This window comes from Actinoplanes sp. NPDC026619, assembly GCF_040638295.1.
In the GTDB taxonomy this organism is placed as follows: domain Bacteria; phylum Actinomycetota; class Actinomycetes; order Mycobacteriales; family Micromonosporaceae; genus Actinoplanes.
Genome location: NZ_JBEZYA010000004.1, coordinates 1 through 54,875, shown reverse-complemented (window position 1 = coordinate 54,875; position 54,875 = coordinate 1). Strand labels below are relative to the sequence as shown.

Genomic DNA, 54,875 nt, shown 5'->3' with positions numbered 1-54,875 from the left:
GATCGGACAGCACGGGCGCCTCGTTCGGGTGAATCGCGACGGCGGCCAGAACCGACTCGTGCCGGGCCGCCAGCTCGGCCCCCCAGCGCGACGACGGGACATCCACGCCGACCTGAACGAGCCGATCGATACCGGACTTCGCGGCGGCGCCGATCAGCGCCTCGACCGGCTCGCCGCCCTCGCCGCCGGGCACCCCCGCCTCCTGAATCGTCAGGTCCAGGTGGGTATGGCTGTCGAAGACCGGAACGGACAGCGGCTCGGGTGCGGCCGGGAACTCCCCGCGCCGGCGCCGTTCCTTGTCTTTCCGGGGCTGAGACGGTGTCGAAGGCATGTGAGACATTGTGCACTTACGCCGTCAGGCAACCCTTTGTTCACCTGATATCCATTGTTGTCGCTTAGCTTCCGCGGCGTGACCTTGACCGGCGAGGACAGCGCCGTCGGCGCTGACCCTCTCGAGCCGCCCCTTTCGGCGCCTCTGCGCCGCGATCTCGGCTGGGCCCAGGTGCAGCGGATGAGCCAGTCCGCGGCCTACCGGGACGACGTGATGCTGCACCGGATCCGGGCCACCGCGGCGATCCGCCGCGGCACCCGGATGACGAAGGTGCTCTCCCCGGCGCAGGTCGCCGGCCATCTGGGCGGCTGGTCGCCGTACGGCTTCTGTTTTCGCTCCTGCGACATCGCCCACCTGCACGACCCGCGCGAGCTGTCGATGCTGGTGACCGACGGCGCAAACGAGTCGACCGAGGTGGCGTACGCCCTGCGCTGGCGAGCCGTCGACCCGGCCGACTACGAGGTGCCGGCCGACCCCTGGCAGCCCGGCCTGGCCCGGCTCCCGGCCCACTCCCGGGTAGGCGCCATGGTCCTCGGCACCGGCTTCAGCCCAAGCACCGACGACCTGGTCCCCGAGTACGTGACGGCGGGCTTCGCCGACCTGCCCATCCCAGCAAACGCCCAGCTGATCGCCTACGTGTCCGGCGGCGAGGAGATCATCCTCTACACCTACCAGCCGGAGCAGCACGGCTGGCTACGCCTGGCCGGCCCCCGCTGGCGCGCCCTGTTGGACAACCTCCCAGGCGTAAACCCCGACCAGGAATACGTCCCCTGCACAACCCAGGGCTCCGCAAAACTGATAGGCCAAATCAAAGGCAAGGAGTACGAGGCGGTAGCGGACCCGCCAGACGAGTTCCGAGTACGCGCCCTAACAAGAGCCGCCCGCTACCCGGTAACAACCCTGAGCCGTCGGGCCGAACAGGCCCTATGGCGCAACACCCCATGCTGGGTCCTACAGCGAGACGAAAGCTGGGCCCGCCTACGCCTGGTCCGCCCAGACGGCGACGCCCTGGCAGCAACAGGCGCCCGCTGCTACGAACGAGGCATCTACGAAACGTGGTCCCCCGTAAACGAGCTGCAAGACCATCACATAGCCGACATCCCATACGCGCTATAGGCAAGGTCTTGGCCCGCCCTGGCGCCCATGTTCAACGGGTGCACCAACGCAGGGAACTGCCCCAAGGTCCTGGGCCGCCCTGGTGTCTACGTTTTCCGGGACGCCCCACGTAGGAAACTGCCCCCAGACGTTGGACCGCCCTGGTGTCTACGTTTTCCGGGACGCCCCACGTAGGAAACTGCCCCCAGATGTTGGACCGCCCTGGTGTCTACGTTTTCCAGAGGCCCCGACTCACGGAACTACCCGCGATTGCCCCGTTGATGAGGAGGCAGTCGATTTCCCGACGCCGCGGGGTGTGCGGCATTGGGAAATCGGCTGCCTCCTCATCAACTCCCCAGGGGCAATCGCCCGCTGAGCGCAGCGAAGCCATTCAGCTCAGCACCCACCCCAGCCCCGCACCAAGTGAGCACACCGCCAAGCCCAACCACTACCCCTCGAGGCGAGCCAACTCTTCCTCAATCACCGAGGGCTCAAGCTTCCGGAAAACCGGCTTAGGCGCAGCAAGCGCCGTCCCCGCAACCAATGGCACCGATTCCCAACGAGCCCCGACCGTGTAATCCCCGGTCAGCACGGGATAGTCCGGCCCGCCATCCAGGTCCTCAACCTGCTCGATCCGAGGCATCGGAGCGTGCACCCCCACCCCGCCCAAAAGCTCAAAAACCTTCTGCGCCGAGTGCGGCAAGAACGGCGTAAGAAGCGTATTAGCGTCACTGACCACCTGCAGCGCCACATGCAGCACAGTCCCTTGCCGAGGCTTCTCCTCCTCAGACTTGAGCTTCCAGGGAGCCTGGTCAGACAGGTACTTGTTGGCCTCAGCCACCACCCGCATAGCCTCGCCGATAGCAGCCTTCTGCCGATGCTTGCCGATCAGCTCACCCACCGTGGTGAAGCCCTCCCGAGCAAACGCAAGCAGAGCCTCGTCCTCAGCGGTCAGCTCACCCGGCGTAGGGATGACCCCGAAGTTCTTGGCCGCCATCGAGATAGACCGGTTGACCAGATTGCCCCACCCGGCGACCAACTCGTCATTGTTACGCCGAACGAACTCGGCCCACGTGAAGTCGGTGTCGGTGGATTCCGGTCCGGCCGCCGCGATGAAGTAGCGCAGAGCGTCCGCGTCGTACCGCTCCAGGAAGTCGCGCACGAAGATGACCACCTTGCGGGACGAGGAGAACTTCTTGCCCTCCATCGTCAGGTATTCGCTGGAGACCACCTCGGTCGGCAGGTTGAGCTTGCCCAGGTCACCCGCGTCGCCACCCTTGTCGCCCTCGCCCGAGTAACCCAGCAGCAGCGCCGGCCAGATCACCGAGTGGAAGACGATGTTGTCCTTGCCCATGAAGTAATACGACTGGGCGTCCTTGCCGAGGCCGTCGGCCGACCACCACTGCCGCCACGCCTCCGGGTCGCCGGTGCGACGGGCCCACTCGATCGAGGCGGAGAGGTAACCGATCACCGCGTCGAACCAGACGTAGATGCGCTTGTCGTTGCGGTCGCGCCAGCCGTCGAGCGGGATCGGCACGCCCCACTCGAGGTCGCGGGTGATCGCCCGGGGGTGCAGGTCGTCGAGCAGGTTGCGAGAGAACTTCAGGACGTTGGGCCGCCAGTTTTCCCGCTGGTCGAGCCAGCGGCCGATGGCCTGGGCGAAGGAGGGCAGGTCGAGGAAGAAGTGCTCGGTCTCGACGAACTCCGGCACCTCGCCGTTGATCTTCGACCGCGGGTTGATCAGCTGCTCCGGGTCGAGCTGGTTGCCGCAGTTGTCGCACTGGTCGCCGCGGGCGCTGCCGTAGCCGCAGATCGGGCAGGTGCCCTCGATGTAGCGGTCGGGCAGGGTGCGGCCGGTCGAGGGCGACCGGGCGCCGAGCGTGGTGCGGGCGATGATGTAGCCGTTGCGGTGCAGCACCGTGAACAGCTCCTGCACCACGGCGTAGTGGTTACGCGTCGTGGTGCGGGTGAACAGGTCGTAGGTCAGGCCGAGGCCGGCCAGGTCTTCGACGATCACCCGGTTGTAACGGTCGGCGAGCTCGCGGGCGGTGACGCCCTCGGCGTCGGCCTGCACCTGGATCGGGGTGCCGTGCTCGTCGGTGCCGGAGACCATGAGCACGTCGTGACCGGCCATCCGCATGTACCGGCTGAAAACGTCGGAGGGCACTCCGAAGCCGGAGACATGACCGATGTGGCGCGGGCCGTTGGCGTAAGGCCAGGCAACCGCGGCTAGAACGTGACTCATGGTTCTTAAGAGTAGTGAGCGGCCGGTGGCCGCCGCGAACGGATTGGTTCCGCCCTCCGCGAGATACGCATAAATCACGACACGCCCCTTTGGTGCATGCTCGTTTGGTCGGCCGCGTAGTCCAATGGGCGGATGATCGGAGATACGCCGCAGCCTGGGGAGAAGCCCCCCAACGAAGGCAACCCGTGGTCGTTCTCCGACCCCGGCACATCCTGGTGGGGCACGGAGACCGAACGAACCGCCACCGACCCGCCCACCAGCCGGCCCCGGAGCTCCCGCCGCCGGGCGGCCCAGCCGGTCGCCGAGGCCGCGCCGCAGGGTGGCACCGGCACGCTGCTGCCACCGGCCCCGGTCGAGCGCGTCGGCGAGGCCGCCGAGGCCCACGCCGCCGGCGTTCGCGACGCGGCCGTGCAGCTCATCGAGCCGCCGATCGTGGAACGCCACCACGACGACGCCGACGCGTACCGCTACGACCCGCTGCGACCGCCGTCCGGGCACGTCGCCAAGCACACCGCCGCGACCGTGGCCGCCGACGACAAGTCGGCCGTCCTGTCGCCCGAGCCGGTGACGGCCCCGGAACCGGCGATCACCGAGATCCCGGCGGCGGAGGCAATCCCGGTAGCCGAGGCCGAAGAGATCCCGGCAGCACAGGCTGTGGAGATCCCGGCAGCACAGGCTGTGGAGATCCCGGCAGCACAGGCTGTGGAGACGCCCGGGAAGGCGCCGCAGACCGCGCCCGAGGTGGTCGCCGAGATGAAGGCCGAGCTCGGCGTCCTGCCCGACACCGAGCCGGACGTCATGGTGCTGCCCGAACCGAGCATGCGGAACCGTCCCACCGTTCCGCTCGAGCCCACCGCGCCGGTCGAACGCCCACTGCCCGGCCTCGCCCGGCAGAGCCGTCGCGGCGGCACGCACCGCCCGACCGAGCCGCTGCCGCCGCCGACCGGATCCCCCGAGGTCGACGCCCGCCTGGAGCGGCTGGAGAACTCGCCGTTCTGGCAGCACAACCACGAGCAGTTGCTCGAGGAGCCGGCGGACGACCGGCCGGCCCACGCCGCCGGTCGCCGTGGCCGCCGGTCGGACCAGCGCAAGCCCCCGGTCGCCGCGCTGTCCTCACTGATCGCGCTCGGCCTGCTCGCCGCGTTCTTCTCCTGGGTCAGCGCCGAGCCGTTCTGGCTGGCCATGGGGCACGGCGACCGCGGGTACGCGACGACCACGCACTGCACCAGCTCCGGTGTGACCCAGCACTGCACCGGCCGGTTCTCGGCGGCCGACGGGAGTTTCACGATCAGCAAGGTGACGCTGCTCGGGGTCGGACCGGGTCAGCGGGTGCCGGGCACGGTCAACCCGGCCCGGATGGTCAGCCCGGACAGCCCGCGCTCGTACCTCGGCGACACCAGCCCGCTGCTGCAGTTGCGCTGGCTGCTCGGGTTCGCGCTGGTGCTGCTGTGCGGTTACGTGATCGCGGGGGTGACCGGCGCCCGGCGGCTGGAGACCGGGCGCGCCCGGCGTGGCGCCGTGCTGGCGAGTCTGGGCGGGCCTCTGCTGTTGCTGCTCGGCTTCCTGATCGGGGCGTTCTGAGTCGGCCGAGCGGCCCGAGGGCCGGGGTCGAGTCGCACTGTGCGCCACGGCCGCGGCCGACGGCGTACATCTGAAGAAGCGTCAGCGGTGCACCAAGCTGTAGACATCGCGTTTTTTCAGGCCGTACTCGTCGGCCACCGCCTGGATCGCGTCCCGGCGGGACGTGCCGGTCTTCTCCCGCTCGGCCACCGCCTCGCGCAGTTCGTCGTCGGCGGGCCGCTCCGGCGGCCCGGCCGGCGCGCCCGCCACGACCAGCGTGATCTCGCCGCGGGGGGCGTTTTCCGTGGCCCAGGCGGCCAGTTCGGTGAGCGTGCCCCGGCGGATCTCCTCGTAAGTCTTGGTCAGCTCCCGGCAGACGGCGGCCGGGCGGTCCGCGCCGAACGCCGCCGCCAGGTCGGCGAGGGTGTCCGCGATGCGGTGCGGCGCCTCGAAGAACACCAGGGTGCGGGGCTCGGCGATCAGGTCGCGCAGGCGCGAGCGGCGATGCGATCCGGTACGCGGGAGGAAGCCCTCGAAGACGAAGCGGTCGCTGGGCAGCCCGGACACCGCAAGGGCGGTGGTCACCGCGCTCGGGCCGGGCGCCGCGGTGACCGGGAAGCCGGCGTCGAGCGCGGCCTTGACCAGCCGGTAGCCGGGGTCGGAGACGCTCGGCATGCCGCCGTCGGTGACCACCGCGACGGTCGCACCGCCGGCCAGGGCCTCGACAAGCTCGGGGGTACGCCGTTCGTCGTTGCCCTCGAAATAGGACACCACCCGTCCGGTGACCGTCACGCCCAGATCGCGGGCCAGCCGGGCCAGTCGCCGGGTGTCCTCGGCCGCGACCACGTCCGCTTTCGCCAGCACTTCGCGCAGCCGGGTGGAGGCATCGCCGATGTTGCCCAGCGGGGCGCCGACCAGAACGACGCGACCCTTCTCGTCAGCAGTCACCGCGACAGTGCATCACATGCACCGCTTTTGAGGCCGACGTCCTAGGATCGCGGAGTGACGACGGCGACAGCTGAGACTGAACTCACTCCGGAGCCGCCTGCGGCAGCGGAGCCCACCGACGCCCGCGGCGTTCCCGAGATCGTCCGACGTCGGTTATCGACCCTGGAAAACTGGCTGAACCCGCATTCGTGGATCGTGACCGCCGTCGTGACGGTGATCGCCGGCATTCTGCGATTCCAGGGTCTGAGCAGCCCGAAGGGTTACATTTTCGACGAGGTCTATTACCCGACCGACGCCTGGGACATGCTCCAGCACGGCGTCGAGTGGGACGAGAAGAGCAACGGCCCGGCGTATGTGGTGCATCCGCCGCTCGGCAAATGGATGATCGCGCTCGGCGAGAAGATCTTCGGCAACCACGAGCTGGGCTGGCGCTTCACCGCCGCGGTCTGCGGCACGCTGATGATCCTGGTCCTGATCCGGGTCGCCTACCGGCTGTTCCACTCGGTGCTGCTGGCCGGCACGGCCGGTCTGCTGATGGCACTCGACGGTTTCCAGCTGGTGCTGTCGCGCACCTCACTGCTCGACATCTTCCTCGGCTTCTTCGTGCTGCTCACCTTCGCCGCGATGGTGCTCGACCGCGATCATTACCGGCGCCGGCTGCTGCGCGCGCTGGAGGGCGGGTACGACCCGGAAACCACCCCGCGGATCCCCCGGGTGGTGCCGTGGTGGCTGCTCACGTCGGGCGCGCTGTTCGGGCTGGCCTGCGGCGTCAAGTGGAGCGCGCTGTTCTTCGCGCCGTTCCTCGCCGTTCTGGTGTGGGTGTGGCGGGTGCAGGCGCGCCGGTCGGCCGGCATCCGCCAGCCGTTCGTCGGCGGCGTCTTCAGCGACCTGGGCTGGCTGGTCCTCAGCTTTGCGCTCAGCATCATCTTCTACCTGGCCACCTGGACCGGCTGGTTTGTCACGAACACCGGCTACTTCCGGCACTACCGCCAGGCGAACGGGCTGAGCGAGCCGCCGATCCTGGGCGCGCTGCTCAACCTGATGCACTACCACGAAGAGGCGTACAAGTTTCACAGCGGCCTGACCGAGCGGCACGTCTACCAGTCGTGGCCGTGGCAGTGGCTGCTGCTGGGCCGGCCGGTCGCGTTCTACTGGAACAACGGCGGCAACTGCGGCACGCCCAGCTGCGCCCGGGAGATCCTGCTGCTGGGCACCCCGGTGCTGTGGTGGTCGTTCCTGCCGGCGCTGTTCGCGCTGGTCTGGTTCGGCATCTCGCGGCGTGACTGGCGGGCCTGGGCGATCCTCGTGCCGACGGCGGCTGGGATGCTGCCGTGGTTCTACTACGCGGTCAAGGACGGCCGCACGATGTTCTCGTTCTACCTGCTGCCCGCGCTGCCGTTCCTGATCCTGGCGGTCGTCTACGTGCTCGGGGCGATCATGACGCCACCGTCCGGCATCGTGACGGGCAAGGCCAGATCCGACCGGCAGATGATCGGCACGGTGGTCGCCGGCGCCTACGTGATCCTGGTGGCGCTCTGCTTTGCCTACTTCCATCCGATCTTCGTGGCGCAGCTGATGACCTACGACAGCTGGTCGTCTCGGATGTGGCTGGGCGGCCGCTGGATTTGAAGGAGCTAGCGGAGGGCTCCCCAAAAGGCTGGCACAGAATAGGGCGCGCCCCGATCGCCTGCCACGGGGGAAGCGGGCGATAGGGGCGCGCAAGATGAAGCTTAACGACCTCCGATGTCGGACACAACGGCTCGCCTCCGAAGTTTCAAATTTCGATCAAGGCTGATTGCCACATCGGACATAAGGTGCAATGTTGTATTAGTCGGGCTTTACGCCACGTGAATTCCATTCGCGGAATTGCCGGGGAAAGTGTCGTTGATACGACACGTAAATGTTCGCCTAATTGACGTAACCTCCTCGTGCTGACCATTCTCTTCCTGCTCAGCGCGGTCACCCATTCGGTGGCACACAGCGGCACCCATCTGGTCAAACGCTTGCACTCATCATTTCGGTTGATTTAGTGGCGGCGATCATCCGTCACCCAGCCGAGTGAGTGCTCACAAGATCTCTGTGGATGTTCTTAAGCTCGCCGCGTGACTTCGCAGGAACCAGAAAACCCGCAAATCGCTGTGGCCGACATTCCCGACACCGAGGTGATCTCCGTGGCGGCGCCGGCGCCGGTGTTCGTGGACAGCACTGGGCGCCGCAGCCGACTGCTGCGGCGCTTGGCGTACGCGTTCGGTGCGCTGGTCATGCTCTACGGCGGCCTGATCAGCGTCAGCCTGGCCGGCGGACCGGTGCGATCCAGCGCCGTGCTGCCGCTGCCCGGCCTCGAGCCCGAGTCGGACAACGACGACAAGCCGACGCCCAAGCCGAGCCCCACCCCGGCGCCGACCCCGTCCAAGAAACCGACCCCGGTGTTCCTGGCCGATTCGGTGCGCCGCACCTCGGCACCGCGCACGGTCTCGCCCCGCCTCGAGTCGACCAAGGTCACGACGAAGCCGGCGCCGGCCAAGAAGCCGACCACGCCGACGCCGAAGGTGACCACCACGAAGCCGACCGAGTCGACCACGACACCGGCGTCGACCGGGCCGACCAGCACACCGCCGAGCTCGGCGCCGCCGGTGGTCGTGGCACCGGTCCCGCCGGTGGCCGTGCCGTCGACGGGCACCGGCGGCCAGGGCGGTGGATCGGTGGAGTCAGAGGCCCCGACGTCCGCGCCGTCCTCGGCGGTGGCCCCGCCCGCCGCGACCAAGGCGCCCGAGACCGAGACGCCGCAGACCGTCGAGACCACGAAGCCGGAACCGTCCAAGATCGCGCCGGCGACGGCTGAACCGACCAAGACCGCCAGCAGCCCGGTGCCCGAGGCCGAGGCCGAGGCATGAGCCCGGTCCGCCCCCGCGGCCCGGTTCGCCGCCGTCTGCTGCCGAAGCCTCGCGTGCTGATCGGCTCGCTGCTGCTCGTCCTCTTCGTCGGAGTCCTGGTCGTGCAGGCCTACATCAACTCCGAGTTCAAGGCCGACCACGTCGAGACCGAGGTGGGCGACCAGGACGGCGTGCCGCTGGCGATCCGCGGGGGCGGACCGATCATCAACACCACCGGCGGCCAGGAGAGCAGCAGCCGGATGCCGGAGCACACCATCGCGCTCACCTTCGATGACGGTCCCGATCCGACGTGGACCCCGAAGATCCTCGACGTGCTGAAGGAGAACGACGCGCACGGCACGTTCTTCGTCGTCGGCTCCGAGGTGGCCCGGCACCCGGCGCTCACCAAGAAGATCACCGACGGCGGCAACGAGCTCGGCCTGCACACGTTCACCCACCCGAACCTGCAATTGCTCGCGCCCTGGCGGCGCACCCTCGAGCTGTCCCAGACCCAGGTGGCGATCGCCCGGGCCACCGGCGTGCACACCAACCTGGCCCGCTTCCCGTACTCGTCGAAGGCCAACGCGATCGACGACACGAACTGGAAGCTGGTCAAGGACGCCGGCCAGGAGGGCTACCTGGTCGTCGTCAACGACCTGGACAGCGAGGACTGGCAGCTGCCCGGCGTGGCGCAGATCGAACGCAACGCGACCCCGGCCGGCGACACCTCGGCGGTCGTCCTCTTCCACGACGCCGGCGGCGACCGCGCGCAGACCGTGGCCGCGCTGCGCCGGTTCATCCCGAAGATGAAGGAGCGCGGCTACCGCTTCACCACCGTGACCGAGGGCCTGAACCAGAGCATCGCGGTGAGCAAGAAGGCTGTGCCGGCGCTGCCGGAGAACCCCGAGGCGCCGACCGCCGACGTCTGGCGCGGCTCCGCGGTGATCTGGACGGTCCGGGCCGCCGACGGGATGCTCTGGCTGATCGCGGGACTGTTCCTGGTGGTCGGGTTCCTCACCATCGGCCGTACCCTGCTGCTTCTGCTGCTCGCCACCCGGCACGCCCGGCAACGCCGCAAGCCGGACTGGAGCTGGGGTCCGCCGGTGACCGACCCGGTGTCGGTGATCGTGCCGGCCTACAACGAGAAAGAGGGCATCGAGGCGGCCGTGCGCTCGCTGGCCGGCGGCGACTATCCGACGATCGAGGTGGTGGTGGTCGACGACGGGTCGACCGACGGCACCGCTGCGATCGTGGAACGGATGGGGATGCCCGGCGTGCGCGTGGTCCGGGTGCCCAACGGCGGCAAGTCGAACGCCCTGAACACCGGCATCGCGCTGGCCAAGCACGACCTGATCGTCACCGTGGACGGCGACACGATCTTCGAGAAGGACTCAATCCGGAACCTGGTGCAGGCGTTCGCCGACCCCACCGTCGGCGCGGTCGCCGGCAACGTCAAGGTCGGCAACCGGGAGAAGATGGTCGCCGCCTGGCAGCACATCGAGTACGTGATCGGATTCAACCTCGATCGCCGCCTGTACGAGGTGCTCAACTGCATGCCGACCGTGCCGGGCGCGATCGGCGCGTTCCGCCGGGAGGCGCTCGCCCAGGTCGGCGGGATCAGCGACGAGACGCTGGCCGAGGACACCGACGTCACGATGGCGCTCTGCCGGGCCGGGTGGCGGGTGGTCTACGAGGAGCGGGCCAAGGCCTGGACCGAAGCGCCGACCACGCTCGAGCAGTTGTACCGGCAGCGCTACCGGTGGAGCTACGGCACCATGCAGGCGATGTGGAAGCACCGCCGGGCGCTGCGGGACTCCGGCCCGTCCGGTCGCTTCGGCCGGGTGGGGCTGCCGTTCCTGGCGCTGTTCGGGGTGGCGCTGCCGATGCTCGCCCCGGTCGTCGACATCATGCTGCTCTACGGCCTGGTCTTCTGGGAGCTGCAGGAGACCCTGATCGCCTGGTTCGGCATGCTCATGCTGCAGCTGTTCACCGCGGCGGTGGCGTTCCGCTTCGACCGGGAGTCGATGGTGCCGCTGTGGCGGCTGCCGCTCCAGCAGTTCGCCTACCGGCAGCTGATGTACCTGGTGCTGATGCAGTCGTTCACCACCGCCATGACCGGCGGCCGGCTGCGCTGGCACAAGCTGCACCGGGCCGGCCTGGTGCAGCGCTCGGAGATGCTGGACATGCCGCAGGCGCCGGTCGCGCCACCGCTCGACACGGTGCCGTCCACACACGATGCGGCGCGGCCGCTCGATCATCCGGCGGCGGGCCGCGCGGTGGCCCGGCCGGCGGTGCCCAGCCAGACCCGCGATCCCGAGGACCTACCGTCAGCCGGCTCGCCCCCGGGTGGCGGATCCGGCCCGGTCTACACCGGGTGATGCGCCGGCCCGTGCCCCGCCCGAACTGCAGCCGGTCGGGGCGCGGGCCGGTTCGCTAAGCCACGCCTCTCGGCGCGGTGAGCTAAGCCGCGATCAGCTCGGCGATCTGCTCCGTCGTCTGCGCCTGGGCGAACGGGAACATGACGTGCAGCGAGGTGCCGTCGCCCGGCCGGTCGGAGAGCGCCACCGTGGCGTGATGCGCGTCCAGGATCTTCTTCGCCACCGCGAGACCGCGGTCCGGGCCGGAGATCTCCGACGAGTTCGAGATCGCGCCGTAGTAGAGGTGCGGGAACAGGTCGGGCCGAATGCCGTCGGGCATGTCCATGTCGTCGAGACGGACGGTCGGGCCCGACTCGATCTCGGTGCCGACGCGCACCCGGCCGCCGGTCGGGGTGTACTTCACCGCCGCGAACAGCAGGTGGGTGAGCACCTGCTCGAGACGCACCGGGTCGGCGATGATCGGCAGCGCCGGACCGCCGGCCTGGTTGAGGATCCAGATCTGCTTGGTGGTCGCGATCGGCCGCACCGCCTCGACCGCCCGCTGGGTGACCCGGGTCAGGTCGATCTGCCGCATGTGCAGGCTCTCGCTGCCGAAACCGGCTTCCGCCATGGTGGTCAGGTGGTGCAGCAGGTCGAGGAAGCCCCGGATGTGCCCGGATGTGGCCCGGCCGACCAGCTCGGCCATGTCGACGTCGTGATAGCCGGTGGTGCCGAGCTTCTCCAGGTACGTCGACATCAGCCGCAACGGCGCCCGCAGGTCACCGCCGACCAGCTCGGCGAGGTCGTCCTTGCGCCGCTCCAGCTCCTGCAGCCGGGCGGTGGTGTTGGCCAGCGCGATCGCGTGCCGGCGCAGCTCCATCTGTGAGGTGACCTGCCGGGCCAGCGCCCGCAGCGCCTGGAGCTGCTCGATGTCCAGGCTGCGCGGCTCCTTGTCGACCACGCAGAGCGTGCCGAGCGCGTACCCGTCCGTGGTGACCAGCGGCGACCCGGCGTAGAACCGGATGCCGCCCTCCATGTCGACGCACGGGTTGTCGGCGAACCGGGCGTCCTTGGTCGCGTCCGGCACCACCAGCAGATCCCGGCCGAGGATCGCGTGCGCGCAGAAGGAGAGGTCACGAGACGTCTCGGTGAGATCCGCACCGACCCGCGCCTTGAACCATTGCCGGTCCGTGTCGACCAGGGTGACCAGCGACATCGGCGTCTCGCACACGTTCGATGCGAGCTGCACGATGTCGTCGAAATCCTGCTCCGGGCCGCTGTCGAGGATGTCGAGCGAGTAGAGGGCGGCCAGGCGGTCGGTTTCGTTGTCGGGCAGGGGAGCTTGCATGGGACACCTCCGAGGCTTCGCTCAAGAGATACCACCCAAAAGTAGCGAATCCGACTTTTCCCTTGAAGGCCAACGTTCTTGCCTGGGAGAACACCACTTCACCAGATATCAGGCGCAACATCCGACACGTTGATGCTGTTGATGTGGGCGCGGGCCATCCGGCCCGCGCCCCATCTTTCTTTCTAGATCTTGCCGACCCCGGCGCCTGCCTTCACCAGGGCGGAGACGTCGGCGGTCGCGCCAAGCGGGAACGAGTACGGCGGAGTCGTGAACGACCCGGTCTGCGTGATCACCGGCTCCTCGCCACCGAAGTCGTTGCCGCTGATGTTCGCGAATCCGTCCTCATCGGAATCCTCGGTGGTCCAGACCGGCAGCTTCACGTTGACGAACACGTTGTTCTGCACCAGGCACTGCGCCGACATCAGGCAGTGGATGCCGCTGGTCGAGGCGTTGCTGAACAGGTTGTCGTAGATGTGCGCGGTGCCGAACCGCATGCGCGGCAGGCGGGACGCCACGTTGTCGAACCAGTTGTGGCTGTAGGTCACCCGCAGGTGCCCGGTGTCCTCGGCCGCGTTGCTGTCGCTGTGCCCGACCAGCGAGCCCTTGAAGTGGTCGTGCAGGTAGTTCCACGACACGGTCACGAAGTCGGTGGCGTGCGTGAGGTCCACCATGCCGTCGTAGAAGTCCTTGTCGTGACTGGTGTCGTTGAAGAGCTCGTTGTGGTCGATCCAGATGTGGTCGGACACCTGCGCCGCGATCAGGTCGGTCGGCGCCTGCGCGAACGAGATCTTCAGGTTCCGGATGATGACGTTGCTGGCCTTCTTGATGAAGAAGCCGCCGCCGGTCAGGCCCGCGTTCGCGGTGGTGCCCACGATCGTCTTGTTCGACGAGACGACGACCTGGTCATCGCCACCGCCCTGGATCACGGTCGAGAGCTGCAGGATCTTCGGCCCGTCCGAGGCGGCCTCCTCGACCAGCTGGGCCAGCGACGTGATCTTCACGGTCGTGCCGCCGGCGCCACCGGTCGTCCCGGCGCCGAAGCCGATCGGGCTGGTCTCGAAGCTGCCACTGGGCGCGGCAGTCGTCGGGGCCACGGTCGGGCTCGCGGTCGGACTCGCCGTCGGACTCGCCGTGGGCGAGGTCGTCGGGGTCGAGCTGCTGCCGACGGTCACGCTCACATCGTCGAACTGCGCCGTCGCATCGTACGTCTGAAGCCCGATCCGCCCCTTCGCAAAGGCGGTGGCCGTCCCACTGACGACCGGCGCCCCATTGACCGACCCGATCAAAGAGCTTCCGTCAACAGCCAGACCGATGGTGTACGAGGTGCCGGCGCTCACCGTCAGCGCGGCTTCGGACAGCACCGTCGCGGTTCCGGACTTGACCGATTCGAGCCGTACCTTGTTCGCCCCGGTCAGCGCGAGGCGGTAGTAGCTGGTCGCACTGGTCGAGCGGGCCACGATGGCGGCGTACCCGTCGGAGGCGACCGACAGCGGCTCGACCTTGGCCGACACGGTGTAGTCGGTCCAGTCGGTCAGCCCGGCGAACTCCCGGGCCAGGGTGGCGCCGGTCTTGGCCTGCTTCAACACCTGTGAACCGGCACTGACCACCGACCAGGTGCCGCCCGACTTGCTCCAGCCGGCGGTGTTGCCGTCCTCGAAGTTGTCGGCGAAACCGGTGGCCGAGGCCGCATCGGCGTCGGCCCACGACACGGTGGCCAGGCTGCCGAGTCCGACCACGACGGCGGCCACGCCGGCCGTGAGGACGATCTTTCTCTTCTGCACGGGGATTCCTTGCTCTAGGGGGGAGCGGTAAGCGCTTGCCGAAGGACGTCGTGGTGGGTGGTCCTTGCCCCCGAGAAAGGTTGCTTTTGTGACCGCCGTCACATCCACAGCTTGCGGACAGGTTCCATTGACAGATTTACCGGCGTCTATCCCTGGACATCCACAGAGGAGAAATCTGATGCATGACGACGACGAACCCGTCGGCCGGCTGCTCAGCCGAAGGCAAGCACTGGTCACCCTGAGCCTGGCCACCGGCGCCGGCCTGGCCGTGGCCGCGGGCGCGGGGGCCACCGCCCAGGCCGCGGCCCGTCCGCCGGTAACCACCATCGACTGCGTGGCCAAGCCGGAGATGACCGAGGGCCCCTACTTCGTCGACGAGGGCCTGAACCGCTCCGACATCCGGATCGACACCTCGGACGGCTCGGTGTCGGCCGGCACCAAGCTCACCCTGGACCTGAGCATCCTGCAGATCACCGAGGGGGTCTGCGCGCCGCTCGCCGACGCCCAGGTGGACATCTGGCACTGCGACGCGACCGGGGTCTACTCCGACGAGGCGGCGAACGACTCGGTCGGCAAGACCTTCCTGCGCGGCTACCAGGTGAGCGATCGCCACGGGAAGGTCCGGTTCATCACCGTGCTGCCCGGCTGGTACCAGGGCCGCACGGTGCACATCCACCTCAAGGTGCGAACCACCGGCACCGACGGGAACCCGTACGAGTTCACCTCGCAGTTGTTCTTCACCGAGGAGTTCAACGCCGCGTTCCTGGCCACCGACCCGTACGCGGCGAAGGGCACCCCCGACACCACGAACGCGACCGACGGCATCTACAACACCGTCGGCGACCAGATGCTCCTGCAGCCCACCCGCCAGGGCCAAGGCTGGTCGGCCTGCTTCGCCATCGGCATGGACCTCTCCGACACCGCAGTCGGCGCCCCCGACGGCGGCATGGGCGGCCCCGGCGGCCCAGGTGGCCCCCCGCCAAGCGGCCCGCCCCCGTCCGGCACCACGTCACCAACCCCAACGGAGTCGGCCTAAGCGACCCACCGCGGGGAGCCGACCCGGCTCCCCGCCACGCCGACCTCACCACGGACGGAGTAGGCGCAAGAAGCCGCAAGCCGCAAGCCGCACAACCATCGCGGGGCTTCCGGGGGCTCGGCCCCCGGAGCAGAAATGACAAACGCCGCGGGTCCGCGCTTTCTGCGGACACACGGCGTTACAAGTTTGTGTGGAGCTGTGGGGATTTGAACCCCAGACCCCCTCGATGCGAACGAGGTGCGCTACCAGACTGCGCCACAGCCCCTTACCACCCGTCGGACTTCGTCCGCCGAACAGCAGCAAGGCTAACAGGTCGACCTACTGGGTCGCGAACCGACCCACCACGAGTCACGCGGTGTGGTGCCGGCCGCCCGCCTCGTACGCTCGGCCGCGCAGGCCGCCGGCTCGGCGATACGAGACCGAGCCCGTCGCCGGCAGGTCGTCCGGATCGCGGTCCAGGCCCATCGCCGCCCGGCGTACCGCCTCCTTCTGCGCCGCCAGGCGCTTCTGTGCCTCGCGCCGTGCCGCGGCCCGCCGGGCCTGCTCGCGGCGGACCTCCGCCTGCCGGGCCGCCAGCCAGGCCGCTTCCCGGGCTTCCTCGCGCCGGCGACGGCGGTCGGTGATCGCCCGGTTGCGCAGGTGCACCAGGTAGAGCGCGAGCAGCGTGCCGGTGGCCGCGAAGCCGATCCAGAAGCCGGGCCCGACAGCGACCACGCCGACCAGCTCGATGACGTTGAGAAGCAGCAGCGCCGCGAAAACGCGGCGCCGGCGGATGACCGCGGGGGTGTGCCGGCGCGGCGGTGGGCGGCGGACCGGGCGCTTGCCGGTGACCAGGCGCAGCCGGCGCTGGGGCTTCGAAGATTCAGAAGCCGGGGCCGGAACCGTAACCGTAACGGCCCGGGCGGGGTTGATCGGTCGTCGTCCGGGCACGGTTCGGAGACGGCGGCGGCGCTGCAGCACCCGCGCCGTCGACGACGCCCGCTCCGCGGCGAGACGCTCGGTCGCGTCGTACCGGCGGACGAGTGCCGGTGCGAGTGCGAGCAGTCCGGCCGCGGCGAGGACGGCGAGGAGCACCGAGGTCGGCACCCTCACCCCTCCCGTCAGCTACGGGCGGTCCGCTTTACACTCCCCCGGAGGCGGACCGCAAGTCCCAATCCACCCGAGGCTACGGGCGGGAGCTGCGGAAATGCGTGCGCCGCGCCGGTCAGTTGAAGCTGTGAAGATCGGCGATCAGGCGCGTACGCGTCGCCAGCGGGCCAGCAGGCCGCCCTCGGCGGCAATTTCCTCGCTGGTCAGGGCATATCCAAGATGGTCACGCCAGCCGCCGTCGATGTGCATGTAGCGCTGGTGGTACGCCTCTTCGCGGAAGCCGAGCTTCTCGACGACGCGGCGGGACGGGACGTTTTCCGGGCGGATGTTGACCTCGATGCGGTGCAGGCCGCCGGGGCCGAAGGCGTGGTCGACGGCGAGGGCCAGCGCGGTGGGGATGACACCCCGGCCGGCGACCCGGGCGTCGACCCAGTAACCCGCGTACGCCGAGCTGAACGCCCGCCGGACGATATTGCCCAGGTTGAGGTGCCCGACGAGCTGGCCGTCCAGGCAGACCGCGAACGGCATGCTCTCACCGCGCCGGGCCGCACGCTTCATGTCCTGGTAGACGTAGTGGTAGGCGCGCACCGAGTTCATCTCGGACCACGGGCCGGGCGGCGCCGATTCCCAGGGGGCGAGCCACTTCTGGTTGGCGATCCGCACTTCGGACCAGGCCCGGCCGTCGCCCCGCTTGTAGGGCCGCAGCAGGATCGGACCGTCCGCCAGGACGGCGGGCCATCCGGGAACCGCCCCCACGAGCATCATCGCCTCCGGTCGAGCAACAGGACGTCCACGGTCGAGCCGGCGGCCGCCGTGGTGACCCGTTCGCCGAGGACCAGCAAGCCGTTGGCCTCGGCCAGGCCGGAGAGAGTGTAAGGCCCACCGGCGAGTGGTTGCACGGTGTAGCCGCCGCCGCGTCGCTCGGCCACATGTGCCGGCCGGAACTCGCGCAGGCCGCCGGGGGACGAGACGGTCTCCAGCAGGTGCGCCTTGACGCTGGGGCGGAACACCGGCTCGGCGCCGGCGAGCAGCTGGATGACCGGCCGGGCGAGCACCTCGAAGCCGATCAGGGCGGCGCCGGGCTCGCCGGGCAGGCAGACGACCGGCACCTCCTCGCCGCCGACGGTGCCGAAGCCGAGGGTGGCGCCGGGGCAGAGGGCCACGTCGGTGAACTCGACGACGCCCCGGCCGGGGTCACGGCGGGACAGGACGCGGCGCAGCATGTCGCCGGGTCCGGTGCCGGTGCCGCCGGTCGTGATGATCAGGTCGGCCCGCAGCGTCTGGTCCTCGAGCAGGCCGCGCAGGCCTTCCGGGTCGTCGTCGCAGATGCCGATCCGATAGGCCAGGGCGCCCGCCTCGACCGCGGCGGCGGTGAGGGCGTGCGAGTTGGCGTCGACGACCTGCCCGGGCTGGCTGGGCCGGCCGACGTCGACGAGCTCGTCACCGGTGGCGACCACGACGACGCGCGGGCTGGGCCGCACCATCACGTGCCCGATCCCGGAGGCGGCGAAGGTGGCCACCATGGCCGGCGTCACGTATGTGCCGGTGGACGCGAGCACCTGGCCGGCCGCGATCTCCTCGCCGGCCCGCCGGACGCCGGAGCCGCGTTTCGGCGCGTGCAGGATCTCGACGGCGGCCATGCCCTGGTCGGTCCAGTGCACCGGCACGACCACGTCGGCGCCGATCGGCAGCGGCGCGCCGGCCGCCACCGAGAAGCAGGTGCCGGGGGTGAGCCGGACCGGGCGCCAGCTGGCCGCGCCGAGGTCGCCGACGACGTTGAGGCGAACCGGCCGGCCGTCGACCTTGCCGAACGACGACGGGTGCGCGCCGACCCGGCCGGCCGACGCGAGGTCTTCCCACCGGGCCGCGTATCCGTCGATGGCGGCCTGGTCGAAGGCCGGGTACGGGTGCGGGGCGAGCACGTCGCCGGCCAGGACGTTGCCGTGAGCCTGCGTCAGGTCGAGGTCGAGCGGAGGCAGCGCCCGCAACCTGCGCAGCACGCTGCCCAGGTATTCGGCGAGAGGCATCAGCTCGTTGGCGGCCGCCTCGGCATCGGCCGTTGCCGTCATCCCTTCGAACCGCCGACGGCAGAACCTCCGGCGGCAGAACCCCCGGCGACGAACTCGGCCAGCCAGGTCCGGAACTCCTCGCCGATGTCCGCGCGCTCGCTGGCCAGCTGAACCACGGCCTGCAGGTAACCGAGCGGCATGCCGGTGTCGTAACGGTGGCCCCGGTAGATGATGCCGTGCACCGGCACACCGTCCTGGAGCAGCTGGAACATCGCGTCGGTGAGCTGGATCTCGCCGCCGTTGCCGGGCTTGGTGTTGGCGATCGCGTCGAAGACGGAGCCGGGCAGGATGTAGCGGCCGAGCACGGCCAGGTTGCTGGGCGCTTCCTCGGGCGACGGCTTCTCGACCAGCCCGGTCACCTTGACGATGTCCTCGCCGAGGTCGGACGGCTCCACCGAGGCGATGCCGTACCTGGATGTTTCGGAGGGCTTGACCTCCATGAAGGCGAGCACGATCCCGCCCGTACGCGCCTGCAGGTCGAGCATGGCCGGCAGCAGCGGCTTGTCCTGCTCGACGAACTCGTCGCCGAGCAGCACCGCGAACGGGTTGTCGCCGACGTGCGAGGCGGCGCAGCCGACCGCGTGGCCGAGGCCGAGCGGCTCACCCTGGCGGCAGGTGTAGATGTCGGCGAGCTCGCTGGTGCGGCGCACCTGGGCGAGACGCTCCAGGTCGCCCTTCTCCTCGAGGCGCTGCTCGACGTCGGGCCGGCGGTCGAAGTGGTCCACCATGGAGGTCTTGCCGCGGCCGGTCACGAGCAGCACGTCGGTGATGCCGGCCGCGGCCGCTTCCTCGACGATGTACTGCAGGACGGGCCGGTCGACGACCGGCAGGAGCTCCTTCGGCACAGCCTTGGTGGCTGGGAGGAACCTGGTGGCCAGCCCGGCCGCGGGAATGACGGCCTTGACCGCCCGGCGGCCGGTCGCATGCGCGTTCGTGGTCATCGAGGTCACACCTTCGCTAGATCGTGCCCGGGTATTCAGCGAGACTATCGGCCGCGAGCTTGGCGCGGCGGCTGCGGCCCACCGGTGGCGGTGGGCGCGGGATCAAATTTCGCATCGGCGAGGCGGTAGGTGTCACGCCCCGCATTCTTTGCTGCGTACAGAGCGTTATCGGCGGCCCGGAGCACCCGTTGCGCGTCGGCGCCGTGCTCGGGGAAGACCGCTACGCCGATCGAGACGGTCACGGAGATGCCGCCGAGGCCCTCGATCGGCATCGGCCGGGCCCGCACGGCCGCGCCGAGACGCTCGGCCACGATCGCCCCGCCGTACGCGTCGGTCTCCGGCAACAGCACCACGAACTCCTCCCCGCCCTGGCGGAACGCCACGTCCACCTCCCGCAACCCGACCCGGATGCGCCGGGCGAACTCGGCGAGCACCGCGTCCCCGGCCGCGTGCCCGTACGTGTCGTTGACCGCCTTGAAGTGGTCGAGGTCGAGCACGAGCACGGCGAGCATCCGGCCGAAGCGGCTGGCCCGCTCCACCTCCCGGCGCAACGACTCCCGCAAGTAACGGTAATTCCACAGGCCGGTCAGCGGGTCGGTGAGCGAGAGTCGCTGGGCCTCCTCGTGTACCCGGACGTTGTGCACGGCAATCCCGGCCTGACCGGCGAAGGTGCGCAGGGTCTGCAGGTCGGAGTCGTCGAAGTCGTCGGCGCCGACCCGGTCGTAGAGCGCCAGCACACCGAGCGTGGCCGGCCCCCCGTCGTCCAGGGCGAACGGGTCATCGGCCGGGGCGGGCGACCGGATCGGCACGGCCACGTACGTACGGCATGGTGGCTCGACCGAGCCCACCTCGCCGTGCCCCCGCCGGGCCTCGCCGGCCGCGGCCACGCCGCCGAGGACCCCCGAGCCGACCCGCAGCGAGGGCAGCTCGGCCGCATCCCAGCTGCCGGTCAGGCCGAGCGCGCAGCGCGCCATCAGCTGTTCCCCGGTCGCGTCGATCAGCAGCACCACGCCGGCCCGGGCGCCGGTGGCGGCGAGCGCGGTCCGCAGGATCACCTGGAGGATCCGGTCGACGTCGTGGGTGCTGGACAGCGTCTCGCCGAGGATCGCCAGGTGGCCGCGCAACTGGTCCCGGCTGGCGGTGAGCGCCTGCACATACGCCTTGAGCTCGCGGGTCATCCGGTTGAAGGCGGCGGCGAGCCGGCCCAGCTCGTCCGGGCGCACGATCGGCACCCGGGTGTCCAGGTCGCCGCCGGCCACCCGGTCGGCGGCGCGCGCGAGGTCGCCGAGCGGACGGGTGGTGGAGGCGGCCAGCCAGCGCGCCACCAGGATCGCGGCGAGGCCGGCGACGAGCACGACGGCGAGGAGAACGCCGTACAGGAAAGTGGGATTGCTCTTGTGCACGCTCAGCGTGAGGGGCAGCGGCTGGCCCGGCTCCGCGCTCAGCGTGCGGCTTTCCGGTCGCTGCTCGGCGCCGAAGGTAATGCGCGCGCCGCTGGTGGCGGCGAGGCGAGCGAGAAAGTCGCCGTCGACCGTCTGCACCGCGATCACCTCGGCCGAACCGGCGACGGCGGTGGCGGAGACGGCGGTGGCCTGTTCTCCGGTCGGGCGCGCGCAGTCCCCGGTGGTCGTCTCGGCCGCGCTGAGCGGCATCGCCGCGGCGACCTCGGTGACCCGGATGTCGCTGGCCAGGCCACGCACGACGAGCTGGCGGGCGACGGCCTCGCGCTCGGCGGCGGGCACCACCGCGACCGCGTCGGCGGAGGCCTGCAGCTGCCGGCAGATCGCTCCGATGCCGGTGCGGACCGTGGTCACGGCATGATCGAGTCGTTCGGCCGCGCGGTCGGCGCTGACCGTGCTGACGGTCATCGCGACGAAGATGGACCCGAGCAGGACCGGGCCGAAAACCACCACCAGGAACGCGGTGGTCAGCCGGCCGCGCAGCGTCACGCATCCTCCCGGGAGTGGTCCTCTTTGGGGCGATGCTGACATAGTGTGCCCCGTTTGCCGCTTTTCGAAAGGGGGTGTTGCATGTCCGATTTAACCGGTGACGGAGAAGGATCTCCAGCAGCCAAGATCGCGCTGCGGAGTCAGTTGATTACAGCACGCCGCGCCCGGCCATCTTCCGCCCGCCTGGCTGCCGACCACCAACTTCAAGATCAAATTCTGGCTTGCGTACGCCGTGAGCACCCGTCCACTATCGCCGCGTATGTCCCGATCGGCACCGAGCCCGGCGGCGATCTCCCCGCAGTCCTCGCCACGCACGCCCGCGTACTCCTGCCGGTGCTCCTGACCGACGGTGATCTCGACTGGGTTCACTATGACGGCCCGTCATCCCTCGCACCCGGCCCCCGCGGCTTGCGCGAACCGTCCGGCCCTCGCCTGGGCGTGCACGCAATCGCCACGGCCTCTCTTGTACTGGTGCCGGCCCTGGCCGTTGATCGCCGCGGGATGCGCCTCGGCAAGGGCGGCGGCTCCTACGACCGCGCCCTGGCCCGCCTGACCGAGCCGGGTCGCCCGCCGGTCGTGGCACTGCTTCACGACGGCGAACTCGTCGACGCGGTGCCGGCCGAACCGCACGACCAGCCGGTGGACGCGGTGATCACACCCAGCGGCTGCTTCACGCTCAATCCGGCCGCCGAGTGGACGAAATGACCTCCGATGGCGCAACATTGGCACTCGGAGTTGGCGAGTGCCAGCAGCCGACCTTTTCCGGAGGAGCCGTGCCCACTTATCAGTACGCCTGCACCGAGTGCGGTCACCAGCTCGAGGCGGTCCAGTCGTTCTCCGACCCGGCGCTGACCGAGTGCCCGAACTGCAGCGGCAAGCTCCGCAAGGTGTTCAACTCGGTCGGCATCGTCTTCAAGGGCTCCGGCTTCTACCGCAACGACTCCCGCGCCGGCGCCGTGAGCCCCGAGAAGCCGGCCACCACCGGCGACTCCTCGACGAAGTCGGACTCGTCGTCCTCGTCCTCGTCGTCGAGCTCGGACAAGTCGTCGTCGAGCAGCTCCGCGCCGTCGTCGTCCTCGTCGTCCTCTTCGGCGTCGTCCTCGTCGTCTTCGTCGAACGGCTCGTCGTCGAGCGGTGCCAAGGCCGCATCAACTTCCTGATTTCAGCACCTCTTACAGCGCGCCAGGCCACCCGGCCTGGCGCGCTTGTTCGTGTCCGGCCCGCTCGGGTGACGTGGCGCTCTCCGCATATCAAGATCGGGGCGGCCGTGGGAGTTATCCACAGTTCGGGGTTGTCCACAGCGCCCCAGCGAGCGATCCTCCGCCCCGCCTAACGTCTGCCGCGGCGCCAACGACCACGGCGCCTCGGCGAGGGAGGGCACGGACATGAGCAGACCCCGTACGGCCCGCTATGGGTCAGCTCAGCCCAAGGCACACGGGACGGCCGGCCACGAAAGTGGCGATGGGCGCCTCGATCCCGTGCGCTGGCACCAGCCGACCCGCGGCACGCTCCTACGCCTCGTAGCGGTCGCGGCCCTGCTGGTCACCGCCGCCGCGGTGTCGTGGTCACCCGCGCGTTCCTGCGCGGACCCTCGGGCCGGCGTCGCGGCCGATCCCCCGCGAAGTGCGGCCGCGACGCCCCCGAGGGGCAGCCCGTCACCGATTGCCCCGGCCGATCCGGCATCCTCGGTCGATCCGGCAGTCTCGGCGGGCCTGGCGGCTCCGGCTGGCCGGCCGGAGCCGGCCGGGCCTGCGGGCCCGGCAGTGCCGTCAGGCAGCGTCGGTGTGCCGATCCGATTGGCCGATCCGGCCGCGCTCGGCGTCGTGCGCCCAGGCGACCGCGTCGACCTGCTCAGCGTGGGCGAGAACGGCGGCGCCGGCTCGCCGGTGGCGACGGCAGCGCTGGTGCTCGAGGTCAGCGGCGACCCGTCGACCGGCAGCCTGCTGCTGGCGCTGGGCCGCGCCGACGCCGAGCAGGCCCTGGCCAAATCCAGCCACGGCTTCGCCATCCTGATCCGCCCCGACTGAGCCCAGCGGCTCAGCCCAGCGGCTCAGACTCAGCCCAGCGGCTCAGACTCAGTCCAGCGGCTCAGCCCCAGTGGGGCGGGCGGTCTTCCAGGAGCCGGTCGTCGTTGTTGTCGCCGCGCTCACCCCAGCCGAGCTCGGTGTCGTCACGAGTCTGGTCGGGCAGGATCGCGACCTCCTCCGACTCGAAATCGACCTCGCGCTCAGCGTCGTTATCGCGCTCGGGCTCATCCAGAATGTCCACGGCTACGAGGGTAGGCCGCGCCGCTGCGGACGTCTTCCCCCTTCGGCTGTACCGTCGGTGAACGTGAGCTCCCCCACCGGCGTCCCGGACGACGACGCGTACTGGCAGCGCCCGGACCCGTCGTCCGCCCAGCCCGCCCCGCCTCCGGCGCCCACGACAAGGAACGAGCACGCCTATCCGGGGCCGCCCAAGGCGCCGCCACCGGTGGCGGCGTGGCGGCCGCCGACGATTGCTCAGCCGCCACCGCCGCGCGCGCTGCCGTCGCAGGACATGGACGCGATGGACGAGGCCGAGGGCTCGGCCCGCACGGTGACCTACGGCGTGGGCCTGGTCGCCGGCGCGATCGCCGTCATCCTCATGTGCCTGCTCTGCGCCCGAGCCATTTTCTGACCGCGCGCCGCCAACCGGGCGCGCCACCGCTCAGCGCGCCCCCGGTCGGCACCCGCGCGGCCGGCGCGACACCGGCCGGGCGGGCACCGAGGTGCGCGCCGGGCTCGGGGCTAAGACTGGCCCCACACGGCGTGCGCGCCGGAGTCGCCGGTGCGGTAGACGTAGTAGACGGCGATCACTGCCAGCACGATCATCACTGCGGACAAGACCCACTCGACGATCTTCGGGAGCGCGCCGCGCCGGACGAGGACCACCTGAGCCAGGGTGACGACGCCGAGCGCCAGCGTGAACCAGAACGTCACGCTGCCGAAGTGCATGTGGTCGTTGAGATTCTGGCCGGCCTTCATGCCCTGAGCGGCCAGCCGGTCGAACAGCTTCTCGCCGGATTCCCGGGTGACGAACGTGGTGATCGGCGCGACGACGGCAAGCGCCACGACCGCCCACTCGATCTTCGGGCGCCATTTGGCGACCAGCGCGTACACGATGGCGCCGAGGGCCAGCAGCGGAACGAAGACGACCGCCGCATGCAGCACCAATGCGTGTACCGGCAGGCCGTTTACCTGGTCGAACAAAGCGCCTCCTCGATCATGAACCGACCGTCAGCTTAGAAGTATGTGACGGCGCAAGCATCCGCTGTGTGCGCTTACGCCCGTACGCCCGATCTGGTTCATCGCCTGCCTGTTGGGGTTTCCGCTCGAGCGTGTTGTCATGGACGAATGTCCACCGGTGAAGAACTGCTACGCGAACACGGCCTGCGGGTCACCCGGCCGCGTCTCGCCGTGCTGGAAGTTCTCGCCGAGGGTGGCCACCTCGAGGTCGACGAAATCGCCCGTCAGGTCCGCGACCGGCTCGACTCGGTCTCCACCCAGGCCGTCTACGACGTGCTCGGCGCCCTGTCCCGGGCCGGCCTGGCCCGCCGCCTCGAACCGGCCGGCAGCCCGGCCCGCTTCGAGGCCCGGGCCGGCGACAACCATCACCACATCGTCTGCCGCGGCTGCGGCGCCATCGCCGACGTCGACTGCGCGGTCGGCGAGCGGCCCTGTCTCACTCCGGGCAGCCAGCACGGCTTCGAGGTCGACGAGGCCGAGGTCACGTTCTGGGGCCTTTGCCCGGCCTGCCAGGCGCGACGCCGGGCCGACTGAGTTTCCCCCGACGGGGGCCGTTTCTGAACAGGTTCAACTTTCGCCGCTTTCCGTGGCAGTCTGGATCGCATGACTGGCGACGTCGGGCTGTTCGGACCGGGCTCGGTCACCTGGAAACTGCATCAGGAACCGATCCTTCTGCTGGGCGGACTCCGCTCCCTCTACCTTCAGGCGCTGCACCCGCGCGCGGTGACTGCCGTCGCGCAGAACTCCCGCTACCGCGCCGATCCGTGGGGCCGGCTCACCCGCACGTCCGCCTACGTCGGCACGGTCGTCTGGGGCACCACCGAGGAAGCCGAGGCGGCCTCGCTGCGGGTGCGCCGCATGCACGCCCGGATGACCGCGGCCGACCCGCGCACCGGTGAGCGTTTCCGCATCGACGAGCCCGACCTGCTGCGCTGGGTGCATGTGGCCGAGGTCGAGTCGTTCCTCTCCACCGCGGTCCGGGCCGGCGTCCGCCTCACCCCGGACGAGATCGACGGCTATTACACCGAGCAGCTGAGAGCGGCCGAGCTGATGGGCCTCGACCCGGCCACCGTGCCGGCCACCGCCGACGAGGTCTCCGCCTACTACGACGAGATGCTGCCGACGCTCGCGCTGAGCCGGGACGGCCTCGAGACCGCCCTCTTCCTGACCGTGCCGTCGGTGCCGGAGAGCTGGGGCGGCCGAGCCTTCCGGCTGGGCCTGACGCTCGGGCCGACCCGTTGGGCCTATTTCGGCATCGCCGCCACCGCGATGGCGCTGCTCCCGCCGTGGGCCCGCCGCCTCTACGGCGGTTTCGGCCTGCCCACCACCGACCTGACCGCTGACCTGTCGGCCCGCGGCCTGCGTTTCCTGCTCTCCACGGTGCTGGCCACGATCCCGCGCAGCCTGCGCGTGGCCCCCATCCGCGAGGCTGCCCTGGCCCGAGCAGCCGAGGCAGCCGTCTCCTGATCAGTAAGCCGCCCAGCCACCCCGGCGGTGTCAGAAAGCCGCCCCACGGCGTCAGAGACCCGGCCCCAGCGGCGTCAGGACGCCGCGCCCAGGTGCTCCACCGCCGCCCATTGGTCCTTGGCCGGGACTCCGGCGCCCGCCGGGCAGGTCTTGCGGAAATCGCACCAACTGCACAGCGAGCCCGGGTTGGTCGGGAACTCTGCGTCGGGGTCGGCGCCGGCGGCAACCGCCTTCTCGGCGGCCATGATGTCGCGGGCGGTGTCTTCCGCGCGGCGGACCTGCCGGGCCAGCGACTCCTCGGTGTGATCGTGGGCCGCCACCGTGCCGGTCGGCAGGTGGTGCAGCTCCACCCGATAACACGGGCGGCGGAACACGCGCTGGGCCGCCCACGCGTAGAGTGCCAGCGCCATCGAGCCGCGGGCGTCGCCGGAGTCGAGGCCGGACCGGCCGGTCTTGTAGTCGACGATGACCGCCTCGGCCCCGTTGTCGCCGACGCGGGCGTCGATGCGGTCGGCGCGACCGTTGAACGCCAGCACCGCCGTCTTGGTGGCCACCACCCGCTCGACGCCGAGCGGCTCCTCCTGCGGGTCGAGGGTCGCCACGTAGGCCTCAAGCCAGTGCAGCGCCTGCTGGTAGGCGAGCCGCTCCTGGTCGACGTCGCGATAACCCTCGCGCACCCAGGTCGACTTGAGCAGGGTCGGCAGCGCACCGGGCGCCCGCCGGTCGAGCGGCAGGGCGAACCAGTTTTTCATCGCGGTGTGGACGCTCGCGCCCAGCGAGTTGTGCGCCCAGGGCGGGCCCTTGGGCGGGGTGGGGCGGTCGACGTAGGAATAGCGGTAGCGCCGGGGACAGTCGGCATAACTGCCGAGCTTGCTCGGCGTGCAGACGAACAGCCGCTCGGGCATGCCGTCGAAGCCGAGCTGCTCGGGCACCGCGGTGCGGGGTCTGGTGGAAGCCACGCGGTAATCCTGCCAGCCCCCTCCGACAAAATTTCAGGCCGGGAACGCGGCGGCGTAGAGCTTCACGAATGAGTCGATCGCGTCGGCGATCAACTGCACGGCGATGGCGGCCAGCAACAGGCCGGCGATGCGGGTCAGCACCTCGATGCCGGCCGGGCGCAGCAGCTTGACGATTCCCCCGGAGAAGCGCAGGACCAGCCAGACGGTGAGCATGACGAGCACGATGCCGATGCCGATCACCGCGTACTCGGCGACGCCGTCGGCCCGGCGCACGAACAGCATGGTGGCGACGATCGCGCCCGGGCCGGCCAGCAACGGCGTACCGATCGGGACCAGGGCGACGTTGGTGGTCTGGCCCTGCTGTTCGGCCTCGTCGGTCTTGCCGGTGAGCAGTTGGAGCGCGACCAGGACGAGCAGCAGACCGCCGGCGCCCTGCAGCGCGGGGAGCTGGACGTGCAGGTAGTCGAGCAGCGTCTGGCCGGCCACCGCGAAGCCGACGATCACCCCGAGGGCGAGCAGCACGGCCTGGGTGCCGGCCTTCATTCGCTGCCGGGGCGGCATGGCGCCGGTCAGGGCCAGGAAGACCGGGACCATGCCGGGCGGGTCGACGATGACCAGCAGGGTCACGTAGACCTCACCGAGGAACTTCAGATTCACCCGATCAAGGTAGGGGCCCGGGCCCGCTCGCGCAGGCCGGTGCGTCGAGCGTCACCCCAGGACCGGAACTCCGGTCGCGGCGGACACGATTTTCTCGTACGCCTCAGGAGCGGTGGTGAACGCGCCGAGCCGGACCGTCTTGTGCGTACCGTGAAAATCGGAGGATCCGGTGACCACCAGGCCCAGGCTTTCGGCCAGCGACCGCACGTGCGCCCGCTCCTCCGGCGAGTGGTCCTCGTGGTCCGCCTCCAGTCCGAAGAGGCCGGCGTCGGCCAGCTCGGCGATCAGCCGGTCCGGCACCACCCGACCGCGCACGGTGGCCCGGGGATGCGCGAACACCGCAACCCCACCGGCCGCCCGCACGGCACGCACCCCTTCAAAAACATCAAGATCAGACTTGGGTACGAAGTAACGCGCTCCCAGCCAGCGTGAGGCGAAGGCCTCGTTCGTCGTCCGCACCAGGCCGGCCCGGATCAGCGCCTGGGCGATGTGCGGCCGCCCGACCGAACCCCCGGCCGCGTAGCCGTAGACCTCGTCCCAGGTGATCGGCACGCCGTCGGCACGCAGCTTCGACACGATCTTCTCGGCGCGCTGCTCCCGATCGGTGCGCAGGGCGGCCAGGTCGGCGGCGAACCGAGGCTCGGCCGGGTCGAAGAGATAGGCGAGCAGGTGCAGGGCGATCGGGTATTCCTCGCCGCCGTACCACCGGCAGGAGAGCTCGGCGCCGCGGACCAGGGTCAGCCCCCCCGGCCGTGCCTCGGCAGCGGCGGCCCAGCCACCGGTGGTGTCGTGATCGGTGATCGCCATGACGTCGAGGCCGGCGGCCGCACCCGCGGTGACCAGTTGCGCGGGGGTGAGCGTGCCGTCGCTCGCGGTCGAATGGCAGTGCAGGTCGATTCTGGTCACCCGAAAACGCTACCGGCCGCGCACAAGGCGCGACCGGGCGGAACCCAGATCCCTTCGTCACAACAAGATCGTCAGGCGTCGTCGCCGTCGCCGTCCTTGCCGAGACGGGCCTCGACGGCCTGCGGCTCGTACATCTCCTCGACGACTCTCAGGTAGAGCTCGTTGGGGTTGGGCAGGTGCTTGACCTCGCGCAGCGCCTGGTCCTGGCCGGCCGACTCGAGGACGAACGTGCCGTAGCTGAGCATGCGGCCGAGGGCGGACTGCTCGTATTTCATGTCGGTCACCCGCAGCAGGGGCATCATGGCGACCCGGCGGGTGATGATGCCGTTGACGACCATGACCCGCTTGTTGGTCAGGATGAACCGGTCGAAATACCAGTCGAAGACTTTCCATGCCACCCAGCCGATGACGCCCAGCCAGATCAGCACCGCCACGGTGACCAGGCCGTCGACATTCTGCCGGGTCAGAAAGCCGGCCAGGTATCCGAGCAGGAGGGTCGCGCCGGCGCCGACGGCGAGCGGGGTGGAGAGATGGATCCAGTGTCGCTTCCACTCGCCGCGATATCGCTCGGTCGGGAAGAGGTAGCGCGCGACCAGAGTGGTCGGCTCGTCCTCGAGGGGAAGCACGCGGCGGGGTCCGCCTCCACCGCCCTCGGGGCCCAGACCGGCTAGCTCTTCCTCGGTGATGATGGGCGGCTCGTACTCGCCCGGATCGGCATAGCCGGCGTCCGGCGAATAACCGGCGTCCGGCGAGAAGCCGGGACCGTCCGAATAGGCACGCCGCCTGGCGTACTCAGGATCGACGTCGTCCTCGTAACGGAAACCGAAGTTTTCGTCGTCCTCGCCTCGAGGCTCGTGCGGCTCAGCAGGACCACCCATGTAGTGATGCTAAGCGACGAGGTTGGTGAAGAACTGGCCGAAGCCCCGGGCAATATCGGCGATCGTCCCTCCGAGGGAGGAGAACACATCTGCCGCCGAGTTCGGGTTGAAGGCAATGAAAAAGATCAAGAACGCGATACCAAGCCAGGTTAGAACCTTCTTGATCATGGCGGGCCTTCTCCTGTAGGTGCGGGTGACGGTCAGCGCCGCGGCAGTACTGACGGTATCAGCTTCGTCGCTCGGTGTGAACAATGTAACCGAAAAGCCGATACCGAACCCGCAGGTCAAAGCCCGTTTTTCAGGCTCGTCCATGCAGGTACGGGGACGGCGCTCCGTACACGAGCTCGGGCGGCACACCCTCGGCAAGATCATGTAGCACCACATGCTCCGCGAGAAAGTAGCCCGCGCTTGCCGGCCACGCTACCGCATAGAGCCACATTCCTTTGGCCTCACTCACGTAGGCGCTTCGATCTTCCGGGGACTTGACGCACCACAGTGGAGTGGGGTGCCCGGCCGCCTTGATCTTGGCATGTGGACCGGCATGTCCATTGGGGTCGGCCAGGGCCTCGGCGATCAAATAACCCGGGTCGATGCCGGGGATGCCGGCGAAGCGGGTGCCCAGACCGACACCCGGCTGCTCGGCGATCAGGACCACATCGGCCGGTCCGCCGCCGAGCGGTTCGGGACCGCTGCACGAGATCGCGCTCGCCCGCACGCCACGGCGGTCGTCGCCGGCCCAGCCGGCCCCGGTCACCATCCACCCGGGCGGCAGCGGCCAGGGGCACCAGAACGGCACCCGCTCGGGCGACGGCTGGCCCAGCATGCTGTCGACGATCTCGGCGCTGATGTGCTCGGCCACGTGGAACGGCGGAACGTCACCGCAGTTGTCGCAACGCCAGTCACTGTGCATCAGGTCCGGCTTCCGAACCTGCGCAGCGCATCTGGGGCAACTCAGTGTGACACCCACCGTCTAACCGTGAGGTGCGGCGGGTCCCCCGTCAAGCGAATCGGCAGAACCCGGATGCATCCGGTGGATTCACCCGGGCGGGCGTCCCGCGTGCGCGCGGATCCAGGCGTGCATGGCGATCCCGCTGGCCACTCCGGCGTTGATCGACCGGGTCGAGCCGTACTGCGCGATCGAGAAGAGCTGGCTGCACGCGGCGCGGGCCGGGTCGGACAGCCCGGGCCCTTCCTGGCCGAAGAGCAGCACGCAGCGGCGGGGCAGCGTGGTCGTCTCCATCGGCCGCGAGCCCGGGAGGTTGTCGATCCCGATCACCGGCAGGCTCTCGCCGGCCGCCCAGGCGACGAACTCCTCGATCGTCGGATGGTGCCGGACGTGCTGGTAGCGGTCGGTGACCATGGCACCGCGCCGGTTCCATTTGCGCAGGCCGACGATGTGCACCTCGGCGGCGAGGAACGCGTTGGCGTTGCGCACCACGGTGCCGATGTTGAGGTCGTGCTGCCAGTTCTCGATCGCGACGTGGAAATCGTGCCGGCGCGCGTCCAGATCGGCCACGACGGCCTCACGCCGCCAATACCGATAGCGATCCACGACGTTGCGGCGATCACCTTCAGTGAGCAACTCGGGGTCGTAACGCGGATCGGCCGGCAAATCGCCCACCCAGGGGCCGACACCGATCTCGGTTGAGTTGTCCTCGCCGGCCGTCATGGGCGGTTACGCTACCTACCGACCTGGGGACGCAATGAGCGGCGGGGCCCTCCCCGGCACCCGCCGCCCACGCTCTGTGGAAGAAAGTCTGCCTTACCGTCCGTATCGATGTGAAGGTATTTCGATAGTGAGCCAGGTCACATTTAGGATTCTTAACTATTACGCTCGGTCGGCGTAAATGCCCTGGCAGGCAGCGAGTGCGTCCAACCCGCAGGGCCATGTCCGGTATCTGACGGCAAAACGGACGTCACAACTTGTTTGATAACTGGGAGCGCTCTCCTTACTTATCGTTACGATCGGTGGTCTAGGGTCAACACCGCGTTCCGAAAAGGTGCCGCAGGACACGTGTCGCCGCCGCACGGACGGGAATGGCACTAGGGGACGATGGGTTTCATCGCACGCAAGCCAATTTTCCCGTGGACGGAGACATCATGGCGACGGTTGCGCTGACCGCTGACAACTTCGACGAAGCCACCAGCAAGGACGGCATCGTCCTGGTCGATTTCTGGGCCAGCTGGTGCGGCCCGTGCGTCCGCTTCGCACCGACCTACGAGCGGTCCTCCGAGAAGCACCCGGAGATCACGTTCGGCAAGGTCGACACCGAGGCCGAGCAGGCGATCGCCGCGAAGTTCGACATCCGCTCGATCCCGACGATCATGGCCGTCCGTGACGGCGTCATCGTCTTCTCCCAGCCGGGCGCCCTTCCGGAGTCCGCCCTGGAGAACCTGATCGAGCAGGTCGAGAAGCTCGACATGGACGACGTGCGCAAGCAGCTGGCGGCACACAGCCACTGACGTCGGACGGCAGTTTCGCGGCCCGTGGACCACTTGGTCCGCGGGCCGCTGCCGTTCCCGGACGCACTGCCCGACACGCCGGATCTCCACTGGACAACGCGATCGAACATGTGTTCGAATTCTCGCCATGCGATGGTCCAACCTGTCGGCTTCGCCCGGCAGCAACCCGGACGGCGACTCGCTCCTTGACAGGGCAGCGCCGGCGGCTCCACCCCTGCCGCTGGCGCTGCCCGGGGCCACCGTCCGCACCTTCGACACCCCGGGCTTCGCCGGCATGACCTTCTACGAGATCGAGGCGAAAAGCCTGATCAACCGGGTGCCTGGCCAGTCGCGGGTGCCGTTCCAGTGGACCATCAACCCTTATCGCGGCTGCTCGCACGCCTGTTCGTATTGTCTGGCCGGTGACACCCCGATCCTGATGGCCGACGGCACCACCCGTCCCCTCGCCGAGCTGCGCACCGGTGACGCGATCATGGGCACGATGGGCGCCGGCGCCTGCCGGCGTTATGTGCCCACCACCGTGCTCGACCACTGGGAGACGCGAAAGCCCGCCTTCCGGGTCACCCTGGCCGACGGCACCCGGCTGGTCGCCAGCGGCGATCACCGGTTCCTCACCGACCGCGGCTGGCGGCACGTCAGCCCGGCCGAGCCGCACCTTCCGGCGCTGGCCGTCGGTGACCTGATGTTCGGGGTGGGCCACTTCGCCGAGCCGCCCAAGGAGTCCCCCGACTACCAGGCCGGCTTCCTGTGCGGCCTGGTGCGCGGCGACGCTTCCGGCGGCCGCGCGGCCCGAGAGGGCGATGCCTGGGTGCGCGCCGACACCTACCTGGAAGACATTCCGCTGCACGAGGCGCTGCGCTGGCCCGAGCTGCCCAGCGGCGGCTGGCTCCGGGGCTTCCTGGCCGGCGCGTTCGGCTCCACCGGCCGGTCCGACCGCCTCGCGATCACCTTCACCAGCGGCGACCAGCAGTTCCTCAGCCGGGTCACCGACGCGCTCACCCAGCTCGGCCTGGCCAGCCGGGCGCCGGTCCGCACCCGGCCCGGCAGCTCCTCGACCGTGGAGCTCGACCGCGACCTGTGGGCGGCGCTGCGCTTCCGCCATCTCACCGGCGCGGCCGGCGCGCCGCTCGACGCCTCCGGGGTCGGCGTGCGCAAGAGCCGCGAGCTGGCGGTGGCCGACATCGCCGAGCTCGGGCTCACCCTGCCGCTGTTCGACATCAGCACCGGCACCGGCGACTTCATCGCCGACGGGGTGGTCAGCCACAACTGCTTCGCCCGCAACACGCACACCTACCTCGACCTCGACGCCGGGCACGACTTCGACACCAAGATCGTCGTCAAGGTCAACGCGGGCGAGCTGATCCGCCGCGAGCTGGCCGCGCCCCGCTGGTCGGGCGCCGCGATCGCGATGGGCACCAACGTCGACGTCTACCAGCGGGCCGAGGGTCGTTACCGGTTGATGCCGGAGATCCTGGCCGCCCTGCGCGACCACGCCAACCCGTTCTCGATCCTGACCAAGGGCACGCTCATCCTGCGCGACCTCCAGTTGCTCGAGCAGGCGGCCGAGGTGACCCGGATCAGCCTCGCGGTCTCGATCGGGTTCGTCGACGAGACGATCTGGCGCGCGGTCGAGTCCGGCGCGCCGAGCCCGCGGCGACGGCTCGAGGTGGTGCGCCGGCTCACCGACGCCGGCTTCCCGGTCGGCGTGCTGATGGCCCCGATCCTGCCCGGCCTGACCGACAGCGACGAGTCGATCGACCAGACCGTGGCCGCCATCGCCGCGGCCGGCGCCACCAGCGTCACGCCGATCCCGCTGCATTTGCGCCCCGGCGCGCGGGAGTGGTTCGCGTCGTGGCTCACCCGCAACCACCCGGAGCTGGCCCCGCGCTACCGCGACCTCTACGGCTCCGGCTCCTACCTCCCGCAGGCCTACCAGCACGAGATCGGCGCCCGGGTGCGGATGGCGGCCCGCCGGCACGGCCTGCACCGCCCCGGCCCGGCCCAGATCCGGGCCGTCGACGAGCCCCCGGCCACCGCCGCACCAAGCCAGCTGACCCTGCTGTGACGGCTGCTGAAGTGACTACAGTCGAAATATGAGGGATGCACAGCAGATCCTGGCCGAGGCCACTGTCATCGCGGTGGTCGGCGCCTCGCGTGACCCGTCAAAGCCGTCGCACACGGTGCCGCGGCAGATGCTCCGGCACGGCTGGCGGATCATTCCGGTCAACCCGTTCGTCGACGAGGTCTTCGGGGTGAAGACGGTGCCCACGCTGGCCGACATCGGCGAGCCGGTCGACCTGGTCGACGTGTTCCGGCCGGCCCAGGACGCGGTCGAGGTGGTCCGGCAGGCGATCGCGATCAAGGCGCCGGCGGTCTGGCTGCAGAGCGGCATCGTCTCGGCCGAGGCGCGGCGTCTCGCCGAGGAGGCAGGCATCGACTATGTGGAGGACCGCTGCCTGGCCGTCGAGCGAGCGGTGGGAAATCTCAGCAAGTTGACCTGATCGGGGGCCCCTGCCCACCACCGGGCCTAGTACGGTGCCGGGAAACGTAGGAGGACCTGTGAGTTACCCGCCATCCGGTGGTACGCCGGATCCATATCAGCCTGCCCAGCCGTACGGGCAGCAGAACGACCCCACGACGCCGTACAACGCGGTGCCGGAACCACCGGTCAGCGGGCAGCCCGGATACCCGCCGGCGCCGCCGACGAGCGGACAGCCCTACGGCCAGCCGGCGACCCCCTACGGTCAGCCGGGTCCGTACGACCAGGCGCAGCCCTACGGTGCCCAGCCGCCCGCCTATGGTCAGCCGGGCCCTTACGGTCAGCCGGGCCCTTACGGTCAGCCGGGCCCTTACGGCCAGCCCGTCTACGTGCCGGTCGCCGGCACGAACACGATGGCGATCCTGGCGCTGGTGTTCGCGTTCATCTTCGCGCCGGTCTCGATCATTCTCGGCCACGTGGCGAAGAAGCAGATCCGGCAGAGCGGGGAGCAGGGCGAGGGCCTGGCCACGGCCGGCCTCTGGCTGGGTTACATCTTCACCAGCCTGATGGCGCTCGTCTGCGCCGGTTACATCGTCCTCATTGCCTTCGCGGTCGGCAGCGGCGCCACCAGCACGTGACGATCCGTTTCGGAGAGCCGGGTGTCACCCGGCTCTCCGGGGATCAGCGAAACGCGGGATCAGCGGGTCAGCGGAACTCCGCCTCGCGCACGCTGTTGCCACCGTCCACCACGAGCATCTGGCCGGTGATGTAGGACGCGGCCGGCGAGCAGAGGAACGCGATTGCGGCGGCGACCTCGTCCGGCGTTCCGGGGCGGCCGATCGGCGTACCCAATCCTTGTTTGATCTCGGTCACCGTGGACGCCGCGGTGTAGATCGTGCCCGGCGCCACGCAGTTGACGTTCACGCCGTCGGCGACCAGTTCCATCGCGAGCGCCCGGGTCAGCCCGACCACGCCGGCCTTCGCCGCCGCGTAGGCGGCCTCGGTCGGCAGCGCGTTGACCGCGCCGGCGGTGGCCGCGAGGTTGACGATCCGGCCCCAGCCGCCCTCCGCCATCGAGCTCTGGAAGGCCCGGCTGCACAGGAACGCGGTGCTGAGGTTGCGGTCGATCTCCTGCTTCCACTCGTCGTAGGTGAGCTGCGACACCGGCCGCAGCACCTCGGGCGAGGCCCGGCTCGCCAGACCGGCGTTGTTGACCAGCACCTCGACGTCGCCGAGCTGGTCGGTGACCGCGTCGGCGAGCGCGCCGACCTCGGCCTCGTCGGTCAGGTCGGCCACGAAGCCGGTGACACCGAGCTCGGCGGCCCGGTCGTGGATGCGCCGGGTGGTCGACACGATCGCCACCCGGGCACCGAGGTCACGCAGGCGGCGAGCCGTCGCGTACCCGATGCCGTCGGGGCTTCCTGCGCCCGTGACCAGCGCGACCTTCCCGTCGAGCCGCAGCGTCACCGGCGCTTCGTCCGGTTCGGCGCCCTCGGTCAGGGACGACTCGGCCGGCAGGAGGGACGACTCGGCCGGCAAGTCGGTCGTCTCGGTGGCGCTGCTGCGCGGCCGGCGCCCGGCGGCGGGGCGGGTGGCGTCGCGGCGGGAGCGGCTGCCGCTGGAGGAGCGGGCGTCGAAGACCATGCGAGCGATCCTGCCCCGTCCGTTGAGCCAGGGCAAACATCGCGCCCCCGTGGCGCAGCAGCGACGTACGCGACCTGCTTGTTTACAGTGACCTCGGCAGGAACCCGTCCGGAGGGACCCCATGACCGACCCGTATCAGCCGCCGCCACCCGACCCGTACCAGCCGTATCAGCCCTACCAGCCGCCGACGCCGCCGCCGGACCCGTACGCCGCGCCCGCCTACTACCAGCCGCCGGTGGCCTATCCCTACGGCTATCAGCCGCCGCGCGAGACCGAGGGTCTCGCCATCGCGTCGCTGGTGGTGTCCTGCGCCGCGGTCTTCGGCATCTGTTTCTACGGGTTGGGCGGCCTGCTCGGCATCGTCGGCGCGATCCTCGGCCACGTGGCCCGCAGCCGGATCGCGCGCAACGGCAACAACGGCGCCGGCATGGCCCTGGCCGGCATCATCGTCGGCTGGTGCGTCGGCGGGTTGCTGATCCTCGGGGTGGTCGGCGTGATCATCTACGCCGCTTCCGGCGGCGATTTCTCCTGATCGAGGATCAGGCGCCGGGTGGCGGTGCGATGCGGCTGGTGACGTCCGGCATCGGACGGACCGGGTCGGCCGGGACGAAGACGAGCGGGGCCCGGGAACCGTACCGGGCCAGCAGGGCGGTTCGGGCCTTGAGCACGTCGCGGGTGCCGATCTCCACGCCGGTGCCGTCGTGCCGGGCGCCGATGGTCATGATCGGCACGTCCTCGTGGTTCCAGTAGGGCAGGTCGGCCAGGACGCGGTCGTGCCAGACGGCCAGCGCGGTGGCCGAGTGGGCGGCGTCGCGGACGAGGACGCAGGTGTCCTCAGCCTCTTTGCGGATGAAGTCGTCGAACGCGGCCGACGGCACTCGATAGACGATCGCCTGCACCATCTCCTGGTCGACCTCCAGGCCGGCGAAGCTGTCGGCGAACTCCGACCGGCCGGTCTGCTCGATCCGGCCCATCACCGCCGCAAGCTTCGGCGGGGTCGTCGGCATGCTGACACCGCCGACGGCCACCCGCTCCGGCGTCCGCTCGACCCCGCACCCGGCCGTGCTCCAACCGCCGGTCAGACCGGGCGAGTCGACGATCTCGGAGTCGCGCGGGTCGCCGCATCCACCGATCACGAGGAGCACTCCGAGCGCCAGCCCCGGCCAGATCCGGAATCGATCGCGATACATCGCATGCCCCTTCTCTACCCGCCCACGACGGCCGCCGCCAACCAGCGCCCCGGTGAGTTCAACGAGCGACTCCGCAGACCGGACTAATCGGTCAGAACCGGGTCGACGGCGGAGCGGTTGGCTCGGGTGGCACCGAGGATGACGACCAGCACGCCGGCCAGGAGAAGGGCCAGGCCGGGCAGGGTGGCCAGGCGGGGCCGCTGGTCCAGCCAGAGCCAGGCCAGCAGGGCCGCGCCGGGGACTTCCAGCAGGATCAGGACGCTGACGGTGGTCGCCGACGTACGCTGCAGGGCGTAGTTGAACATCGAATGGCCCAGCAGCTGAGCGCCGGCCACCAGGGCCAGGATCGCCGCCCAGGTCCGCCCGTCGTAACCGGTCAGGTGCACCCCACCGACCACACAGACCAGTAGCAGGAGTACGCCGCAGGTGCCGTAACAGATCCAGGTGTAGGTGGTCGTGCTCAGCGTCGCGCGGGCCTGCTCGCCGAGGGCGGTGTAGACCGCGGCGGCGATCGCGCCCAGCACGGCCAGCACGTCGGCCAGCACCGCCTGCCCGGAGACACCGACGTCGACCCCGGTGGCCCAGGCCGCGCCGGCCACGGCGAACGCGATGCCGAGCCAGCCCGCGGCGGACGGGCGGCGGCCCTGCCCGGCGGCGATCAGGCCCTGCCACACCGGCTGGGTGGCGACCAGCGCCGTCGCCGTGGCCACCGAGCCCAGCTTGACGCTCGGCATCCAGGTGGCGAAGTGCGCGGCGAGGGCGACCCCGGCCAGGACGCAGAAGATCAGGGCGCGGCGGGAGGCGCCGGCCAGTTCGGTACGGCGCGGGCCGAGCGTGACCGGAGTCAGGGCGACGGCGGCGAGTCCGTTTCGCCAGAAGGCGATAGCCAGAGCCGGCGCCGCGGCGAACGCGATGAGCGGGGCCGACGAGGAGACCGCCAACACGGCCACGACCAGGGAAATCGCGGTCAGTACGTGCGGTGAGCGCGCATTCATCCCCGGCCGTCGCTTCTTGCAGAGTTGTTCAGCACATTCATCTTTTGCTATTGAACGGAAAGTGACGGTGCGACTACAGTCGCCGCGGTGTCCTGACCCTTTTGAACCACCCAATGCCTGGGAGGCTGATTTACCATGCCCGCATACCGTGCGGTCGTGTTTGACTTTTTTGGCACGCTGACTCGCGCCGTCCAGCGCGGACCCCAGCACGCAGAGATCGCCCGGTCCCTCGGTGCTGATCCGGAAGCGGTGCTCGGCGTGCTCGACCGCACCTTCCGGGCGCGGGCCCGGGGCCGGTACGGCAACGCGGAAGCCACCCTACGGTGGGTCATCGAGCAGGCCGGTGGGCGGCCCCGCGCGGCCCAGGTGCGGGCCGGCGTCCCGGCCCGGGTCAGCGCGCTGAAGGCCGACACGCGGCTGCGCTCCGACGCCGTCACCGCGCTCACCGCCATCCGGCGGCGCGGCCTGGCGACCGCGCTGATCAGCGACTGCACCCACGAACTCCCGGCCTTCCTGCCGAGCCTGCCGGTCGCGCCGCTGCTAGACGCCAAGATCTATTCCGTACGCGAGGGCGTCTGCAAGCCGGACCCCCGCATCTACCTGGCCGCCTGCAACAAGCTAGGGCTGCTTCCCACCGAATGCCTCTACGTAGGCGACGGCGGCAGCCACGAGCTGAGCGGCGCAGCCGCAGTAGGCATGACCCCGGTGCGCCTAACCGCCCCCGACCTGGCAAACCACCTGGTCTTCGACTCCGACACCAACTTCGCCGGCCGAACAGTACGGTCCCTGACCGAGCTGGTCGGCCTGGTCGACAGCCTGATTTTCGCTCCATCGGCGATGGCAACCGCTAACCTGGCGCGGTGACGTCAGCGGTCTTGGATGAGGCGCTAAAGAAGGCAGCGCTGGCCTGGGTCTCCGTCGGAGACGGGCCGGCGCTGGCCCTGTGGTGCATGCCCTTGGAGGGCTCCCTGCTGGTGGTGAGCGGCCCAGGCGAGCAGCACGCGCCAGGCCTGGCCGAGGCCACAACGGCCACGGTCCGCCTGCGCGGCGACAACGGCGGCCTGATCGTGGTCAGCGACATGGCAGTGACCCCCCTGCAGCCGGGCACCGAGGAGTGGGACACGGTCGCGCCCCAGCTGGCCCAGAAGCGACTCAACGCTTCGGGCACATTCGACGCGCTGGTGGCGCGCTGGGCCGGCGCGGGCTGCGCGATCGTCCGTCTCACCCCGGCCGACCAGGACGCCCCGGTCACCGCGCCTAACCTGCCGGCCGACTCCAGTACGGCCACGCCGAGAGATACGCCGGCGCGCAACGAGACCCGCAAGCCGTTCAAGCTGCACCGGGTCCGCGGCGCCTAGCCTACGAACGGTGGGACGGCGATCTCGCCCCGGGCGATCGGGCAGACGTGGCCGGCCACGGTGGCGGAGACGGCACGACCGGACTCGGCGGTGACCGTGCACTCCAGCAAGGATGGGCGGCCCATCTCATGGCCCTGGTGAATGCGGTAGGCCGAGACCTCGGACGGCGGGAGCCAGCCCGCCGCGACCAGCCAGACGCCGAGGCCCAACGCCGCCGAACCGGTGGCGGGATCCTCCGGGACAGCGCTTCCCGGGATCAGAACGCGGGAGTGGGCCTCGCGCGACTCCGGCGACCATGAAAAGAAGCAGACGTCGGTCACGTCCAGCCTTGCGGCGGCGGCGTTGTCGATCTGGATCAACGGCAACTGCTCCCGGCGTACCGGAACGAATGTCCAGCTCAAGCCGCACCCCGCGGAACGTGGGGCAGCAAGCTCATCCCCGCCCAGCCCGGCCATAGCCAGCAGCGGTCCCGAATCGAGCGGCTCGCCCAGCGTGGGCGAGGCCCCGGTCAGCGTCGCGGAGCCCGCCGCATGCACCTCGATCGGCAGCAGCCCGGCGCCACACTCCTGCACCACCGCCCCAACCGGGATATCCCCCCGGCGCATCAGACTGACTGCCACGCCGACACTCGGATGACCGGCGAACGGCAGCTCCGACTCGGGCGTGAAGATCCGAGCCCGGTAGGTGGCCCCAGGCTGGGTCGGCGGGAGCACGAACACGGTCTCCGCCAGGTTGAACTCGCGGGCCAGGGCATGCATCTGGTCGCTGCCGAGATCGGCCGCGCCGTAGACCACGGCCAGCGGGTTCCCCGCGAACGGGCGGTCGGTGAACACGTCGACGATCTCGTACGCCACGGTGGACATGTCCGGACCCTAACCTAGGCTGAGCCTGTGACCATGGGGACGAGGGTTTATCTGGCCCGGCTTGCCGGCCTGGGTGTTTTCGACCCCAATGGCGATCGGGTGGGCCGGGTTCGCGATGCCGTGGTGCGGCTGCGCACCACCAACCGGCCGCCGCAGGTGGTTGGGCTGGTCGCCGAGATGGCGCTGCGCCGGCGGATCTTCCTGCCGATCGGGCGGGTCACCTCGATGGATTCCGAGGCGGTCGTGCTGAGCACCGGCACGCTCAACCTGCGGCGCTTCGAGAAGCGGCCGAACGAGTTGTTCGTGGTGGAGGACCTGCTGGACCGCCGGGTCACGGTGACGCCGGAGACCGGTGACGGGCCGGGCAGCGTGGGCAACGTCGTGGACATCGGCATGGATCTGAACCGGAACAACGAATGGCTGGTCACCCGGGTCGCGGTGCGCGAGCACACCGGGCGGCTCACCCGGCGCGGGCACGTCTACCAGGCGGAGTACGAGCGGATCCGCAACCTGTTCGGGCCGACCGACACCCAGGGCACGTCCAACCTGCTGGCGCTGCTGGAGCCGATGCGCCCGGCCGACATGGCGAACGCCCTGCAGGACCTGCCGGATGCCCGCCGCAACGAGGTGGCCGCGGCGCTGAGCGACCGCAAGCTGGCCGACGTGCTGGAGGAACTGCCCGAGCACGACCAGGTGGAGATCCTGTCCCGGCTGGACCGGGAGCGGGCCGCCGACGTGCTCGAGCGGATGGACCCGGACGACGCCGCCGACCTGCTCGCCGAGTTGCCGAAGACCGAGCAGACCATGCTGCTGGACCTGATGGAGCCCGAGGAGGCCGCCCCGGTCCGGCAGTTGATGAGCTACCAGCCGGGCACGGCCGGCGCGGTGATGACTTCGGAGCCGGTGATCATGACGCCGGACGCGACGGTGGCCGAGGCCCTCGCCCGCATCCGCGAGCCGGACCTCTCGCCGGTGGTGGCCGCGCAGGTTTTCGTGGCGCGTGCGCCCTCGGCCACGCCGACGGGTAAATACCTGGGCATGGTGCATTTCCAGCGGCTGCTGCGCGAACCACCGGCCTCGATCCTGGGCGGCATCGTCGACAACGACCTGGAACCGCTGCGCCCGGCCATCACGCTCGACGAGATAACCAAGCGGATGGCGACGTACGACCTGGTGGCCATGCCGGTGGTGGACAACACCCGCCGGCTGCTCGGCGCGGTGACGGTCGATGACGTGCTCGACCACTCGCTGCCGCGCGACTGGCGTGACCGGGACGCCGCCGCTGAGGCCGCCGAGGCCGAGGACGGGGTCGAGCTATGAGCACCGAGCCGCGCCGGGACCGCCTCGACCAGCCGGTGGAGCCGGGCCGGGTGCGTCTGCCGCGCTTCAACCCGGAGGCGTTCGGGCAGTGGTCGGAGAACATCGCCCGCTACATGGGCACGGCCCAGTTCATCGTCTGGATGACGCTGGTGATCGCGGCCTGGTTCCTGTGGAACACCCTGGCGCCGGCGTCCGCGCAATTCGACCCGTACACCTTCACGTTCCTGACCTTGATCTTGTCGTTGCAGGCCTCCTACGCCGCGCCGCTGATCCTGCTCGCGCAGAACCGGCAGGCCGACCGCGACCGCCTCACGATGGAGGAGGACCGGCGCCGGGCCGCGATGCAGAAGGCGGACACCGAATACCTGGCCCGGGAGATCGCTTCGCTGCGGATCGCTCTGGGTGAGGTGGCGACGCGCGACTTCCTTCGCAGCGAGCTGGCGCGCCTGGCCGATGAGCTGGACGAAGCCGCCCACCGCCGGGAGAAGCGGGCCCGATCGGAATGGGAGGAGGATCGCAAGGAGTGGGATCCGGAGCGGTCCTGACCGAGCAGTAGCATCGACCACATGTCCGCTCCTGCACCGACGCTCGAGGACGCGATCCAGGCCGCTCTGGCGACCGTCGACGACCCCGAGATCCGCCGCCCGATCACCGACCTCGGCATGGTCAAGGGCTTCACTTTCGCCGATGGCACCGTCAAGGTCGAGTTGCTCCTCACCGTGGCCGGCTGCCCGCTGCGCGACAAGCTCAACAACGACATCACCGCCGCCCTGACCACGATTCCCGGCATCACCTCGGTGTCGGTCGACTTCGGGGTGATGTCCGAGGAGCAGCGCAAGGCGCTGCAAACCACGCTGCGCGGTGGTTCGGCCACTGCCGAACCAGTCATTCCGTTCGCCCAGCCCGGCTCCCGCACGAGGGTGTACGCGGTGGCCAGCGGCAAGGGCGGCGTCGGCAAGTCGAGCGTCACCGTCAACCTGGCCGCCGCCCTGGCCAAGCGGGGTCTGTCGGTCGGCGTGGTCGACGCGGACATCTACGGCCACTCGGTGCCCCGGATGCTCGGCGTCGAGGGCCGGCCCACCCGGGTCGAAGAAATGATCATGCCGCCGCAGTCACACGGCGTGAAGGTGATCTCGATCGGCATGTTCACGTCCGGCAACGCCGCCGTGGTCTGGCGCGGGCCGATGCTGCACCGCGCGCTGCAGCAGTTCCTGGCCGACGTCTACTGGGGCGACCTCGACGTGCTGCTGCTCGACCTGCCGCCGGGCACCGGCGACGTGGCCATCTCGCTGGCCCAGCTCCTGCCGAACGCGGAGATCCTGGTCGTCACCACCCCGCAGGAAGCCGCCGCCGAGGTGGCCGAGCGGGCCGGGGCGATCGCGCTGCAGACCCACCAGCGCCTGGTCGGCGTGGTGGAGAACATGTCCTGGCTCGAGTTGCCGGACGGCTCCCGGATGGAGGTCTTCGGCTCCGGCGGCGGCCAGTCCGTGGCCGACTCGCTGACCAAGACCGTGGGCGCTTCGGTGCCGCTGATCGGCCAGATCCCGCTGGACACCCGGGTGCGCGAGGCCGGCGACGCCGGCACCCCGATCGTGCTGGCCGCGCCGGACGCCCCGGCCGCGATCGCGCTGGACGCGGTGGCCGACCGGCTGGCCGTGCGGCGGGACTCCCTGGTGGGCAAGCCGCTCGGCCTGATGGTCACCGCCAAGCGCGGCTAGGTCGCGTCGAGATCGAAGGAAGCCCGCTTCTCCACGGCGCTGGACGCCGACGGAGTGGCGGGCTTCTTGATGTCCGCGGCCGCGGCGACCTCGGAAAGATCGTTCTTCACGCCGTTGAGGTCGCTCTTCACGTCCTCGAAGAGGCCCTGAAGCGGCTTGCGCAGCGCCGCCTCGTCTTCCTCGCTGAGGATGTGCTTGCGGATGAACGCCTTCGGGTGCAGGTCTTGCAGCTGGAGGTCGGTGCCGAGTTCGCGGTTGAGGTCGGTGGTCGCATTTTGCGCCATCGCGCGCAGGCCACGCAGCATGCGCATGCCGTCACCGATCACCTTGGGCAGGCGCTCACCGAAGATCAACAGCGCGAGCAGCAGCAGCGCGCCGATCTCCCACCAGTTCAGGTTCTCGAACATGAGGCGGCCTCCAAGTCATTTCCGGGCACCACACTACGGCCTAGTTCGAGTCGGCGACCAGTGTGACGGAGGCAGTTTGGGTCTTGGTGCCGCGGCGGTATTCCACCGGGATGACCGTGCCCGGCGCGTACTTGCGGACCAGGGCGATCAGATCGGTGCCGTCTTCGAGCACGTGGTTGTCGAGCTTGATGATCACGTCGTTGGCCTTGAGCCCGGCGGCGCCGGCCGGACCGGCCGGGTCGACCGAGCGCAGGCGGGCGCCGGCGGTGGAGGTGCCGGTGACGACCTCGGCGCCGATCACCGTGCGGCGGGCCTTGCCGTGGTCGATGATGTCGCCGGCGATCCGCTTGGCCTGGTTGATCGGGATCGCGAAGGCGAGGCCGATGTTGCCGGCCTCGGTCTCGGTGCCGCTGACCGAACGAATTACCGAGTTGACCCCGATGACCTGGCCGGCCGCGTTGACCAGCGGGCCGCCGGAGTTGCCCTGGTTGACCGCGGCGTCGGTCTGGATGGCCGCGTAATAGCGGGTGGTGCCGCCCGGGTCGCCGGCCTGGATGGTGCGGTCGAGCGCGCTGACGATGCCCGCGGTCACGGTGTTGACCAGGGCCAGCGGCGAACCGAAGGCGAACACCGGGTCGCCGGCCGCGATCTGGTCGGAGTCGCCGAGAGCGACCGCCGGGAGGCCGCTCTTTGCGACCTTGATCACCGCGATGTCGGACTCCGGGTCGCGGCCGACCAGCTTGGCCGAGGCGGTCGAGCCGTCGCTGAACGACACCGACATGGTCTCGCCGCCGCCCTCCACCACGTGGTCGTTGGTGACCACGTAACCGTCGGTGGAGACGATGAAGCCGGAGCCGATCGCGCCGGTGACCCGCACCGTGACGACGCTCGGCAGCACCTTGCTGACGATGCCGGCGTTCGAGTCGGGGGCCCGGTTGACCGCGGCCGGCGCATCGGTCGGGGCCGCGCCCAGATTGCCGCCGGAGTTGGTGGCCAGGCCGCCGCGCACCGCGAAGACGAAGCCCAGCGTGCCGCCGAGGCCACCCGCCAGCAGGGCCGTGAGCAGGCAGATCAGCAGGATCGGGGTGAGCGAGCGGCGCGGCGCGTCGGGGTCGGTGACCGGCTCGGGCGCGGGGCCGCTGCTCTCCCTCGCGGTCGGCACCACCACGTGGGCCGGTGTGTACGGGTCGCGCCACGGATCGGCCAGCGCGTCCGACCACCAGGGCGACGGGCCCTGCGGCGGCACGGGCTGACCAGCGGCAGGCGGCGGAGCGGAGCGCGCGTTCCAGCCGTCGGTCACGTCGGTGCCTCCCTCACGGTCCCTCAGGAGCCCGGCTCCCCCTCCAGAATGACACGGATCGTGGACACCACCCGGCCCCGGCCCGGTAAAGCATCGCTCTACTCTCATATCCGATGTACGCAAGTTCCGCACGTGCATCCCCTCGCCGCCCGGAGGTCGTCATCGTCCCCTCAGCCCGCCCGCCGACGACCCAGGCCGCCTCGCTCGCCTTCGCCGAGGCCTACGCCAGCGAGGACATCGTGCTGCAGACCGCGCGCAGCCTCGCCCACGAGCTCGGCCTGGACTGCGTCACCCCGGCCGCGGGCTCCGTGCTGCGACTGCTCGCGGCCGCGGGCAACGCCAAGGCGGTGGTCGAGATCGGCACCGGCACCGGCGTCAGTGGCGTCTGGCTGCTGCGCGGCATGCGCACCGACGGCGTGCTCACCACCATCGACGTGGAGAACGAGCACCAGCGGATAGCCCGCCGGATCTTCGTGGAGGCCGGTTTCGTCTCCTCGCGCACCCGGATCATCACCGGCCGCGCGCTGGACGTGCTGCCCCGGCTCGCCGACGGCGTCTACGACCTGGTCTTCGTCGACGCCGACGCGACCGAGTTCACCGCCTGCGCGGAGGCCGCCCTGCGGTTGCTGCGCCCGGGCGGGGTGCTGGTGGTCAACGGCGCGATGGCCGGCGGCCGGATCAGCGACCCGGCGGCCCGCGACGTCGACACGCTGACCATCCGGGAGACGGTGCGTGTGGTCCGTGAGTCGGAGGAATGGATCCCGGCGATCATCCCGTCCGGGGCGGGCCTGCTGGCCGCGGTCAAGCGCTGAGACCCTCCAGGTAACGCAGCAGGGTGCGCGCTCCCCACCCGGTCGCGCCCCGGGTGATCTCGAGGTCGGTCTCGGCGGCCCAGCTCGGCCCGGCCATGTCGATGTGCGCCCAGTTCGCGGCCTGGTCGCCGAGGAACTCGCTCAGATAGAGCGCGGCGGCCACCGCGCCGGCGCCCCGGGTCGGGGAGCTGTGCCGGTCGGCGACCTCGCTGCGCAGGTATTCGCGGTAGTCGTCGGGCAGCGGCAGCCGCCACATCGCCTCGCCGGCACTGCGGCCCGCCTCGGTCAGCGCGCCGGCCAGCTCGTCGTCGTGGCTGAACAGGGCGGCGATGCGGGTGCCCAGGGCGATCTCGGCGGCACCGGTCAGCGTGGCCACGTCGACGATCACGTCGGCGGACAGCTCCGCGGCCGCGTAGCCGAGCGCGTCGGCGAGCACCAGCCGGCCCTCGGCGTCGGAGTTGGTCGTCTCGGTGGTGCTGCCGTCGTAGTGGGTGAGCACGTCACCGGGCCGGTACGCGGCGGCGCCGACCGCGTTCTCGGCCAGCGGGAGCAGTGCGGTCACGCGTACCGGAAGGTTTAGGTCGGCGGCGCCCAGCGTGGCCGCCGCGACCGCGGCGGCGCCGGACATGTCGATCTTCATGTTCTTCATGCCGGGCCGCGTCTTGATCGAGATGCCGCCGGAGTCGAACGTGATGCCCTTGCCGACCAGGGCCACGTGAGTGGTGGCGCCGGCCGGGTGCCAGCTCATCTCGACCAGGCAGGGCGGGAACTTCGAGGCGGCGCCGACGGCCCGCAGGCCACCGAATCGCTCCAGCTCGGCGCCGGTGCGGATGCGGACGGTCACACCCGTGCGCTTCGCGGCCGCGCCGACGATCTCCTCGGCCAGCCAGTCCGGGTTCTTGAGCGAGGCCGGGGCGTTGGCCAGGTCGCGCGCGAACCAGGCGGCCACGGCCGTCGTGTGCGCTCGGGCCAGGCTCTCCGCGTACGCCTGCGGGGTGGTCGTCATCAGTTGGATCTCGGCGGAGCGGGGTTCCTCGCGGGCGTCGCGATAGCGATAGCCGCCCAGCCAGAGGCCCTCGGCGAGCGCCCTCATCGCGACCTGCTCCCCGAGCATGATCTGCAACGGCTCGTTGTCGCTCACCGCCCGGCTGATCGCCGCGCCGGCCGCGCGCCAGTCGCTCTCGTCGCCCGCGCCGATGCCGACCAGCAGTGCCTTGGCCGGACGCCGGAGCGGACGCGGAAATAACCGGATTTCTCCGGCTTTATCGAGGCCCTCGGCCAACGCCGCGATTTCGGCCTCGATCTCGCCGAGGTCGTGCGACAGTGAGCCCGAGATGCCGATCGGGAAAACCCAGGTGCGTTCGTCGTCGAGCTGGTCGGTCAGCAGAAGCGGAAACACGAGAGCGTGACCTTTCTCGAAGACGTGGAAAGCCCGCCGGTACGGGCGGTACCGTACCGGCGGGCCTGCCCGAAACGTCAGCCCGCGATCGATTTCAACGCGTCGCCAAGCGCGTTGGCCTCGTCCGGAGTCATCTCAACGACGAGACGGCCACCACCTTCCAGCGGGACGCGCATCACGATGCCCCGACCCTCCTTGGTGACCTCCAGCGGACCATCGCCCGTCCGCGGCTTCATCGCCGCCATTTCGTCTCCCCTCAGACCCACATCAGGGTGTCGGTGGGTTATCCCACAGCCACATCTCAACGTCACGTGCTCAGCCCCACGTGACGTGTTACCTCGTATATCCGACCGGCGGCCGAGGGCCATCGCGCGTGCTCACACGACCCGGCCCACCGTGCCGATCAAACATTTTCCCTGATGAACACCGGCGAACCCAAACCCAGCCCGGGCGGATGTGACAGCGTCTAGCATATCGCCTTTCGGGCTGTCACAATGTGCTGTCATGCAGGCGCGGTCGGCACTCTTCGACCTCTACGGCGACTACCTCCGTCCGCGAGGGGGACGCGCGCCGGTCGCCGCCCTGGTCAGACTGCTTGCGCCGCTCGGCATAGCACCCCCCGCGGTCCGCACCGCGGTGTCCCGGATGGTGCGCCAGGGTTGGCTGCATCCGATGCGTCTGGTCTCCGGGCCGGGCTACCTGCTCACCCCGAAAGCCGCACGGCGACTCGACGACGCCGCCGCCCGGATCTACCGCACCGGGCGGGCCGGATGGGACGGGCGGTTCGATCTGGTCCTGCTTCACGGGCCGCTGCCGAGGCGGGAGGCCAACCGGCTGGCGTACCTCGGCTACGGCTCACTCGGAGATCATGCCTGGGTCGCTCCGCGCGCCGCCGAGGAGGTCGACACCGTCCTGGTCGACGCCGGGGTCGGCTATGAGCGGTTCAGCGCCGCGCACGCGGCCGGCTCCCCCGGCGCCGCCGAGGTGGTCGGCAAGGCCTGGGACCTGTCCAAGCTCGCCCGCTCCTACGAGACGTTCGTGGCCGACCTGCGGCCGGTGGTCACCACGGTGAACGTGCGCAGCAGCGACGAGGAGGCGTACGCGGCCCGGTTCCAGCTCGTGCACGCGTGGCGCTCGTTCCTGTTCCGCGATCCGCAACTGCCGCCGGCCCTGCTGCCGGCGCGCTGGCCCGGGGTGAGCGCGGCCGGCTTCTTCGACCGGCACTCGACCCGCCTGCGCCCGGCCGCCGACCGCTACGTCGAACGGTGTCTTCAATCGGTCTCGCGCGGCGGCCGTGTGGGATTCTCAGACGTATGACCGACTCGCTGCTCGTCGACCGCACTGACGCGGTCGTCACCCTGACCCTCAACCGGCCCGACGCCATGAACGCCCTCGACGTCGACCTCAAGTTGGCGCTGCGGGACACCCTCGCCTCGCTGGAGAGCGATCGCAGCTGCCGGGCGATCGTGCTGGCCGGCGCGGGCCGCGGCTTCTGCGTCGGGCAGGACCTACGCGAGCACGCCGATCTGCTGGAGTCCGGCCACACCGACCTGGACACCGTGCGGGCGCACTACAACCCGATCGCGCAGCGGCTGGCCAGCATGCCGAAACCGGTGGTCGCGGCGGTCCGCGGGATGGCGGCCGGGGCCGGCGCCTCGCTGGCCCTGCTCGCCGACTTCCGGATCGGCGGGCCGTCCACCGGCTTCCTGATGGCGTTCGCCAACGTCGGGCTGGCCGGGGACACCGGCATCTCCTGGTCGCTGCCGCGGATCGTCGGGCACGCCCGGGCGGTCGAGCTGCTGCTGCTCGCGCAGCCGGTCAAGGGGCCACGGGCGTACGAGATCGGATTGCTCTCCCAGCTGCTCGAGGAGGACGACCAGGTGCTGCCGGTCGCCCAGGAGCTGGCCGCGAAGCTCGCCGCCGGGCCGACCGTGGCCTACGGCGCGATCAAACGGGAACTGTCCATCGGCGACGCCGGCACACTGTCCGACGCGCTGGCCGTCGAGGCGCAGGCCCAGTCGATCTGCGGTGGCACGGCCGACCACAGGGCCGCGGTCGCGTCGTTCCTGGCGAAGCAGAAGCCGGCCTTCCAGGGGAACTGACCGTGTTATGACGATATTGAGATAGTTACATTTACGACTGTCTATTCATAGGCTTCCTCCCGACGCGTCCTACCGGGCGCGCGTTTCCCCTTTTGGGAGGACCTAGATGGCCAGGTGGCGGATTCTGGTGGGCGTGGCAGTTGCCACGCTCACCGCCGCGGCGATGGGCGCGACCGCGTCCCCCGCCTCGGCGGCTCCGGTGGGTTCCGGCGACGGCGTGGTTCCCACCACGAACGTGGTCGGCGGCACCCGGGCGGCGCAGGGCGAATTCCCGTTCATGGTGCGCCTGTCGATGGGCTGCGGCGGTGCGCTGTACAGCTCGACGATCGTGCTGACCGCGGCGCACTGTGTCACCAAGACCGGCACCAACACCTCGATCACCGCCACCCTCGGCGTGGTCGACCTGAACTCGACCAGCAAGATCACCCGGAAGTCGAACTACGTCTACCGGGCGCCCGGCTACACCGGCAGCGGCAAGGACTGGGCGCTGATCCGGCTGTCCAGCCCGGTTACCGGCCTCGCCTTCCTGCCGCTCGCCACCACCACGACGTACGACACCGGCAACTTCACGATCGCCGGCTGGGGCGCCGCCTCCGAGAGCGGCAGCCAGCAGCGCTACCTGCTGAAGGCGACGGTGCCGTTCGTCAGCGACACCACCTGCAACTCCTCCTCGATGTACGGCGGTGAGGTCATCGCGACCGACGAGATCTGTGCCGGTTACGCGGCCGGTGGCACCGACACCTGCCAGGGCGACTCCGGCGGCCCGATGTTCCGCACCGGCGCCAGCGGCCTCGTCCAGGTCGGCATCGTGAGCTGGGGCGACGGCTGCGCCCGTCCGAACAAGCCGGGCGTCTACACCCAGGTCAGCTACTTCGCGTCGGCCATCGCGGCGGCGGCCACGAGCCTCGGCGGATAACGCCGCGGCGGCACGAGCCTCGGCGGATAACGCCGCGAGTCTCGACGGATAAGGCCCGGCTCACGCCGGAGGCCCCCTGAATGCGCGGCGCCGGTTGTTCCTCGCCCGACGTGCCGGTGTCGCGCGCCACGGCCCCGTAGCCCCGCTGCGGGGCCGTGGCATGCCTCCCGGGCCTCAGTCTTCGTCTTCCTCTTCCGGGTCCTGGTTGGCCTCGGCGCCGAGGACGAACGCCAGCATCGACAGCTCGTCGCCGGAGGGCCAGACGTAGGCCGGCAGCTCGGCCGGCCCCAGCTCACGCACGTGCGACCAGAACTCGCGAACCGCCTCGGCCGGAGTGGCCGCCTCGATCGGCAGCGCGACGCTGACCAGCCAGTTGGGCAGGCCGACCGGGCTCTCGCCGCGCAACTGCGAGGCGAGACGGCGGAACGTCTCGGGATCGACCTCGACCGGCCGGTCGGCGCCCAGCCCCGCGGCCAGCCCCGCGGCCAGCCCCGCGGCCAGCCCCGCGGCCGGCAGCAGCGGCTCGTCGAACTGCCGGCGCAGATAGGCCAGGACCAGATCGGCACCGTCGGTCTTGGCCGCCCGGCACAGCGCCACCACGTGGTCGTCGGCGACCAGGAGCACCTCATCGTCGGGCGCCACCGCACCCGCGCCGCCGGCCACCGTCACGCTCTCGTTGTGGAAGAGCCGCTCGGTCGCCCACTGCCCCGCCGGAATGATCACCGCCCACTGCGCCATGCGCTCCATCTCATCACGCCTCGATCGGCGCAACCCAACAGCCCGCCAGGTGGTCGTCGACCATGCCGGTGGCCTGCATCAACGCGTAGGCCGTGGTGGGGCCGACGAACTTGAAGCCGAGTTTCTTGAGCGCCTTGGCCAGGGCGATCGACTCGGGCGTGATGGCCGGCACGTCGCCCCGGGTGGCCGGGCGGGGTGGCCTGGGCTGCGGGGCGAACGACCAGAGCAGCGCCGACAGGCCGTCGGGGAGGTCGGCCGCGACCCGGGCGTTGTGCAGGGTGGCATCCACCTTCATCCGGTTGCGGACGATGCCGGCATCGGCCATCAGGCGGGTGGCGTCGGCCTCTGAGAAGGCCGCCACCTTGTCGATCTGGAAGCCGTCGAACGCGGCCCGGAACGCCGGGCGTTTGCGCAGAATGGTGATCCAGGAGAGCCCGGACTGGAACGCCTCGAGGCTCATCCGCTCGAACAGCGCGTCATCGCCGCGCAGCGGCTGACCCCACTCGGTGTCGTGATAGCCCACGTAGTCGGGGGTGCTGCCACCCCAGAAGCAGCGTGCCCGGCCGTCGGCGCCGACGGCCAGCCCGGTTTCGTCTGTCATGGCGACCACGGTAGGGCCACCCTCTGACAGTTCTTTCAGGAGAGGCGGCCCTGCTCGACGAGCTTGGCGAACTTCTTCAGCGCGGCCGTGAAGCTCAGCTTCGAGCCGGGCCAGAGCACCGGCCAGGCGACCTTCCCGGCGGCGCCGGCCGGCAGGTGGAACCACTCGTGCAGGACGACCTGGGTGCGGTCGCCCGACATGGCGGTGCAGCGGACCGAGCCGGGGCCGCGCAGCACCGTCCCGAAGTGCACGACGCGCACCTCGTACGGCGCGTTGACCTTGACCACCCGGATCTCGTCACGCAGCGACGCGGGGCCGATCGCCGTGATCGCCTCGACGGTGCTGCCCTCGCCGCCGTCGCCGTCCACCACCCGCACCTTGGTGAACGGGATCCACTTGGACTGGCCCTCCCAGTTCATGAACGCGGCGAAGACCCGCGCGGCGGGAGCGTTGACGATGACGGTGGCGGTCACCTCACCGGTGCCGGGGCTGGCGGCGTCACCCAATCCGTCGGCGCCCAACCCGTCGGCGCCCAACCCGTCGGCAGCGCTCATCGAGGCTCCGCCGCAGGCTCGGACTTCTTGGCCGCGGACGCAGCGGTCTCGGACGCAGCGGTCTCGGGCACGTCGTCGGCCGGGACGACCGTGTCGAGCTCGATCACCGGGCCGTCGGTGACCGCGGGCGCGGCCGCGACCGGCGCCACGGCTGCCTCGCGGGCCTTGCGCAGCGCGTCGGCGTCGGCGGTTCGGCCCTCGCGCAGAGCGGTGACCTCGGCCTCGAGCACGCTGATCAGCTCGCCCTTGTAACCGATGTCGTAGGCGGCCCGCTGCAGCGCCTGGTCGACCTGCGTCATCCGGTAACCACGCCAGGTGGTGTCGAACATCGTGCTCGAGACGTCGTCCTCACCGAGCGGGCGATCGGTCGGCAGCGGCACCGCACGACCATCGGGTTCGACGGGCGTCAATGCGGAGTCGCCTCCGCTCATCATCACCGTGACGCCGAAGACGATCGCGGCCACCACCAAGGCGACGACGATGAACAGGAGAAGCTGACCCATGCGGACGATGTTGGCATGCCCGCTCGAACCTGGCGAGCCCGCCACCCCGGATGAGCGTCCCGGAGCGGTCAGGTCCAGGTCAGGATCTTCTTGCGCCAGGCGTACAGGATGCCCAGCGCGAGCACGGCTACGAAGATCGCCATCTCGGTGACGGTGGCGGCGCCGAACCCCGGCCGGTCGAACACCACGGCCCACGGGAAGAGAAAAACGGCTTCTACTGCGAAAAGCACATAAAGGTACGCATAAACGTAGTATCGGATCTGCGCCTGAGCCCAGTCGCCGCCGACCGGATCGATACCACTTTCGTAGGAGATGTACTTCCCGGGCGGTTCGGCAGGATTGGCCGGTCGCAGGAGGCGGTTGGCACCGAACGCACCCACGAAGACGAGCACGCCGGCTCCGATGACCAAGCCCAGCGTGGCGTACGAACCGAGATACCCGTCCACGATCCGACAGCCTAGTTGACCGAGGAGTGGACTCGAATGGAACAGGCATGCCTTGCCTGGCTACTGTGGTCAACGGCGAGCCGCTGTCGGTAAGGAGCGCCGACGTAGGCTGGAAGTGACGATTGCGGGCCGGCTCATCGATGTGCTTCCCCGCTTGACCGGCGCCCCTTGGAGGTTGGAACGTGGCCGCTGGAGCGAAACGAGTCGAACAGCTGGACCGGGTGGTCATCCGGTTCGCGGGTGACTCGGGCGACGGCATGCAGCTGACGGGTGACCGGTTCACATCCGAGACCGCGCAGCTCGGCAACGACATCTCTACGCTGCCCAACTTCCCGGCCGAGATCCGCGCCCCAGCAGGAACCCTGCCCGGCGTGTCGAGCTTCCAGGTGCACTTCGCCGACTACGACATCCTCACACCCGGCGACTCGCCGCACGTGCTGGTCGCGATGAACCCGGCCGCGCTCAAGGCCAACCTTGCCGACCTGCCCTCCGGCGCCGACATCATCGTCAACACCGACGAGTTCACCAAGCGCAACCTGCAGAAGGTCGGATACGCGGCAAGCCCGCTCGAGGACGGCTCGCTGGCCGATTACTCCGTGCACCCGGTCGCTCTGACCTCGATGACCGTCGGCGCGCTCGCCGAGCTCGGTGTCGCGAAGAAGGACGCCGAGCGGGCCAAGAACATGTTTGCGCTGGGTCTTCTGAGCTGGATGTATTCTCGCCCGTTCGAGTCGACCCTGCGGTTTTTGGAGCGCAAGTTCGCCAAGCGCCCCGACCTTGTCGCCGCGAACAAGGCGGCCTTCCAGGCCGGCTGGAACTTCGGCGAGACCACCGAGGACTTCTCGATCCGGTACGAGGTGAAACCGGCCAAGATGCGGCCGGGCACCTACCGGAACATCACCGGTAACCAGGCGCTCGCACTCGGTCTGGTGGCCGCCGGTGTCCGGTCGAAGCTGCCGGTGTTCCTCGGCGCCTACCCGATCACCCCGGCGTCGGACATCCTGCACGAGCTGTCCAAGCACAAGCGGTTCGGCATCACCACGATGCAGGCGGAAGACGAGATCGCGGCGATCGGTGCGGCGCTGGGCGCGGCGTACGGTGGGGCGCTCGGCGTCACCACCACCTCCGGCCCCGGTGTGGCGCTCAAGGGCGAGACGATCTCGCTGGCGATCGCGCTCGAGTTGCCGCTGGTGATCGTCGACGTGCAGCGCGCCGGTCCGTCCACCGGCATGCCGACCAAGACCGAACAGGCCGACCTCAACATGGCGCTGTACGGGCGGCACGGCGAGGCGCCGCTCGCGGTCATCGCGCC

At 70.2% G+C, this 54,875-nt stretch carries 59 protein-coding genes, 1 tRNA gene and 1 pseudogene (1 of these 61 running past the window's edge); 27 read left to right on the top strand and 34 right to left on the bottom strand.

From position 1 onward, the window contains the following. On the bottom strand, positions 1–340 hold the 5' portion of the coding sequence (locus tag AB0E90_RS10825) for a TatD family hydrolase (protein ID WP_360402572.1). The gene continues 560 nt to the left of window position 1, outside the view; only the first 340 of its 900 coding nucleotides appear in the window; it begins with the start codon at positions 338–340; its stop codon lies off the left edge, out of view. 69 nt (positions 341–409) lie between these two features. Between AB0E90_RS10825 and AB0E90_RS10820 the strand changes: the two genes are divergently transcribed. Continuing rightward, on the top strand, positions 410–1,447 hold the full coding sequence (locus AB0E90_RS10820) for a hypothetical protein (RefSeq protein ID WP_360402570.1): 1,038 nt from the start codon (positions 410–412) through the stop codon (positions 1,445–1,447). Between the two features lie 427 nt (positions 1,448–1,874). On the opposite strand, the gene metG is transcribed toward AB0E90_RS10820, so the two are convergent. After that, complete coding sequence (metG, locus tag AB0E90_RS10815; RefSeq protein ID WP_360402568.1) at positions 1,875–3,671, bottom strand: methionine--tRNA ligase; 1,797 nt, start codon at positions 3,669–3,671, stop codon at positions 1,875–1,877. 132 nt (positions 3,672–3,803) lie between these two features. On the opposite strand from metG, the gene AB0E90_RS10810 reads away from it, so the two are divergent. Then, positions 3,804–5,252 carry a hypothetical protein gene (locus AB0E90_RS10810; RefSeq protein ID WP_360402566.1) on the top strand — a complete coding sequence of 483 codons (1,449 nt, stop codon included), beginning with the start codon at positions 3,804–3,806 and terminating at the stop codon, positions 5,250–5,252. Positions 5,253–5,333: 81 nt separating this feature from the next. Here AB0E90_RS10810 and rsmI read toward each other — a convergent pair whose 3' ends face one another. Beyond that, the gene (gene rsmI, locus AB0E90_RS10805) at positions 5,334–6,179 is read right to left on the bottom strand and encodes a 16S rRNA (cytidine(1402)-2'-O)-methyltransferase (RefSeq protein ID WP_360402564.1); all 846 of its coding nucleotides are present in this window, start codon (positions 6,177–6,179) and stop codon (positions 5,334–5,336) included. Positions 6,180–6,374: 195 nt separating this feature from the next. On the opposite strand from rsmI, the gene AB0E90_RS10800 reads away from it, so the two are divergent. From AB0E90_RS10800 to AB0E90_RS10790, 3 genes are all read left to right on the top strand, one after another. Beyond that, positions 6,375–7,808, top strand: a complete 1,434-nt coding sequence (locus AB0E90_RS10800) for a glycosyltransferase family 39 protein (protein ID WP_360402562.1) — start codon at positions 6,375–6,377, stop codon at positions 7,806–7,808. Between the two features lie 473 nt (positions 7,809–8,281). Next, positions 8,282–9,073: a hypothetical protein gene (locus AB0E90_RS10795; protein WP_360402560.1), complete on the top strand. Its 792-nt coding sequence runs from the start codon at positions 8,282–8,284 to the stop codon at positions 9,071–9,073. Beyond that, positions 9,070–11,430, top strand: a complete 2,361-nt coding sequence (locus AB0E90_RS10790; protein WP_360402558.1) for a bifunctional polysaccharide deacetylase/glycosyltransferase family 2 protein — start codon at positions 9,070–9,072, stop codon at positions 11,428–11,430. Before AB0E90_RS10795 ends, AB0E90_RS10790 begins: the two co-directional genes overlap by 4 nt. Before the next feature lie 82 nt (positions 11,431–11,512). Here AB0E90_RS10790 and AB0E90_RS10785 read toward each other — a convergent pair whose 3' ends face one another. Beyond that, a complete protein-coding gene (locus tag AB0E90_RS10785; protein WP_360402556.1) occupies positions 11,513–12,757 on the bottom strand; it encodes a GAF domain-containing sensor histidine kinase in 1,245 nt (414 codons plus the stop codon). Between the two features lie 182 nt (positions 12,758–12,939). Continuing rightward, on the bottom strand, positions 12,940–14,538 hold the full coding sequence (locus AB0E90_RS10780; RefSeq protein WP_360402554.1) for a polysaccharide lyase family 1 protein: 1,599 nt from the start codon (positions 14,536–14,538) through the stop codon (positions 12,940–12,942). Positions 14,539–14,716: 178 nt separating this feature from the next. Here AB0E90_RS10780 and AB0E90_RS10775 point away from each other — a divergent pair, with 178 nt between their 5' ends. Continuing rightward, on the top strand, positions 14,717–15,574 hold the full coding sequence (locus AB0E90_RS10775; RefSeq protein ID WP_360402552.1) for a hypothetical protein: 858 nt from the start codon (positions 14,717–14,719) through the stop codon (positions 15,572–15,574). Positions 15,575–15,765: 191 nt separating this feature from the next. Here the strand turns inward: AB0E90_RS10775 and AB0E90_RS10770 are convergent. From AB0E90_RS10770 to AB0E90_RS10745, 6 genes are all read right to left on the bottom strand, one after another. Further along, positions 15,766–15,839: transfer RNA gene (locus AB0E90_RS10770), tRNA-Ala, on the bottom strand. A gap of 83 nt (positions 15,840–15,922) precedes the next feature. Next, positions 15,923–16,660 carry a hypothetical protein gene (locus tag AB0E90_RS10765; RefSeq protein ID WP_360402551.1) on the bottom strand — a complete coding sequence of 246 codons (738 nt, stop codon included), beginning with the start codon at positions 16,658–16,660 and terminating at the stop codon, positions 15,923–15,925. A gap of 144 nt (positions 16,661–16,804) precedes the next feature. After that, entirely contained in the window at positions 16,805–17,428 is a 624-nt protein-coding gene (locus tag AB0E90_RS10760) for a GNAT family protein (protein WP_360402549.1), read from the bottom strand. Beyond that, positions 17,425–18,732, bottom strand: coding sequence for a gephyrin-like molybdotransferase Glp (glp, locus tag AB0E90_RS10755; RefSeq protein WP_360402547.1), 1,308 nt, complete (start codon positions 18,730–18,732; stop codon positions 17,425–17,427). The genes AB0E90_RS10760 and glp overlap by 4 nt, the downstream gene beginning before the upstream one ends. Then, positions 18,729–19,673 carry a UTP--glucose-1-phosphate uridylyltransferase gene (locus AB0E90_RS10750; RefSeq protein ID WP_360402545.1) on the bottom strand — a complete coding sequence of 315 codons (945 nt, stop codon included), beginning with the start codon at positions 19,671–19,673 and terminating at the stop codon, positions 18,729–18,731. Before AB0E90_RS10750 ends, glp begins: the two co-directional genes overlap by 4 nt. Positions 19,674–19,717: 44 nt before the next feature. Then, positions 19,718–21,622, bottom strand: coding sequence for a diguanylate cyclase (locus AB0E90_RS10745; RefSeq protein ID WP_360402543.1), 1,905 nt, complete (start codon positions 21,620–21,622; stop codon positions 19,718–19,720). An 81-nt stretch (positions 21,623–21,703) separates the two neighbouring features. On the opposite strand from AB0E90_RS10745, the gene AB0E90_RS10740 reads away from it, so the two are divergent. Continuing rightward, positions 21,704–22,327, top strand: a complete 624-nt coding sequence (locus AB0E90_RS10740) for a 5-formyltetrahydrofolate cyclo-ligase (protein ID WP_360403314.1) — start codon at positions 21,704–21,706, stop codon at positions 22,325–22,327. After that, a pseudogene (locus AB0E90_RS10735) lies at positions 22,324–22,536 on the top strand (FmdB family zinc ribbon protein); the annotation flags it as partial. The gene AB0E90_RS10740 and the pseudogene AB0E90_RS10735, both read left to right, overlap by 4 nt. Before the next feature lie 14 nt (positions 22,537–22,550). Here AB0E90_RS10735 and AB0E90_RS10730 read toward each other — a convergent pair. Then, positions 22,551–22,763, bottom strand: coding sequence for a hypothetical protein (locus AB0E90_RS10730; RefSeq protein ID WP_360403360.1), 213 nt, complete (start codon positions 22,761–22,763; stop codon positions 22,551–22,553). A 643-nt stretch (positions 22,764–23,406) separates the two neighbouring features. Between AB0E90_RS10730 and AB0E90_RS10725 the strand changes: the two genes are divergently transcribed. Then, entirely contained in the window at positions 23,407–23,649 is a 243-nt protein-coding gene (locus AB0E90_RS10725; protein WP_360402541.1) for a hypothetical protein, read from the top strand. A 61-nt stretch (positions 23,650–23,710) separates the two neighbouring features. On the opposite strand, the gene AB0E90_RS10720 is transcribed toward AB0E90_RS10725, so the two are convergent. Further along, positions 23,711–23,890, bottom strand: coding sequence for a hypothetical protein (locus AB0E90_RS10720; RefSeq protein ID WP_360402539.1), 180 nt, complete (start codon positions 23,888–23,890; stop codon positions 23,711–23,713). A 63-nt stretch (positions 23,891–23,953) separates the two neighbouring features. On the opposite strand from AB0E90_RS10720, the gene AB0E90_RS10715 reads away from it, so the two are divergent. Beyond that, complete coding sequence (locus AB0E90_RS10715; RefSeq protein WP_360402537.1) at positions 23,954–24,280, top strand: translation initiation factor 2; 327 nt, start codon at positions 23,954–23,956, stop codon at positions 24,278–24,280. Positions 24,281–24,390: 110 nt separating this feature from the next. Here AB0E90_RS10715 and AB0E90_RS10710 read toward each other — a convergent pair whose 3' ends face one another. Then, a complete protein-coding gene (locus tag AB0E90_RS10710) occupies positions 24,391–24,852 on the bottom strand; it encodes a DUF2231 domain-containing protein (protein ID WP_360402535.1) in 462 nt (153 codons plus the stop codon). Positions 24,853–24,996: 144 nt separating this feature from the next. On the opposite strand from AB0E90_RS10710, the gene AB0E90_RS10705 reads away from it, so the two are divergent. Both AB0E90_RS10705 and AB0E90_RS10700 read left to right on the top strand, forming a co-directional pair. After that, entirely contained in the window at positions 24,997–25,422 is a 426-nt protein-coding gene (locus AB0E90_RS10705; protein ID WP_360402533.1) for a Fur family transcriptional regulator, read from the top strand. 69 nt (positions 25,423–25,491) lie between these two features. Then, positions 25,492–26,355, top strand: a complete 864-nt coding sequence (locus AB0E90_RS10700; protein ID WP_360402531.1) for an oxygenase MpaB family protein — start codon at positions 25,492–25,494, stop codon at positions 26,353–26,355. Between the two features lie 74 nt (positions 26,356–26,429). Here the strand turns inward: AB0E90_RS10700 and AB0E90_RS10695 are convergent, their stop codons facing one another. The 7 genes from AB0E90_RS10695 to AB0E90_RS10665 all read right to left on the bottom strand — a co-directional run bounded on the left by AB0E90_RS10695 (position 26,430) and on the right by AB0E90_RS10665 (position 31,424). Then, positions 26,430–27,260 carry a PD-(D/E)XK nuclease family protein gene (locus tag AB0E90_RS10695; protein WP_360403312.1) on the bottom strand — a complete coding sequence of 277 codons (831 nt, stop codon included), beginning with the start codon at positions 27,258–27,260 and terminating at the stop codon, positions 26,430–26,432. An 87-nt stretch (positions 27,261–27,347) separates the two neighbouring features. Further along, positions 27,348–27,971, bottom strand: coding sequence for a MarC family protein (locus tag AB0E90_RS10690; RefSeq protein ID WP_360402529.1), 624 nt, complete (start codon positions 27,969–27,971; stop codon positions 27,348–27,350). 51 nt (positions 27,972–28,022) lie between these two features. Further along, complete coding sequence (locus AB0E90_RS10685; protein WP_360402527.1) at positions 28,023–28,877, bottom strand: PHP domain-containing protein; 855 nt, start codon at positions 28,875–28,877, stop codon at positions 28,023–28,025. A gap of 71 nt (positions 28,878–28,948) precedes the next feature. After that, the gene (locus AB0E90_RS10680) at positions 28,949–29,755 is read right to left on the bottom strand and encodes a PH domain-containing protein (protein ID WP_360402525.1); all 807 of its coding nucleotides are present in this window, start codon (positions 29,753–29,755) and stop codon (positions 28,949–28,951) included. 9 nt (positions 29,756–29,764) lie between these two features. Then, a complete protein-coding gene (locus AB0E90_RS10675) occupies positions 29,765–30,067 on the bottom strand; it encodes a hypothetical protein (RefSeq protein ID WP_360403358.1) in 303 nt (100 codons plus the stop codon). Continuing rightward, entirely contained in the window at positions 30,054–30,722 is a 669-nt protein-coding gene (locus AB0E90_RS10670) for a DUF6758 family protein (protein ID WP_360402523.1), read from the bottom strand. The genes AB0E90_RS10675 and AB0E90_RS10670 overlap by 14 nt, the downstream gene beginning before the upstream one ends. 69 nt (positions 30,723–30,791) lie before the next feature. Further along, a complete protein-coding gene (locus tag AB0E90_RS10665) occupies positions 30,792–31,424 on the bottom strand; it encodes an RNA methyltransferase (protein ID WP_360402521.1) in 633 nt (210 codons plus the stop codon). A gap of 431 nt (positions 31,425–31,855) precedes the next feature. On the opposite strand from AB0E90_RS10665, the gene trxA reads away from it, so the two are divergent. The 4 genes from trxA to AB0E90_RS10645 all read left to right on the top strand — a co-directional run bounded on the left by trxA (position 31,856) and on the right by AB0E90_RS10645 (position 35,335). Next, positions 31,856–32,218 carry a thioredoxin gene (trxA, locus tag AB0E90_RS10660; protein WP_360402520.1) on the top strand — a complete coding sequence of 121 codons (363 nt, stop codon included), beginning with the start codon at positions 31,856–31,858 and terminating at the stop codon, positions 32,216–32,218. 127 nt (positions 32,219–32,345) lie between these two features. After that, the gene (locus tag AB0E90_RS10655) at positions 32,346–34,283 is read left to right on the top strand and encodes an intein-containing Rv2578c family radical SAM protein (RefSeq protein WP_360402518.1); all 1,938 of its coding nucleotides are present in this window, start codon (positions 32,346–32,348) and stop codon (positions 34,281–34,283) included. A 28-nt stretch (positions 34,284–34,311) separates the two neighbouring features. Next, positions 34,312–34,719, top strand: coding sequence for a CoA-binding protein (locus AB0E90_RS10650; protein WP_360402516.1), 408 nt, complete (start codon positions 34,312–34,314; stop codon positions 34,717–34,719). 58 nt (positions 34,720–34,777) lie between these two features. Then, the gene (locus tag AB0E90_RS10645) at positions 34,778–35,335 is read left to right on the top strand and encodes a DUF4190 domain-containing protein (protein WP_360402514.1); all 558 of its coding nucleotides are present in this window, start codon (positions 34,778–34,780) and stop codon (positions 35,333–35,335) included. A gap of 67 nt (positions 35,336–35,402) precedes the next feature. Here the strand turns inward: AB0E90_RS10645 and AB0E90_RS10640 are convergent, their stop codons facing one another. After that, entirely contained in the window at positions 35,403–36,341 is a 939-nt protein-coding gene (locus AB0E90_RS10640) for an SDR family NAD(P)-dependent oxidoreductase (RefSeq protein WP_360402512.1), read from the bottom strand. Between the two features lie 121 nt (positions 36,342–36,462). Here AB0E90_RS10640 and AB0E90_RS10635 point away from each other — a divergent pair, with 121 nt between their 5' ends. Further along, positions 36,463–36,873, top strand: a complete 411-nt coding sequence (locus AB0E90_RS10635; protein ID WP_360402511.1) for a DUF4190 domain-containing protein — start codon at positions 36,463–36,465, stop codon at positions 36,871–36,873. A 7-nt stretch (positions 36,874–36,880) separates the two neighbouring features. Here AB0E90_RS10635 and AB0E90_RS10630 read toward each other — a convergent pair whose 3' ends face one another. Together AB0E90_RS10630 and AB0E90_RS10625 are read right to left on the bottom strand one after the other, a co-directional pair. Next, positions 36,881–37,531 carry a hypothetical protein gene (locus AB0E90_RS10630; protein WP_360402510.1) on the bottom strand — a complete coding sequence of 217 codons (651 nt, stop codon included), beginning with the start codon at positions 37,529–37,531 and terminating at the stop codon, positions 36,881–36,883. A gap of 83 nt (positions 37,532–37,614) precedes the next feature. After that, the gene (locus AB0E90_RS10625; protein WP_360402508.1) at positions 37,615–38,526 is read right to left on the bottom strand and encodes a DMT family transporter; all 912 of its coding nucleotides are present in this window, start codon (positions 38,524–38,526) and stop codon (positions 37,615–37,617) included. 135 nt (positions 38,527–38,661) lie between these two features. On the opposite strand from AB0E90_RS10625, the gene AB0E90_RS10620 reads away from it, so the two are divergent. After that, positions 38,662–39,390, top strand: a complete 729-nt coding sequence (locus AB0E90_RS10620) for an HAD family hydrolase (protein ID WP_360402506.1) — start codon at positions 38,662–38,664, stop codon at positions 39,388–39,390. Beyond that, the gene (locus tag AB0E90_RS10615) at positions 39,387–39,884 is read left to right on the top strand and encodes a hypothetical protein (protein ID WP_360402504.1); all 498 of its coding nucleotides are present in this window, start codon (positions 39,387–39,389) and stop codon (positions 39,882–39,884) included. Before AB0E90_RS10620 ends, AB0E90_RS10615 begins: the two co-directional genes overlap by 4 nt. Here AB0E90_RS10615 and AB0E90_RS10610 read toward each other — a convergent pair. Further along, the gene (locus tag AB0E90_RS10610; protein ID WP_360402502.1) at positions 39,881–40,747 is read right to left on the bottom strand and encodes a PhzF family phenazine biosynthesis protein; all 867 of its coding nucleotides are present in this window, start codon (positions 40,745–40,747) and stop codon (positions 39,881–39,883) included. The genes AB0E90_RS10615 and AB0E90_RS10610 overlap by 4 nt on opposite strands. A 27-nt stretch (positions 40,748–40,774) precedes the next feature. Between AB0E90_RS10610 and AB0E90_RS10605 the strand changes: the two genes are divergently transcribed. The 3 genes from AB0E90_RS10605 to AB0E90_RS10595 are packed head-to-tail and all read left to right on the top strand — an operon-like array spanning position 40,775 to position 43,785. Then, a complete protein-coding gene (locus AB0E90_RS10605) occupies positions 40,775–42,067 on the top strand; it encodes a CBS domain-containing protein (RefSeq protein WP_360402500.1) in 1,293 nt (430 codons plus the stop codon). Then, on the top strand, positions 42,064–42,612 hold the full coding sequence (locus tag AB0E90_RS10600; RefSeq protein WP_360402498.1) for a DUF1003 domain-containing protein: 549 nt from the start codon (positions 42,064–42,066) through the stop codon (positions 42,610–42,612). The genes AB0E90_RS10605 and AB0E90_RS10600 overlap by 4 nt, the downstream gene beginning before the upstream one ends. A 21-nt stretch (positions 42,613–42,633) precedes the next feature. After that, positions 42,634–43,785, top strand: a complete 1,152-nt coding sequence (locus AB0E90_RS10595; RefSeq protein WP_360402496.1) for an Mrp/NBP35 family ATP-binding protein — start codon at positions 42,634–42,636, stop codon at positions 43,783–43,785. Here the strand turns inward: AB0E90_RS10595 and AB0E90_RS10590 are convergent. Both AB0E90_RS10590 and AB0E90_RS10585 read right to left on the bottom strand, forming a co-directional pair. Continuing rightward, positions 43,782–44,192, bottom strand: coding sequence for a preprotein translocase subunit TatB (locus AB0E90_RS10590; protein WP_360402495.1), 411 nt, complete (start codon positions 44,190–44,192; stop codon positions 43,782–43,784). The two genes, AB0E90_RS10595 and AB0E90_RS10590, sit on opposite strands and share 4 nt — an antisense overlap. A gap of 40 nt (positions 44,193–44,232) precedes the next feature. Then, entirely contained in the window at positions 44,233–45,492 is a 1,260-nt protein-coding gene (locus tag AB0E90_RS10585) for a trypsin-like peptidase domain-containing protein (RefSeq protein ID WP_360402493.1), read from the bottom strand. A gap of 239 nt (positions 45,493–45,731) precedes the next feature. On the opposite strand from AB0E90_RS10585, the gene AB0E90_RS10580 reads away from it, so the two are divergent. Continuing rightward, positions 45,732–46,304, top strand: coding sequence for an O-methyltransferase (locus AB0E90_RS10580; protein ID WP_360403310.1), 573 nt, complete (start codon positions 45,732–45,734; stop codon positions 46,302–46,304). Here the strand turns inward: AB0E90_RS10580 and AB0E90_RS10575 are convergent. Both AB0E90_RS10575 and AB0E90_RS10570 read right to left on the bottom strand, forming a co-directional pair. Continuing rightward, complete coding sequence (locus tag AB0E90_RS10575; RefSeq protein ID WP_360402492.1) at positions 46,294–47,703, bottom strand: leucyl aminopeptidase family protein; 1,410 nt, start codon at positions 47,701–47,703, stop codon at positions 46,294–46,296. The genes AB0E90_RS10580 and AB0E90_RS10575 overlap by 11 nt on opposite strands. Positions 47,704–47,780: 77 nt before the next feature. Further along, a complete protein-coding gene (locus AB0E90_RS10570; protein WP_014447667.1) occupies positions 47,781–47,948 on the bottom strand; it encodes a DUF3117 domain-containing protein in 168 nt (55 codons plus the stop codon). Positions 47,949–48,207: 259 nt separating this feature from the next. Between AB0E90_RS10570 and AB0E90_RS10565 the strand changes: the two genes are divergently transcribed. The 3 genes from AB0E90_RS10565 (at position 48,208) to AB0E90_RS10555 (ending at position 50,721) form a co-directional block, all read left to right on the top strand. Next, positions 48,208–49,020, top strand: coding sequence for a PaaX family transcriptional regulator C-terminal domain-containing protein (locus AB0E90_RS10565; protein WP_360402490.1), 813 nt, complete (start codon positions 48,208–48,210; stop codon positions 49,018–49,020). Beyond that, entirely contained in the window at positions 49,017–49,805 is a 789-nt protein-coding gene (locus AB0E90_RS10560; RefSeq protein WP_360402488.1) for an enoyl-CoA hydratase-related protein, read from the top strand. Before AB0E90_RS10565 ends, AB0E90_RS10560 begins: the two co-directional genes overlap by 4 nt. 133 nt (positions 49,806–49,938) lie before the next feature. After that, on the top strand, positions 49,939–50,721 hold the full coding sequence (locus AB0E90_RS10555; RefSeq protein ID WP_360402486.1) for a serine protease: 783 nt from the start codon (positions 49,939–49,941) through the stop codon (positions 50,719–50,721). Between the two features lie 174 nt (positions 50,722–50,895). On the opposite strand, the gene AB0E90_RS10550 is transcribed toward AB0E90_RS10555, so the two are convergent. The 5 genes from AB0E90_RS10550 to ndhC all read right to left on the bottom strand — a co-directional run bounded on the left by AB0E90_RS10550 (position 50,896) and on the right by ndhC (position 53,563). Beyond that, positions 50,896–51,459 (bottom strand): hypothetical protein, encoded by a 564-nt coding sequence (locus tag AB0E90_RS10550; RefSeq protein WP_360402484.1) that lies wholly within the window; start codon positions 51,457–51,459, stop codon positions 50,896–50,898. A 13-nt stretch (positions 51,460–51,472) separates the two neighbouring features. After that, positions 51,473–52,060 carry a DNA-3-methyladenine glycosylase I gene (locus AB0E90_RS10545; RefSeq protein ID WP_360402482.1) on the bottom strand — a complete coding sequence of 196 codons (588 nt, stop codon included), beginning with the start codon at positions 52,058–52,060 and terminating at the stop codon, positions 51,473–51,475. A 35-nt stretch (positions 52,061–52,095) separates the two neighbouring features. Beyond that, positions 52,096–52,614 carry an SRPBCC family protein gene (locus tag AB0E90_RS10540; RefSeq protein WP_360402480.1) on the bottom strand — a complete coding sequence of 173 codons (519 nt, stop codon included), beginning with the start codon at positions 52,612–52,614 and terminating at the stop codon, positions 52,096–52,098. Next, the gene (locus AB0E90_RS10535) at positions 52,611–53,117 is read right to left on the bottom strand and encodes a DivIVA domain-containing protein (protein WP_360402478.1); all 507 of its coding nucleotides are present in this window, start codon (positions 53,115–53,117) and stop codon (positions 52,611–52,613) included. The genes AB0E90_RS10540 and AB0E90_RS10535 overlap by 4 nt, the downstream gene beginning before the upstream one ends. A 68-nt stretch (positions 53,118–53,185) precedes the next feature. Beyond that, positions 53,186–53,563 carry an NADH-quinone oxidoreductase subunit A gene (gene ndhC, locus AB0E90_RS10530; protein ID WP_360402476.1) on the bottom strand — a complete coding sequence of 126 codons (378 nt, stop codon included), beginning with the start codon at positions 53,561–53,563 and terminating at the stop codon, positions 53,186–53,188. A gap of 257 nt (positions 53,564–53,820) precedes the next feature. Between ndhC and AB0E90_RS10525 the strand changes: the two genes are divergently transcribed. Next, the coding region (locus AB0E90_RS10525) for a 2-oxoacid:acceptor oxidoreductase family protein (protein ID WP_360403308.1) at positions 53,821–54,875 on the top strand (1,055 nt) is incomplete at its 3' end.

Excerpts from the sequence above, each read along its gene's own strand:
- AB0E90_RS10790 (WP_360402558.1), top strand. The coding sequence starts at position 9,070 with ATGAGCCCGGTCCGCCCCCGCGGCCCGGTTCGCCGCCGTCTGCTGCCG.
- AB0E90_RS10570 (WP_014447667.1), bottom strand. The coding sequence starts at position 47,948 with ATGGCGGCGATGAAGCCGCGGACGGGCGATGGTCCGCTGGAGGTCACC.
- AB0E90_RS10640 (WP_360402512.1), bottom strand. The coding sequence starts at position 36,341 with ATGGTCTTCGACGCCCGCTCCTCCAGCGGCAGCCGCTCCCGCCGCGAC.
- AB0E90_RS10655 (WP_360402518.1), top strand. The coding sequence starts at position 32,346 with ATGCGATGGTCCAACCTGTCGGCTTCGCCCGGCAGCAACCCGGACGGC.
- metG (WP_360402568.1), bottom strand. The coding sequence starts at position 3,671 with ATGAGTCACGTTCTAGCCGCGGTTGCCTGGCCTTACGCCAACGGCCCG.
- AB0E90_RS10695 (WP_360403312.1), bottom strand. The coding sequence starts at position 27,260 with ATGCCCGAGCGGCTGTTCGTCTGCACGCCGAGCAAGCTCGGCAGTTAT.
- AB0E90_RS10610 (WP_360402502.1), bottom strand. The coding sequence starts at position 40,747 with ATGTCCACCGTGGCGTACGAGATCGTCGACGTGTTCACCGACCGCCCG.
- AB0E90_RS10540 (WP_360402480.1), bottom strand. The coding sequence starts at position 52,614 with ATGAGCGCTGCCGACGGGTTGGGCGCCGACGGGTTGGGCGCCGACGGA.
- AB0E90_RS10785 (WP_360402556.1), bottom strand. The coding sequence starts at position 12,757 with ATGCAAGCTCCCCTGCCCGACAACGAAACCGACCGCCTGGCCGCCCTC.
- AB0E90_RS10550 (WP_360402484.1), bottom strand. The coding sequence starts at position 51,459 with ATGGCGCAGTGGGCGGTGATCATTCCGGCGGGGCAGTGGGCGACCGAG.
- AB0E90_RS10630 (WP_360402510.1), bottom strand. The coding sequence starts at position 37,531 with ATGTATCGCGATCGATTCCGGATCTGGCCGGGGCTGGCGCTCGGAGTG.
- AB0E90_RS10665 (WP_360402521.1), bottom strand. The coding sequence starts at position 31,424 with ATGACGGCCGGCGAGGACAACTCAACCGAGATCGGTGTCGGCCCCTGG.
- AB0E90_RS10675 (WP_360403358.1), bottom strand. The coding sequence starts at position 30,067 with ATGGACGAGCCTGAAAAACGGGCTTTGACCTGCGGGTTCGGTATCGGC.
- AB0E90_RS10775 (WP_360402552.1), top strand. The coding sequence starts at position 14,717 with ATGCATGACGACGACGAACCCGTCGGCCGGCTGCTCAGCCGAAGGCAA.
- AB0E90_RS10560 (WP_360402488.1), top strand. The coding sequence starts at position 49,017 with ATGACCGACTCGCTGCTCGTCGACCGCACTGACGCGGTCGTCACCCTG.
- trxA (WP_360402520.1), top strand. The coding sequence starts at position 31,856 with ATGGCGACGGTTGCGCTGACCGCTGACAACTTCGACGAAGCCACCAGC.
- AB0E90_RS10625 (WP_360402508.1), bottom strand. The coding sequence starts at position 38,526 with ATGAATGCGCGCTCACCGCACGTACTGACCGCGATTTCCCTGGTCGTG.
- AB0E90_RS10750 (WP_360402545.1), bottom strand. The coding sequence starts at position 19,673 with ATGACCACGAACGCGCATGCGACCGGCCGCCGGGCGGTCAAGGCCGTC.
- AB0E90_RS10650 (WP_360402516.1), top strand. The coding sequence starts at position 34,312 with ATGAGGGATGCACAGCAGATCCTGGCCGAGGCCACTGTCATCGCGGTG.
- AB0E90_RS10545 (WP_360402482.1), bottom strand. The coding sequence starts at position 52,060 with ATGACAGACGAAACCGGGCTGGCCGTCGGCGCCGACGGCCGGGCACGC.
- AB0E90_RS10635 (WP_360402511.1), top strand. The coding sequence starts at position 36,463 with ATGACCGACCCGTATCAGCCGCCGCCACCCGACCCGTACCAGCCGTAT.
- AB0E90_RS10810 (WP_360402566.1), top strand. The coding sequence starts at position 3,804 with ATGATCGGAGATACGCCGCAGCCTGGGGAGAAGCCCCCCAACGAAGGC.
- AB0E90_RS10590 (WP_360402495.1), bottom strand. The coding sequence starts at position 44,192 with ATGTTCGAGAACCTGAACTGGTGGGAGATCGGCGCGCTGCTGCTGCTC.
- AB0E90_RS10620 (WP_360402506.1), top strand. The coding sequence starts at position 38,662 with ATGCCCGCATACCGTGCGGTCGTGTTTGACTTTTTTGGCACGCTGACT.
- AB0E90_RS10700 (WP_360402531.1), top strand. The coding sequence starts at position 25,492 with ATGACTGGCGACGTCGGGCTGTTCGGACCGGGCTCGGTCACCTGGAAA.
- glp (WP_360402547.1), bottom strand. The coding sequence starts at position 18,732 with ATGACGGCAACGGCCGATGCCGAGGCGGCCGCCAACGAGCTGATGCCT.
- AB0E90_RS10600 (WP_360402498.1), top strand. The coding sequence starts at position 42,064 with ATGAGCACCGAGCCGCGCCGGGACCGCCTCGACCAGCCGGTGGAGCCG.
- AB0E90_RS10535 (WP_360402478.1), bottom strand. The coding sequence starts at position 53,117 with ATGGGTCAGCTTCTCCTGTTCATCGTCGTCGCCTTGGTGGTGGCCGCG.
- AB0E90_RS10595 (WP_360402496.1), top strand. The coding sequence starts at position 42,634 with ATGTCCGCTCCTGCACCGACGCTCGAGGACGCGATCCAGGCCGCTCTG.
- AB0E90_RS10705 (WP_360402533.1), top strand. The coding sequence starts at position 24,997 with ATGTCCACCGGTGAAGAACTGCTACGCGAACACGGCCTGCGGGTCACC.
- AB0E90_RS10760 (WP_360402549.1), bottom strand. The coding sequence starts at position 17,428 with ATGATGCTCGTGGGGGCGGTTCCCGGATGGCCCGCCGTCCTGGCGGAC.
- AB0E90_RS10680 (WP_360402525.1), bottom strand. The coding sequence starts at position 29,755 with ATGGGTGGTCCTGCTGAGCCGCACGAGCCTCGAGGCGAGGACGACGAA.
- AB0E90_RS10740 (WP_360403314.1), top strand. The coding sequence starts at position 21,704 with ATGTCCGATTTAACCGGTGACGGAGAAGGATCTCCAGCAGCCAAGATC.
- AB0E90_RS10565 (WP_360402490.1), top strand. The coding sequence starts at position 48,208 with ATGCAGGCGCGGTCGGCACTCTTCGACCTCTACGGCGACTACCTCCGT.